The organism is Streptomyces sp. NPDC058664, assembly GCF_042716635.1.
In the GTDB taxonomy this organism is placed as follows: domain Bacteria; phylum Actinomycetota; class Actinomycetes; order Streptomycetales; family Streptomycetaceae; genus Streptomyces.
In genome coordinates this window covers 1-49,139 of the sequence record NZ_JBHXRW010000052.1, presented here as the reverse complement: position 1 = coordinate 49,139, position 49,139 = coordinate 1, and the positions used below count along the sequence as shown (strand labels likewise).

Here is a 49,139-nt window from a genome sequence, read left to right as displayed (position 1 = left end):
CCCTTGTGCGACGGCGGCATACTGCCCACGGACAACCCCCTCCACCGTGATCAACCCGAAGATCATTCCACCCCGCCAGCCAACGTGACAGTGCCACCACAGCTGTCCCCCAGAGAAGCGACGATGTCGTCGTGGTCCGCTGAATCGGCCTGCCTCACGGTGACGATGTCTCCGTCGCAGATTGCCGCGTCGATCATGCTGTCGCCGACCACTTAACTAAATGAAAACAGCCACCCCGCCCGGTAAAGTTCCAGCTCAGCAAGTGTTGCCCCCGCGCCCGCGGGGATGGTCCGAGGGACAGGTCCGGGATGACGATCTGGCCGTCGTCGACCCCGCGCTCGCGGGGATGGTCCGCAGCTCAACAAGACCATCGCCCGCTACGGCCGCGTCGACCTCCTCTGCATCGACGAACTCGGCTACATGGAACTCGACCGGCATGGCGCCGAACTCCTCTTCCAGGTGCTGACCGAGCGCGAGGAGAAGAACAGCGTCGCGATCGCCTCCAACGAGTCGTTCGGAGGGTGGACGAAGACCTTCACCGACCCCCGTCTCTGCACCGCGATCGTCGACCGTCTCACCTTCAACGGCACGATCATCGAGACCGGCACCGACTCCTACCGCCTGGCCACCACCCGCGCGCGGGCCGAACAACCGGCCGTCACAGGCTGACCTCACAGTCAACTCAGCCGCCCGTCGTCCGCAGAGACGACGGGCCCGGGCAGTCATCGAGGGCCCACGCTCTGGGACCAGACTCGCTGAATCGTCCGATAGTCGATCACGGTGATGTCCTCCTGCCGGAGAACCTCACGGGCCTGCGGCGATGTCAGGAACTCGTAGTCCGTCCGCCGCACGAGCCAGCTACCGTCGACGGCCTGCGACTGCTCGTCGCCCAGACTGGGATGCACTGCCCATTCGTTGAGCCCGGCGGGCAGGTCTCGCAGCATCTGGGCGTATCGGGCCGCCTTGCCTTCGACGTCGAGGGAGAAGCTGTCCAGGAAGTCGTTGTCGGTGACAGGCAGTCCACGTTCCCGCATCGCCCGGCGCCCGGGTTCGAGCCAGACCCTGGCCGCGAGGCCGTACTCCGCCGCCAGCGCTACGGTCAGGTCGAGGATGTCGTCGCGGCCGCCATCAGCCAGGCAATGAAAGTCCAGATGGGACGGCGTGAGCCCGGCGTCGGCGACCGCATCGATCTGGGCGCGGAACTCGAGTTCGATCTCATCGAGCCGAGCCTGGCCGAGCAAGGCCGCCCGTCCGGCAGGGGTCGGCGAGAACAGCTCGCCCGCAGGGTCCAGCAGTGAGAGAACCCGTTCTTTGGCGACCAGCGGACCCCACGGAATGCCGGGCATCTCGCACACCAGAGTGAGGTGGATCCCGAACGGGATCTGCGGCCTCCTGCTGAGAAGTTTCATGGCCTGCGGCGCCCCAGGACAGGGGACCATCAGGCTGCACGAGGTGGCGATGCCCTCTTCGACCGACTCGATCACCGCGGCGTTGATCGCTGGATACATCCCGAAGTCATCGCAGTTGACGATCAGCAACCGAGCGTCAGGGGGATACCCCAGTAACTCACTCGACTGCTCCGAAGACACGACGGACGCGGGAGAGCTGACTTCATCCATGTCCGCAGTGTGAGACCTGGCCCGGACCTCCGCACAGCAATTTGCCATCGCAGAGCGACAGCGCCGTCATTTCTCGTGAACATCTACGAGCCTGCCGGTCACCAACTGCTGCCGCAACCAGTGAACAAACGCTGCTGCTGAACGTGAACGAAGCCAGAGGCAGGGCCTCTCGTCGTTGGCGTGGTGATTCCACTCGTCACACCGGTGACCGAAGGGGCCCTGGTGGTTCCGTACCCTGCCACGCTCGACGTCCCGCACGAGCTCGTCGAGCATGTCGCCTGGCTGCTGCACGAACACCGTCGGGCCCGCAATACCCGCTGCCGCAAGCTCGGCTGCTTCCAGCAGGCACTGCTCACCCTGGTCCATCTGCGGAAGAACGAGACGTTCTCGCAGCTCGGAGCCGGGTTCGGGATATCCCAGGCCACCGCCTGGCGGTACGTCGACGAGACCTTGGACGTCCTGGCCGGCTGGGCACCCGGCCTCCACGAAGCCTCACCGGTCTTGGTGAGGGCGACCACGTCATCGTGGACGGCACCCTGATCCCCACCGACCGCATCGCCGCGGACGAGCCGTACTACCCGATGAAACACCGTCGGCACGGCATGAACGTGCAGGTCATCGCCCGCCCCGACGGCACACCGCTGTGGTTCTCCCGCGCGACACCCGGCCGGCACCCACGACCTGACCGCGGCCCGCGCCCACAGCCGTCGTCCAGGCCTGCCTCACCCGGCAGGTCCTCGTCCTGGCGGACCGCGCCTACCAGGGTGCCGGCGCCACCGTCCGCACCCCGTACTACCGCCACCGCGAACAGCCCGAGCGCTACCAGCAGTTCAACCGCGACCACGCCCGGCTGAGAGCACCGGGAGAACGGGCCTTCGCACAGCTGAAGTCCTGGCGAATCCTCCGCCGGGCCAGATGCTCCACCCGCCGCATCGGCACCATCGTCCAAGCCGTCCACACCCTGCTGACCTGCAACTACTCAGGATGAAAGAGGTTCAGTGACTTCAGCAGAATGTGACCCTCCCGAGTTGCACGCCCGGGAGGGCCGTACTCCACGGGGGATCGTGCACTCACCCGCTTCGTCTCGTTGCACCGAGGTGTGCGATGTTCGCGCGGGTCGCCCGTCGAGAAATTGTCCAGGCACACCACCGAGTCACCGCGCCGCAAAAGCGTCTCGCATAGATGTGAGCCAAGGAAACCACCGCCACCGGTTACGGCAACGCGCATGATTTTCTCCAGGAAAGGGGAGCGAAATGGTCTTGCGTCCCGCCTGTACGGGAAGGCGCGGGGCGGATGACCGTACAAGCGGACAAGCAAGGTGTGGGGAATGCGTAGGGCGAGGGTATGGGCATATGTAGTTTTTTCGTGGAGGCGATTCGACGGCTGGGCCGTTCGGGCGTGCCGCGCGAGGGGTCGCACGGAGATACGACCCGGTTCGGAATTGAGCCGACTTTCGAACGGCGTAAACGCCGGGGTCACATGCATGTGTGAGGTCGGACCGTTCGCGTATGCCCGCCGGCGTGCCTGACCGGTGGCCTGGAAATTGCACACGCGTCCTGGGCGCATGAGTCCGGGATTCCGGGAGCTGTCCCGCAGATAGCCGGTGGGGCGGTGGCACCGGGTGCGAAGCGGATACTCACAAAATCCCGGCGTGGCGGCCTGTGGACGTGCCGAAGCTGCGCCTTCACGTGGGGCCGTCGGCGCCGGTCTCCTCCGTCAGCTCACGCACCGCCCTCTCGGTCGGCGTGGCATCGGTCGGCTCGAGACTGCCGCCGGGCTGCAGGGTGATCCCGCGGGCGAGGTGCTCAGCGAGCAGGACCTCGGCGTCATCGCGGACGAGCGGGGCGTCGGCGTGCCCATCCTGGCACCGCGAGCACCTTTGTCGGCGTTTCGGCCAACCGCCGCTCCCCGTAGCCCCGTTGAAGGGAACAGGTCGATGTGCCCTTCACGTTCCTTCACCCGCTCCGGCTCGGGACTCCACAACCGGCTGGGACACACCGGTTCGACATCTCGGCGTGGTGGTCGTTGAGCTTCACGATCACGCCACACGATCGTCCAGGAGGACCCGCAGCTGACCTCGACCACCATGAACGACCGGCGGAGGACGACACCGCCTCCTCCGCCGCCCGCGGGGATCACCTACAGCGGGCAGTACTCCGTCAATCCGCTCGCCGAGGTCTCCTTCCCGCGTATGCGCGCGCGGATCCCGGCCGTTCCGGGCCGGATCGCGCGGCTGTCGTGGCGGATCGACCGACGCCGGCGCGGGCGAGCCGGTCCTTCCGGCAGCTCCTGCGCGGGGGCCACGGCCGGCGCCTGCCGCGCGAACGGCCCGGCCGGGGACGTCACCTGTCCGCGGCCCGCCCCATGACACCGGTCGTGCCGGCGCCGTCCCGGTCGGGGTCGAAGTGGGCCGGGATGTGGCGGAAGAAGAAGTTGTGGATCAGCCGGGCCGAGGATTTACTGTCCCCGAAGTACTCCTGGGCCTGGTGGAACTGGCCGGGGTCGAACAGCACGAGCCGGTTGGGCACCATCGCCAGCGAGACCAGCTCCTGCCAGTTGGCGATGTCACCGCCGTCGGCGAGGATCTCCTGGGCGTCGGGGCGGTCCCGCAGCTCGAGGAAGTGCCGGACGCCCGTGCGCCGGTGGGCGTAGAGGGAGGTGCCGCCGCGGCACTGTTCCGCCGTGTTGAGATACAGCACACCGGCCCAGCGGGCCTCGTCCACGTGGATGCGGGCACCTCGGTGCAGGTTGACCTTCCAGTCCATGGCCGAGGACATGTGCAGGTGGTTGGCGATCAGTTCCTCCCTGCTCCCGGGGCCGAGCACCTCGCAGATCCGGCCGATGGCCTCCTCCTCCATCCAGCGGGGCGCCGGCGCGGTGCGGTAGGCGAAGGCGCTGTCCGTCCGAGGGGTGAAGGCGCACCCCAGGGCGGCCGCCCTGGCGCGTCCGAAGTCGGCGTACACGTCGTCCACGACGACGAGGGAGGCATGGTCGATGCCGCTGACGATCACTGCGAGGCTCCTTCCAGGTCACGGACGACGGCAGGGCAACCGCGGATGAAGGCCGTCACCTCCGCCACGGCCCGGCGGGAGGCGGCCTGACAGAACCGCTCCACATGGCCCACTGGGTAACTGCTGAGGGTCACGGGCGCCCGTTCGCGCAGCCGGTCGGCCAGCCGCAGGCCGTGCCGGGCGTCAGCCCGGGTGTCGTACGTTCCGGTCTGGATCAGCACCGGCGGCAACGGGTCGGCGGGCAGCGGCAGATGCAGGGGGGACAGTGCGGTGAGGGCCTTCAGCTGGTCGGTGCGGGACGGGTCGCCGAGCATCCCCGTCCAGTGCCTGCCGATGCCGAGACGGGGAAAGCCGACCAGGTCGGTGACCGGGAAGCGCAGGATCCAGCCGTCGAACAGTCCGGGTTCCAACAGCACCGCGCGTGCGGCGCCGACCGCGCCCATGCTGTGCCCGAGGACCAGGAGCGGTCGCCGCGGCCCTCTCTCCTCGCGCAGCAGGCGGGCCGCGTGCAGGAGGTCGTTGTAGCCGCGTTCCCCGCCGGGCACGCGGTGGGCGGGCACCAGCGACCGCGTCACCACCCGGGCGAGCGTCAGCTGCCCGGCGCGGGCCAGTTCCTCCAGGGCGCGCTCCAGGGGCGCGTTGGCGAGAGCGGTCAGCCCGCCGTGCTCCAGCAGCAGGACGGGGCCCGCGGTGCCGGACAGCTGCACGGGGAGCCGGTTGCCGTCGCCTGCCGTGCAGTACCGGGTGGTGCGGGGCAGGGGAGCGGGCCACGCGGACGCGCTCAGCGGACGCGGCCGGTGCTCGTCGTCCGGCAGCAGCTCCATCCGGCCGGTCACGGTGCCGTCCGGCCGCCGGGAGACCCGCAGCCACAGGGCGCAGTCCGCGTCGGGCGAAGCGGTGACCTCGGGGAACGAGTCACCGGGCCGCCCCCCGGCCACAAGACGCGCCTCGAGCGTGCCGCCGTCGACCCGGTACAGCGCCTCGGCAGCCTTCGCCCCGCGCCTGGTGACCGTACGGAGCAGCAGACTGCGCCGCGTGGCCCAGGCCCAGGCCAGTGCCGTCCCTTCGGGAAGGACGACGGTCCTGTCGGCCTCCCCGCCCCCGGGCGGGCCGGCGCGCAGTACGGCCCTGGGCGTGCCGAGCGCCTCACCGTGCCACCAGCGGTCCGCGCCCGGCAGCAGGCGGGTGCGCGGTGTCGTCGCCGCCGGCAGCGGAGTGAGGGCGGCCCGGCCCGTCGCCGGGTCCAGACGCAGCAGGCGCTGCGCCGTCACACCGTGCGCGGTCGAGCGGACCAGTACGGTCGCGGGGTCACCCGTCGCTTCCACGGTCACCAGGGCGAGGGGATCGTCGCCCAGGTCCACCGCACGGTCGTACGCGAAGGGTTCACCGGAACGGTGCACCGCCACCCTGAGCCCGTCCACCGGAGGGTCATCCAGCCGGGCCCCCGGTGGGAAGCCCGTGTACACGAACCCGGGCCCCGCCGCGCCGCCGGTCGCCGACGGCACACCCGCCAGGTGCACGAGGCTGGGGCGGCGGGCGAGCACGGCGTCCGGGGCGCCGGGCTCCGAGAGGTAGCCGTAGTCGCCGCCGGGACGGCCGTACAGGACGACCGGCCGGCCCGCGTCGGCCGGGTGGACGGTCAGCGGGGTCAGGCCGTCGGGCCCGTCGGGCACGTCGACGGCGTGGACCCCGGTCGCGTCTCCGCGCAGCAGCCGGGCACCCGACTCCGCGTCCTGCCACCAGTAGCCCGCCGTGCCGACGGTGATCAGGCCGTGCACGGCCGTCGGCCGGTCGGGGCTTTCGCCGATCGCCCGCATGCCGCTCAGCCCTGCTCGTTGGAGGTCAGTTCGTGCCTGTCCGCGGCCAGACGCAGGGCGACCACCACGAGCAGCGCGGCCACCAGGAACCCCGCGACGGCCTGTACCGGAAAGCTGTCGGCGGCGGGGGAGCGGACCAGCAGCACGCAGTACGTGAACGGGTTCACCGCCGCCAGCGCCCGCATGAAGGCCGGAAGGCCGTCCAGGGAGTAGAACAGCGGCGCCGTCATGACCAGCGGCAGACTGAACAGCGACGTCATGAGGTCGCGCTTGCTGTAACTGTTGATCCCGAATCCCAGTGCGCAGCCCGTCAGCACGGTCAGCAGACACACCAGCACGGCCAGGCCGGCCATCCGCAGGTCCTGGAGGGGGCTGCCCTGCCCGAGCAGCTGCTTCAGCACGAGGATGGCCGCGATCTGCACCGTGGCGACCAGGGTGTTCGCCGCCAGGATCGAGCCGATGTACTGCGGGAAGGACACGTCGGTGGTGCGGGCGACGGCGTACACGCCCCACTTGCGGTCGTTGGCCACGTCGCCCATGCACCAGAACAGGGCGCGGACGGCGATGACGACGAGCACGCCCGCGTAGGCGAAGTCGTCGTACGGCATGCCGTCGACGTGGGCGTCCGCCACGAGCGTGTTGAGGCCGGTGACCATGAACAGGAAATAGGCGGGGGCCTCGATGACCCGGCTGAGATGGCTGGTGCGCCAGTTCCACACGCTGAGCAGGTGGAAGCGGGCCAGCGTCAGGGACGTCTTCACTGCTGCACCGTCACACTCTCGGGGGCGGGGGTCCGTTCGGCGTAGCGCGCGAGGTAGACGTCGCGCAGGGACTGCTTCTCGGCGCTGAGGTCGTGCACCTGCAGTTCCGGTGGCAGCCAGGCGAGGACCGGGCGCAGCCCGGTGGCCAGCGGCACCTGCACCGACAGGCCGGTCCGGTCCGCGTCGGTCTCCAGGGTCCACTCGGGGGGCAGTGTGGTGGCGAGCCGGTCCGGGTACGACTCGGGCATCGGCTCGGCGAACACCAGGCTCACCTTCATGGTGGCGCCCGCCCGCCGGACGAACTCCCGGACCGGCAGGTGGGCGCGCAGCCGGCCCTCGTCCAGCAGCACGAGGTCGGACGCGGTCCGCTCGACGGCGTCCAGGTCGTGTGAGGAGACCAGCACCGTGGCACCTGCGGCGGCGCGCTCGCGCAGATGCTCCATGACGAGTTCACCGGCCGCCGGGTCCAGTCCCGCCGTCGGCTCGTCGAGCACGTAGACAGCCGCGTCGGCCACCAGGGCGCGGCCGATCTGCACGCGCTGCAACTGTCCGCCGGAGATGTACTCGGCCTGCTGGGAACGGACCTTGTCCAGGTCGAGCAGTTCCAGCACCCGGTCGACGGACGACACCGGCGTGCCGGTCAGCCGCGCCACCAGCTCGATGTTCTGACGGACCGTCAGGGACCAGTCGACCATGGTGCGCTGCGGCGCCCACATCAGCCTCCCGCGCCCGGTGTCGGTGGTGACCGTGCCGGACGTGGGACGGATCAGCCCCGAGACGATGTTCAGCAGGGTCGACTTGCCCGCCCCGTTGTGACCCACCACGGCGAGCAGGGTGCCGGGTTCCACGGTGAAGGAGACGCCGGACAGGGCCTCCGTCCCCGTGCGGTAGCGCTTGGTGATCTGATCGACGGTCAGGCTATGCACCGAAATACTCCTCCACGAGATCCGCGCCCGCTTGTTCGCCGCCCCCGGCGGGCAGCGTCAGCAGGCTCCGCGGCCGGCCGGCCGCGAGCGCGCCGTTCAGCCAGGACCAGGCTCCGGCCGGCCACACGCGCGGCGTGGGCCCGCCGACCGTGAGGCTCGGCGCCGCCGCGGGTGAGCGCCGTACCGCGACCAGGTGCACCGGCCCGAGCCGGCGTCCGACCGGCACGACCGCGCCCAGGCTCTCCGGCCGGGCCAGCACCACCTCGCCGCTCACCGTGCAGAAGGAGCGGCGCTGTTCCAGCCCGGCCAGAGCCCCTTCGCGCATCGCGGCCAGCGTACGGCCCCGCACCCCGACCGGCGTGAGGTACGGCCGTGCCGCCCCCGTGACGCGTTCCACGACGAGCAGCTGGTCCGAGGCGAGGGTCCATCCGCGGGCCAGCAGCGCCAGACCGAGACTGGTCTTGCCGCTGTGCGGATCGCCGTGGAAGGCCAGACAGCATCCCTCGCGTTCGAGCACCGTGGCCTGTACGGCGGCGATGTCCTCGCGCATGGCCCTGAACGGCGGCAGGGGCGAGGGCACCGACGACCAGCGGGTGAACCGCCGCTCCTCGATCAGTTCACCGCCCGGCTCGGAGCTCAGCCGGAACGACTTGGGCGCCTCGTCCTTGGCCAGCAGCGACCGCAGGAAGCCGTTCTCGCCGGCGGACAGCTCGACCCCGTACCGCGGACGCGCACCGGTCTCCGCTCGGTGCGGGCCGAAGAAGAAGTCGAGGTCGGCGGCGTCCATGGGGGTGCAGCGGACGCGCACCACGGTGCCGAAGAAGTCGAGCAGCCGCTCGGCGCCCCGGGGGGTCCGCGGCGGATCAGGCGGCATGGGCGTCTCCTCCTCCGGCCGGCCGCGGGCACACGGCCAGGAGTTCTTCCAGGTGCAGCCGGGGATCCCAGGTGACGCGCGAGGTGGGCCCGTCGGACCGCGCCTCGAAGCGGGCGCCGCGTGTCAGGTGCAGACGCCAGGCCAGACGGAGCGGCCGGTCGACCGGGGCGCACCGGCCGAGGCGCTGGGGACGCACCATCCAGGTGCGGCCCCACCGGGTGGGCAGGCACGGGGCGTCGGCCAGCAGAGCGGCGTCCAGCCAGGGCAGCAGGGGCAGACTGCGCTCACGGACGCCGACCGGACGGCCGTAGTAGTACAGACGTCCCCTGTCCTGCCGGTCCGTGACGAGCAGGTCGTCGGAGACGAACTCCCAGCTCCGACGCAGGAGCTGCAGGAGGACCACCGACTTTCCGGCTCCGCTGTCCCCGGTGACCGCGAGTGCCCGGGCGCTGCCGTCGGGTGCGGCGAGCGCGGCCCCGTGCCGGACGCGCACGAGGTCGCGCAGCGGGGGCAGGCCGAAGGGCGGCACGGGCGAGGGCAGCCGGGCGCGCGCGCCCCACTCCTCGTAGAGCCGCCACGGCCCGGCGGACGTGCGCCACCAGACGCGCTTGGCGGCGGCCGTGCCCAGCGCCGCCGTGAAGGAGCCGCCGTCTTCCGTCTGCAGACGGACCGCCAGCTCGGCCGGCGACCCTTCCGGTACGAGGTGATCGCTGAGGTAGTAGCGCAGGTGGGCGGTGTCGGCGGGGTCCGGGCAGCGGAACTCCACGGTGACGTCCCGGAACCGCGCGGTCACGGTCGTACCGCCGGGGTCAGGCATCGAGACCGACCTCCATCCCCTGCTCGCGCTGCCAGGCGGTGAGTTCCTCGCTGATCCCCCGCCGGTCGGCCCGGTACTCCGGCTCCTCGGCGGGCATGCCCCGGATCCGGCTGGGAATCAGGGAGCAGGCGTGTTCCCGCGGGCTGAGGACGCTGTCGAACATCCGCCACGGGAACTCGACGCTCAGCCCCAGCTCTTCGCGCTCGTCCCACAGTCCGCTGCCGGGACGCAGCTCGCACTCGGTGAGGTACTTGGGCGCCGGAAGCCCCGCCCCGCGGTGGGCGCGGATCTCGTCGAGCAGGCGCCGGCGATGATCGGGAGTCTCCTTCGGATGGCCGATCATCACACCCCACACGCTGTGCATCCCGAACTCCCGGGCCGCGTAAAGCATGCGCACCCCCTCCTCGACGGTCTGCTGTTTGTTCATCAGGTCGAGGTGGTCGTCGAGCAGCGTCTCGATGCCGAGCTGAACGGTCACCCGGCCCAGGGCGGCGAGCTGGCCCAGCCGCTCCCGGCCGAAGTCGGGCCTGATCTCGCAGAACACGCGGTAGTCGTGCCGCTCACCGGAGTCGGCCAGCGCCTGGACCAGCCGCGGGGGCAGCGCGGTGTCGAGGAACTGGAACCGGCGCTGCCCGTAGGTCCGCGCCAGATGGGCCATCTCCGCCAGGACGCGCCCGGGGTCGTGCATCTTGAACCGGGCGTCGTAGGAGTCGTTGAAGTTGCAGAAATCGCACTGGTCCCAGTAACAGCCGCGGGACACCTCCATGCTCACCACCAGCCGGTCGCGCAGCCACGGCCGGCGCAGACTCGCCTCCACCAGGGCGGACTGCTCCGCGTACGCGTCCTTGAAGGCGCGCGCCCGGCCCGTGACGAGCCGGCGCCGGCCGCCCAGGGCGTGGTGCACGGCGTCACCGAGGACGTCCTCCGCCTCGCCGTACACCACGACGTCCACCTCCTCGTGCAGCGCGAGGACGTCACGGGCGACCTGGAGGGAGCCGAAGTAGCCACCGAGCACCACACGGGGCCGGGGCACGCCCCTCTCCCGTGCGACGCGTGCGACACGGCGGGCCAGCAGCAGACTGGGCAGCAACTGGAAGTGGGTGCTTGTCAGGCAGAGCACCTCGGTACCGACGACACGCTCGGCCAGCCGGTCGAGATAGTCGTCGAACAGCTCGCGCAGCCGCGCCTCCTCCTCGGCCGTGGCGAGGAACTCCGTGCGGGCCAGTTCCTCGCGTTCCGCCCGGTGCGCGGCGGTCGGTGCCGACCACAGCGGCAGCAGCGCGACGTCGGCGGCGAAGTGCCGGTTGGTGAACAGCTTGTACGCGCTCTCCGTCAGACCCCGTCCCCGGGCGTGGGCGTAGAACTCCATGTGGGCCGGCAGGAACCGGGCCCGGCAGCCGAGCTGTCGCAGCCGCCGGGTGATGAGGACGGCCGGGTAGCAGGTCGCGAAGGGCGTGAAGAACGGCAGCGAGACCACGGCCACGGTCGCCGCGGGTGCCGTGCGGGCCACCGGCGTCAGCGGCAGGAGTGCGGGGCTCTGCGTCATCGGTGTCCTTCCGTGCGCCTTGTCGTAGCGTGGCGTGCGCGATGATCGGGTGCGGGTCCGGTGCACCGGCTTGGCCCCGGTGCACCGGACCCGGCCCCTGGGGGCGGGTCAGTCCACGACGAACTGCTTGTGCAGGCCGGAGGCCATGATGGCCTCCTCGATGGTGGGTTCGAAGAATCCGTCGTCCTCGAACTCCACCTCCGCCTCTACGGCGTCGAGCTGCTCCTCTGCCATGTGTCTCACCTCCTCTCGGCCAGTGGGTGCGGTGACCTGTCCGGCGTCTCGACGGACAGGAGCCGGTCGACCAGCAGCCGCCACACGAAGGCGCGCAGCCGCGGTACGGATCCCGGGGCGCAGCGCGCGGCCAGGCCGGCCCACGAACTGCCCTCGCCGGCGGCGACGACGCGGGCCACGGCGGCGCCCGATGCGGACAGCCGCAGCCGTCGCCCGGTGATCCGCGAGGTCAGGAAGGTGTCGGCGGCCTCGGTGACCAGCCGGGTGCCGGGGCCGGGGCGCAGCAGCAGATCGCCGGTCAGCTGGGCGGCCGAGGTCAGCAGGCCGGCGTCCGGCCCGGCGGGTTCCAGACACCGATGGTGCAGCGCGGCCCGCACCAGGGCGAGCTCGGAGGAGTCGCGGCACAGCTCCGCGGCGGTCGCGGGCAGGCCGTCCAGCAGTCTGCTGGGAAGACTGAACAGGGCGCCTTCCCGGGGCTCGTACAACAGGGTCTGCTCGCCCTTGCGGAGCCGGACGACCCAGCCCCCGGCGGAGCGCAGCGGCATGTGCTCCCAGTGCGGCCCGGGGCAGGGCACCCCCGGCGTGCCGTCGCCGTCGTCGCCGCGTTCGCCGGGGCGCCGGGCGGCCGCCCGCAGGAAGACGACCTCCTCGGCGGGCCGGTCCTGATCGCCGAAGGCGGCGCCGAGGACGCGGTCGGCCCGGGCGGCGATGTCCCGGTCCTCCGCGCTCGCGGGCTCGGGCAGCGGGCCCACGTAGTCGTAGCGCAATGCCATCTGAAGGTCCTCGCCCGGATCCTGGTGGAGCACCCGTACCTGGTACCGGTCGGGTGCGGCGGCGACCGGGGACAGGGCGTCGAGGACGAACGGACCGATCCCGAAGGTGCTGTCCGGCACCGCGTACCGCTCGCGCGAGCGGGCCAGCGTGGCCGCCGCGAACTCCACCGTGCGTGCTGTCTGCCAGCGCGCCTCGCCCGGGAACCCGGCGATCCCGAACAGGTGCACGCTGATGCCCGAGGCCAGGAGCGCGTCCAGGTTGGGTGCGATCCAGGACGCCTTGATGTCCTTGCGCATCCGGTCCAGGACGTCCTGGTTGTACGACTCGAGCCCCAGGTCGAGACGGCGGCAGCCGGCCGCGTACAGCGCGTCCGTCAGCCGGCGGTCGATCGTCGGGGAGAACCGGGTCTCGCCGTACCAGCGGTAGTCGCGGTCGGCGAGCCCGTGCGCCAGCGCCCGCATGCTGCGGACGGTGAGGATCTCGTCCACGAACTGGAAGGAGCGGATGCCGTGGCGCCGGTGCAGTTCGTCCATCTCGGCGACGACGGCCTCCGGTGCGCGGATGCGGAACTTGTCGGAGGCGAAGGGGATCGCGCAGAAGGCGCACTTCCAGGCGCAGCTGCGGGAGGCGATCACCGGGAGCACCGGGCCCGGCGCCAGATAGCCCTCGGCCAACGGGTGATCGGTGAAGTCGGGCACGGGCAGCTCGGCCAGCGAGGCGGTCGCGGACGGGCACCGGTGCAGCTCGTCACCGTCCGGTACGACGATGCCGGGCACGCCGTGCAGGGGCCGGCCGGACAGCAGCCGGTCGACGAGATCGACGATCGACTCCTCGCCCTCGTAGCACACCAGGGAGTCGATCAGCGTGAAGAACGGATGACCCGGCCGGAGCCGGTCGGCGATCCGGGTGACGAAGTTCCCCCCGACCGTGATGTGCACCTCGGGCCGCTCCCGTTTGATGAGGCGCGCGGCGGTCAGCGCGGCGATCAGCTGGGAGTCGGCGGACACGGAGAGACCGACGACTTCCAGGTCCGGCAGGGCGCGCAGCCGGGGCACCAGAACGCGCTCGAAGACGTGCACGTACGGGTTGTGCACGGCGTCGGCCACGGCGCGCATGACCTGCCGGCTGGAGACGGGACGGTGGCGCAGGTCGAACCGGTCGAAGCTCAGCTCCGCGCCCGGGGTCAGGGCCGCGATGCCGTCCAGGACGGCCTGGCAGACGGCCGTCGCGGCCCGGTGACCGTCGACGTCGGTGACGCTCTCCGGCGAGCGCAGGAAGGCCGCCGCGCGGTCCACCGACGAGCGGGCCGCCTCGAACTGGTCGCGGGCCCGGGTGCCGAGGGTCCGCTCGCGCTCGGCGGCGTAGCCGCCGGCCCCGTCGGGACTGAGCAGATGGCGCATCGTCTCGGCCGACAGGTCCAGCGCGGACGCTGGCACGTGGTGCCGGCGCAGCACCGCCAGGAGCAGGGGCACGGCGAGGTGGGGGGCGTACGGGTTCCACAGCGGAGGGTTGATCAGGAGCATCCGGGACGAGCTGGGCCGCTCGTGCGGAGGAGTGGGCGTCTGCGCGGGCATGGACTCACCTCGCCCCCTCGCGGGGGAATCGGCCGGTGTGGACGCGGCACGGGCTCTCAGGAACGGTCGGTATAAGTGCCTTCGCCGTTCCAGCGGGCGATACGGCCGGGCACGAAGGTTTCCCGCACCGTGTTCTCGTCCGGTACCCAGGACCGGCCCAGAAGTCGGCGCGTCAATTCCTCGAGGGGGCTTTTATTATTTGGGCCGCCAGCGAGATTCATGGGATCGCTCAGTGCCACGACCGGATTCGATATGAATCTTGGTCCGCCCCGGGGATTGGATGCCGACCGGTGCGCGGTCAGCGGATGCAGGATCCAGGCGTCCCCCGCTTTTCCGGTGAGGTGGAGGTGATCCTCCGGTCTGCCGACGTAATCCCGGGCGGGAATGCGCGCGCTGGTCAGTCCGGCCGGATGGCGGGCCAGGTGGCGGAGGATGTCCGCCGTGGCCGAGGGCGCCGCCACGGTGGCTCCCTCGCCCCTGCCGACGTCGGACCAGAGGATGAACAGCAGCAGCGCCTGTTCGGGGCTGTCCGGATGGTGCACGAAGAAGTCGCCGTCCACATGCCAGCTCTCGGACAGTCGCGTGGTACGGAAATTGCAGATCATGGCGTTGCTGAGGCGGACGGGCCGCCTGATCCGGCCGACGCCGCCGAGCAGCGCGCACACAGCCGACCAGAGCACCGGGGCCACGTCCGCGAGGTCCGCGACGCGGCTCGGGGGCAGCGAGGTGAGACCCGCCGGCACCGTGAGCCGGCCGTCGGTGGACAGTCCCTCGCGCCGGAGCGTGGTCTCGAAGAGCGTCCGGAGGCGGGATCCGGGCGTGAGATCCACGGCGCTTCTCACCCGGACATATCCATCCCGAAGGAAAGATGACGCGATTTTATCGGATGAAACAGCAGAGACGTGTGCGCTCTTGGAGGGATGGAGAAGCGATCCATGGAAGGGCGTAGGAACATTCGTCAACGGAGCTCCCGTTGCTTGTCTGTCCGAGCGCCGCGAGGCTAGCAACGCTCAGTTCGCAGCGTCAATGACCATGGCAAGCCCCGCCCTCGAACCGTAAACGGTATAAACTGGACCGCCTGTTTTTCAAACGCAGAATTCCCGCCGTCTCGGCCGGCTGATCGGCGAGCCGCCGGGCGGGTATTTCGACAGGTCATCGGCAGGCGTACCCCCTCGTGCCCGTGGGAGGGCCCCCGCATGCTCACGCTGAGCAACCATCGAAATCGAGCCAGGCCCGAGCGATCCCTACCGTCGCCGGCCTCGAACGGACCGGCGTGGACTCGCCACAGGCGGAGCGCGTCCGAGCCGGTCCCGCCACGGGCCTCCTTCGACCTGACGGCTCCAGGAACCCTCATCCGGCACGTACGGCACCGACTCGCTCGGCCCGGGGCCACGGTGGTGAGCGACTGTGCGCCCACCTCGGCATCACCCGCTCCGGCTTCCCCGACCGGCCGCCGTACCACCTCCGTGAGGATCGCCCGGCAGGCCGCCGAGGGCGGGGCCGTCGCTCCGCCGGGGGGGTGCCCCTATGTCTTTGGTCAAGGTGGTCGGGTCGGTGTCTGGTGGGTCTGGCAGTGTGGCTGTCGTGAGTGATGACGTGTCTGTTCGGGGGGCGGCTGGTGAGGCCATGCGTCCGTGCGACCTCTGTGGTCACCCGGTCGTGATCGACTCGATCGACGAGCGTGACTGCCCGGTGTGTGGCGAGGGTGCTGAGGTTCAGCCCGAAGTAGCCGGCTGGGGGGCGTTGTCACGCACCCAACAACGTGACAACGCCCCCCCGACGCCCCGGAGGAGGTCCTGATGCGTGTGTTCGCACGGTTCGGCGGGACGTTCTCCGCCTGGATCGCGGAGACGCACCCCCGCTTTCCCCGCGCCGGTCTCGCCGCGCGCTACGCGGACCACCCGGACGGCAACTACCGCCGGCTGGCCGTCCGGGACCCGGCCGCCACCCCCACGCTGATCGAACGGCTCAGCCATGATCCCGCGGTGTGGACACGCCAGGCGGCGGCCCGCGACCCGCGCCTGCCGCTCCACCGGCTCCGCGAAGCCCTCCACGTCACCGAACTGGCCTCCAGCGCGGGCGCCAACCCCGCACTCCCGAAGGGCGAGATGACCGCCGTCCTGGACTGGGCCGGCGTTCCCGCCTGACCACCGAACACAACCGCCCCACCCGGCATCGCTCTCCTCCGGCCGGTCCGGACAGACCTCGATACGAGGGTCATGATCAACCGGACGCCCCTGGGGCCGGGCCGGGTCACGGGCCGATGCCGACGAGGGGGCTGTTCTTCACGCGGTTGGCGTCGTCCATGTAGCGGGCCAGGACGCGGGAGCCGTCGGCCCAGCCGCCGGCGCGGGCGATCTCCAGCGGGTCGTGTCCGGCGGCCCGGGCTGCGGTGGCGAAGCCGCGGCGCAGCGAGTGGCCGGACCAGTCGCCGGACAGGCCGGCGGCGTCGGCCAGGCGCTCGATCACCTCGGCGGCGGCCTCGGCCGTCATCCGTCCGGCCGGGTCGCCGATCGTCCGGCCGCCCCGGGTGATCGGCGGGGGCGCACCCCGACGAGAGGAGGGCCCACCTGGGAACAGGTCGCATCGGCCCACCGTAGGGCCCGAGCCGCCCCCCCGCGCACGCAGGCGCGTCGCGGCGGGTTTCACGCGAGCCTGACCACCGCCTTGTGCGTGGCGGCGAGCGTTCCCGGAGTGATCCGGAGCTGGAGCGCGGAACCCGTGGCCACCACCTGGACCGTCGCGTCCTTGGACAGCACCGCCGACACTGGGCGGTTCCAGGTGAGGTCGATCGTCGCGCCGTCGCGCAGGGGGCCGGAGACGCACACCGTGGCGGTGGTACCGGACTCCCGGATCAGCACGGACGCGGGGGCGCCGGTCGTGACGTTGCCGACCGTGCCAGCGAGCCAGAAGTTGATGCCGGTGAAACCCAGCGCGGGCACGCGTACGCCCTGCTGTTCCTTGGTGTTGGCGAGGACGGTGAGCCAGTTCGTGTCGGCCGCGCGGGCGGCCGTCTGCGCCTGGCTCGCGCCGGGCATCAGGACGTAGGAGTACGCGGCCCAGGTCGGATCGGTGCCGTGGTCGAACCAGAGGGTGAGGTACCGGCGGGTGACCGGATCGGTCACGGCGCCCTTGTTGATGTCCGACCACGCGCCCGTGCGGGCCTGGCGCAGGGCCTTCAACGCCGGGGCGCCGCCGGGGAAGACGTACCCCGCGTGGCCGGCGAGGTGCGCCCACCGCGTGCCGGTGAGGGTGGCGCTCCAGCCGAGCGTGGTCGGCTGGGCCGTGCCGTCGACGGTGAAGGCGTGCACGCCGGTCTCACCGAGGTTGCGGTTCTCCACGACCGACTCGACGCCCGTGCCGTCGCGCCCGTGGATCCCGGAGCCCAGGCAGACGATCGCGTCGTCGAGGAAGAACCAGGACTTCTTGGCCAGGAGCGTGGAGGAGAGTCCCTTGAGGTACTGGCCCACGGCTGCGTACGTGCCGTCGGTCGTCCCGCCCACCCAGCGCACGTCGGGCCGGGCCGCGCCCCAGGTGCCGCCTTCGCCGTCGGCGAGCGGCTTGCGGGAGGCGGTGGTGCCGGGCAGCCGGTACGGGTCGACCGTCGGCCAGAAGTGGTCGCTGTACTGCCCGTTGGCGAAGGTGTCGCCCCACCAGTAGAGCATTCCCGAGCCGCTGTGCCAGGCGCGCAGGTTCTCGCCGTTGCCGTTCTCGTAGTAGGTGATCCGGTTCGAAGCCATGGAGAGCGAGGCCGCCCAGCCGGCGCGGCGGTGCACGGCCCGGTCCATACCGGAGAAGAGGCGGTGGCCGGACGGTTCGGGGCTCGCCGCGGCCGCGCCGTCGTCGACGGTCTTGAGGCGGGCGAGCGCGGCGACGCCCAGCGCGGGGCTGGCGAGCAGCGGGCTGTAGTAGGCGCGGGCGATCCAGCCCTTGACCATCCCCTCCCAGCGGGCCTTCTCCGCTGCCGACGCGCTCTGCGCGAGCAGCGCTACGCACGCGATGATCGAGTGGCCGCGCAGATGGTCGTCCTGGCGGACGCCCCGGGTGTCCGACTTCTGTATCCCCCGGCTGATCGCCCGCCCGGATACGGCGTCCATGGCCAGACCGTTGAAGAGGAAGGGCGCGTACGCCTTCTCCACCGAGTCGAACACCACCTGCCGGCCGCTGTCGGTGACCTCCCATGGCGAACCCTTGAGCAACGCGAACAGCAGGGACAGGCCGCCGAGCATGACCGCGCCGTACGAACCCGCGTAGGGGACGTAGGTGTGCTGGATGAAGCTCCCGTCGGCGAAGAGCCCGTCCCCACTTGTGACGTACGGGAAGACCGGCGAGAGCGCGTCACGGGCCAGGGTCAACTTCGCGGCGGATCTGCCGACGACGCCCCGCAGGGCGAGGACCCGGCACAGGTCGACCCGGTTGGAGCCGGTGGACGTGCCGGTGTAGTTCGCCACCGCGCTGTCGGGGATGAAGTGGTCGACGGCGGCGCAGTGTTCGGCGATCCGGGTCGCACCGAGGTGGTCGTACAGCAGGACGTCGATGTCGAGCAGCGCCTGCGGGATGCCGATCTGCCAGTTGTACCAGTTGCCGTAGCGGACCTGTGTCGCGTGGTACGCCTGGTCGTGGAGGTGGTCGAGCCCGGCGAGGATCTCGGCCCGCAGGGCCGTGTCGCTGGTGAGACCCGTGCCGGGCTGGGAGTACGCCTCGGCAAGGGTGCGCAGCCGGTGGTAACTGGTGTTGAGGTTCCCGGAGTACGTGTACGACTCGGCGTCCGTGTCCGGCTCGGGGTCCGCGTAGGGCAGGTCCGGCCAGAGCGAGCCGTTCGTCCGGGCCATGGAGGAGCGCAGACCACGGGCGGTGTCGCCGAGCGCGGCGAGCTTCGAGGCGAAGGGCTCGGCGGTCGGAGTGACGTTCGTACCGAGGATCAGCTCCCGCCACGTCACGCGCAGCGCGTCGTACGCGTCGGCGGCGCGCGCGGGCGTCGCGGTGAGCGGCACCGCGAGCGGTGCTACGGCGGTGGTGCCCAGGGCGGCACGCAGCAGACCGCGTCGGGACAGCAGGGAAGCGGGCACGGAGGAGTGCATGGCGGGGCGGACCTCCTGGGGAAGAGCGCCCGGCGGTCGGCGCTGTGGCCGACAGCATGCCCGGGACAGAAAGCGATTGCTACCCCCTAAGGACCGGGATTCCGCAGCGCGCGACCCGAATCGGAGCCAGCCGCTCCGAAGCCCGGCGGGAACGGTGGGCCCGCCGGGCGCGAGCGAGCCAGGGCCGTCGGCCAGGCGGCCCTGGTGGGCCAAGCCCGCCGAGAGCGGTGGGCAGGTCTACCGGAACGGTGATCCCGCGCTTCCCGTGCGGTAGCCGAGCGTCGCTCGCGTTCGGTTAGGGCTATCGGGATGATGACGACCGAGCGCGGCCTGGTCGCCCCGGCTGCCGGCGGTAGCGTCCTGGCCCAGTGGGAGACCACCCTCACCACGGCCGCGCCCAGCTCGTCGGGCACGTCCGGGCCGTGTCGTTCGACGAGGGGTCCGGCCGTCTGGACGTCGTCCCCGGCGCCCCCGCCTACGGCACGAAGGCCCGCTGGTGTGCGCCGAAGCTCATTGCGGTCGCCAACAGAGCGGTGCTCGAGGCGAACGTCCGGCCCATGCACGTCCTGGCGCCCGCCGCCCGGTCCGCCACCACGACGACGCCGTCCCCAGCGGTTGCCGACGAACAGGCCCGCGACCGGTCGTTCCGGCCAGGCCGGTCAAGACGAGGGAGAGCGCGTCGGCCGGCTGCCACCGTGCCCTCGCCGCCCACCGCGCGGTCGTCCCGCCCCGCCAGGAGCGCCTGACCCTGGCTGCCGCCGTCGTACGGCAGGAACAGGTCCGCCGCGAGCTCGCCGCCACCGTTCTCCCCGACGCCGGGCAGGATCAGGAGGGCGAGGTGCTGACGTCGCTCGAGGACGTCCGTGCCCAGCAGCGTCAGACCGACGAAGCAGTGCGTGCGGCCGCAATCCGCCGCGCTCGTGCCGAGCGTGCCGGTACGACCAACTCTCCCTCGCTGCGTCAAGCCGGGTGAGCTCGTGCGCTCCTTCCGGCCGGCTTCAGCGGAAGCGCCAGTCGGTGAATACCTGTTCGGCGTCGGCTTCGACGACGTCCCGCAGGTCTTCGTCGTCGTCCGGGGCGTCCAGGTCGAGTGCGGTGAGGACGTGCCGGTAGTACTGGTAGGCGAAGTGCGGGTCGCCCGCTGCCAGCAGGGACGACAGAAGCGGCTCGTCACCGGCCGTGGACCGGTCGACCTGGACCAGCACCTGGACGCGTTCGTTGGTGCTGAGAGAGGGGAGCGCGGAGCCGAGTTGATACTCCAGTCGCTTCCAGCTGGTCGTGATTCGTTCCCGCGCCGCCTTCTTCAGGGCCCCGCGGACGGCCGCCGCAGCGGGAACGAGATGCGCCGACAGCTCGGCGGGCTCCGTGATCGTGTTCGGCTTCAGTTGCGCGGCGGGGGAGATCTTCTCGGCCGCGTCCGGTTCTCCCGCGGGGGCGGCGAGCCTTTCCACCCAATCGTCCACCTTGCGCTGCTCGGCCGCAGACAGCAGGTCCCCGGCCTCCTTCGCCGCACGCACCAACTCCTCAACGAGCTGCTTCTGCTGTTCAGCAGACAGTTCTTCACGACGTAGACGACCGGTGATGCTCTGGACCTGCCCCCGCGCCCTGTTGCGCGCCTTGCGCTCCTGAGCCTGTGTCACTGGCTGTGCTTGCCGTTCCTGAGCCTCTGCCGCGCGACGCTGCTGCGTCCGCTCTTCAACCGCTGCCACACGGCGTTCGTCCGCTTCCCGCCGTTTCCGGGCAGCCTGCTGACGCGCTTCTCGAAGGAGCGTGTCGGCCGCCTGGAGAATGCCCGCCTCCTGCGGCGTGGTGGCTCCGTCGCCCTGGATGAACTTTCTGAGCTGCGGAGTCAGCGTCGAGACCTTGAAGACGTGACCGAGCCGGACCGCTTCGTCGAGTCCGGCGAAAAACCGCCGGCGGACACGGTCCTGCTGGCCGATCCAGGCGTTCGCGTGGTCGATCGCGCGTTGCAGGTGCTCGAGCGCCTGCCCCTCGCAGCGAGGCACCTGGAGCTGTGCCGTGTCCCGCAGCTCTCGGACGGCGGCGGTCTCCTTCCTCTGTACGGCGCTGTTGATGAGCCGGGTCAGAGCACCGATCTGTACCGGACCTTCCTCCTTCTCACGGCGCGGCCGCGGCACCGGGGCACGTTCTTCGGCGGCACGTGCGACCTCGAGGCGGGTGACGACGGGGGTGATGAGTCGGCCATGCTCGTCGACGGTGCAGTCCGCCAGCTCGAAGTCCCAGTCGGTGCCCATCATCGGGAGCTCAGTGCCGAGCATCATGACCCGCTGGTTGCCCTCGCTGACGAACTTGACGCGGTTGACGTAACCCCGGCGTACCAGGGTGCGGTAATCGATGGGGACGCCGGGACCGAGAATGATGTCGCTGGCCTCCGCCGCGTCCCAGTCGGGCGGCATGGCGCGGTCCATGTGCAGCAGCAGCGTGTGCCCGCTCAGTTCGATCTCCACGAGGGAGCCGACCGGTGCGTCGTCCCGGTCGATGTAGCGGTAGCGCGGGGTGTAGCCCTGGCCGCGCAGCCATGTCTGGGTGGCTGCCCGTACGTACAGGTGGTCCGCGCTCGCGACGCCCCGGGAGCGGCGGCCGCATTCGGGCAGCAGGCCGTCGGGGTCGGGGAAGTGGGCGAAATGGCTGACGCGGACGTTGCCCCGTCTCGTCAGGAGCTGGCCGCCGCACCCGCCCAGCAGGATCCCGCACCAGAACGTCGTCTCGGAGAACTCCTCACGGAACTCGTCGAGCTCGTCCGCATCCGTCGGACAGACCACCGGATCATCGGACTCGGGATTCGCCAGCACGGCCGTCTGGATCTGCCGGTTGTCAACGCCCATCGCCAGCCCTTTCGCCAGCACAGCCCAGCTCTCACGCCCGCAGGAGAGCATCCTGTGGGCGTGAGAGGAGGTAGATCACCATCAGCCGTTCAGCCTAACGAGCGTCACGGAGAGTCGTGTTGGAATGCGGGAAACGCAGTCAACGCGACGGGTCGACTCCGTTGTTCGTCCCGACCGTCGGCGTTCGCGTCGCTGCTCGGTTTCCTTCCCGTGGCAGGCCAGCGCTCTGGTTCCGGCGGTTGCCTGCCCACAGCCGGTGGCCGGGTCTAGGCGGCGAGGTAGGCCGCGCGCAGACGGGTCAGCAGATCCTGGAGATCGGCTGGGGAAAAAGCGGCTACGGGCCTTGACCCCGGATGTTGAACACGTCTATTCAGCTCGGGTCAGGGGGCCTTGCCCCCCTGACCAAACATGACTGCGCCGGTGCCGGCCACCGCTCCCATCCTGTGCCAGGCCGGGTGAGGCACCGATCCGTACGGCACACCACCCGATCGAAGGACACCGGCCCTTGCCCGCCTCCACCTCAAGAGCTCGCGGAGCGATCCGTATCCACGGTGTTTCCCCAGCTCAGGCCGTCCTCCCGGAGATGCTTTCCGTCTCCGGGCGAGGACTCGACGGCAGGCATGGCATGGGGGAGCGGCGAACTGCAGGCGCTACGGTGACGCCGATGTGGCGTGCTGGTGACAACCCCTGTTGGCCCGTCGCCCTCCTGTTGCTCCGTGCCTTCCTGTTGCCTCGCGCCCTGCTGCGCGGGGCAACAGGCGCGTCTGCTCCCTGGCCTGACCGCGGTTTGGCCGACAGTGCCCCCGAGACCTACCAGCGGTCGCGGTGCACGACCTCGGAGACCGGACGGCGGCGCACCGGCCCGAAGTTACCCATCGGCCAGCCGACGGGTATCGCGGCAAAGGTGCGCATGTCCTCGGGAATACCGAGGGCTTGCTTCCACTCCTCCTCCAGCATCAGGTGCCAGATGGTGATGTTCGCGGCGAGGCCGAGGCCTCGGGCCGCGAGGAGCAGATTCTGTACGCCGGGATAGACGCAGGATCCTTCGGCCAGAGCCATGAAGCGTTCCTGCGTGTCCACCATGCGCTGGGTCGCCGCCGGTCCGAGGGCCTGTGCGGAGGCGAGGTAGCCCTCCTCGGTCACCCGCGGTGCGGGAAACTGATGGCACGGGATGACCAGCACAGGAGTGTCGGCGAAGTGGTCACGCTGGTACTCGATCGCGGCGACCATCCGACCGTAGGCGGCCTCGTCCATCCCCTCAGGAGCCAGCGCGCCCGTGGTGGCCAGGTAGGCGTCAACGCACCGCCTCCACAAGGGGGCGAGACGGGCCATGACGTCCCGGTCGGTGACGACGACGTACTCAAAGCGCTGCATGTTGCCGCCGCTGGGCCCCCAGACCGCAGCCTGGACGAGCTGCTCGACGAGGTCTTCGGAGACCGGGTCGGGCTTGATACGGCGCATGGCGCGCATGGTGGACATGGTGTCGAAGAGACGCGGGTCGGTGTCCGCACCGGTGAAATCGATCATGATCGCGGAGTGTAGACCTCGCCACTGCACCTGCGGAGCCGCGCTGAGCGGGGATCGCGGGCTGAAGGGATGTCCCCGGGCTTTCCGGGTCGGTGAAGGCGGCGGGCGCACCGGGTGTGGTGGGAGGTGGCGAGGCCCTGGTCGCGATCGACTCCCTGGCCGCCGCGCCCGCCCAGATCGACCTGGAAGTCGGCCAAGGGCTGGCCGCCGCCAGATACTGCCTTCTGGACGAAGTCGAGACCTTCCGTCACTCTACTTGTCATGAACTCGACCCGTAAGGCGAGTGTCGTCCTCTCCGTGATGGCCGTTCTCGCTCTGAGCAACGCTGGTGTTGCGCAGGCGGGACCGACCGTGCCGGAACACGCCGTCATCGTCTGCGACAGTGCCAGCTTCTACGCGAACTACGACAGTGCGTCAGGACCGGTCGGTCTGAAGCGGACCCTGTTCCGCGGTGACAAGGTCGGGCACACCCGCGGTGCCCACCCGGTCTACAACGGCTGGGCGGCCACCTTCGATTTCGGGCCCAATGACTGGGGCTTCGTCAGACACGAGTGCCTAGGGGGCTTCGGTTCCTGGTGAACGACGCACACGACAAGACGACGGAGAGGACGCGTACATGACCCGCATGAGCAGATTCGCCACCCTGGCCCTGGCTTTCGCCGCGGTAACCGCCCTGACCATCACCCCCGCCACCTCCGCCAACGGCACGGTCGGCCAGCGCGAGACCGTCTGCGCCCAGGACCTCTTCGTCCGGGTCACCGCCCCGCACGGAGCGTGGATGGGCACGCTCTACCGAGGACAGACCTTCCTCGTGGAGCAAGGCGGCGGTGACTGGGTCTACGGCTTCGCCTACGGAAACATCAACCGCCGGGGCTGGGTTCAGAACGGCTGGTTCTGCTGAACCCAGTTCCACCGAGACCTATCTCCTCATACCGGCGGAACATCTGGTGTCCCGCACAGACCCGCCGTCCCGGCTCAGCCGAGGGTCCCGCCGCCCGCGTCGACGTCAGGTGGTGGTGACGAGGTGGGCGAAGACGACGAGGTGCCTTGACCCCGAATCCTGGACACGGGTTATGCGGCTGGCGCCAGCGTAGTTGATGTTGTTAGTGGGCGGTTCGTGAGTCTTTGAGTGGATCTACTATCGCCTGATGGTGTGGTGTTGGGGCGGAATCTGCCGGTCCACGGTTGCTGATCTGGTGATGTGATCGGGTGAGCGAACGCAAGCCGCACCTGAGTGACTTATCGGACGAGCAGTGGTCGTTGATCGAGCCGGTGATCACCGCGTGGAAGGACTGGCACCGCTCGGTCAGCGGCCACCAGGGTGCCTACGACATGCGGGAGATCGTGAACGCGATCCTCTACCAGGGGCGACCGGCTGCCAGTGGGCCTACCTCCCGCACGACCTGCCCCAGAAGAGTGCGACCTACTACTATTTCGCCGCCTGGCGTGACGACGGCACTGACCAGGTCATCTATGAACTCCTGCGCTGCCAGGTCCGTGAACGCGCCCGCCGATTAGAGGACCCGACCCTGGTGGTCCTGGACACCCAGAGTGTTCATGTGGCCGCCAGGGTCCCCGCCTCCACGACCGGCCACGATCCGGCCAAGCGGGTGCCCGGCCGCAAGCGCGACCTGGCCGTGGACGTCCTCGGCCTGGTCATCGCGGTCGTCGTCCTCGCCGCGAACACCCACGACAACGCCGCGGGTATCGCCCTGCTGGACCAGGTCGCCGAGCACCCCGGCGGCACCGTCCGCAAAGCCCTGGCGACCAGGGCTTCAAGAACCAGGTCGTCGCGCACGGTGCCGGCCTGGGTGTCGACGTCGAGATCGTCGCACGCAACCTGCAGGTCAAGGGGTTCGTGCCGCAGCCGAAGCGGTGGAGGGTCGAGCAGACCTACGGGATCCTGATACTGCACCGGCGCCTGGTCCGCGACTACGAGCACCGCCTCTCCTCCTCCGCCTCCCGCGTCTACTGGGCGATGGCCCACGTCATGATCCGACGCCTCACCGGCACGAACACCCCCACCTGGCGCGAAGAACGGGCGGTGGCAGCGTGAACATCCAGCCCTTGCTCGACGCCCTGGACCTTCAGGAAGACGCCGCCCGGGCCCTGGCGGACGGCCTCCGTGCACAGATCGACGACGTGCAGAGCCGGTTGGGGGAGGCCGAGACGCACCTGGAGCACCTCGCGATCACCCGAAAGACCGTCGCCGGCCTCGCCGACCGGCTCCCGGTCGTCGCGCCGGGCCTGCCCGAGCACCCGGACTACCCCCGCATCCTCGACGCCTTCAAGCACGCGACCGGGCCGCTACGGGCCAAGGACGTCTGCGAAGCCCTCGGCCACGAACTGCTGCCGAAGAACATCGAAGGCACCCGCGCCAAGCTGAAACGCCTGGTCAAACTCGGCATCCTCACCGAGGCCGGCACCGGCAACTTCGCGAGAAAGCCGTAGCCGGACACCTACGTCCAGCAGTCGCTGGCCACAATCTGGCGTGCGTACTGGTCCTCCGGGCCGATGTCTTCAACTACCTTCTGGGCTTCTTGCACCCGACCCGTCTCGCACATCAGTCGAACAAGGACATAGAGGGCGCCACGGTCGCCGTCTTCGGCGCGGTCACACAGCGCCGCCTCCATACCCCGCTCCCGAAGCGATCTGTTAAGCCTTCGACGTGCGTGGCTATCCGTGAGGGCGCGCTCCGTAAGTTCTGAAATCCGTTCCGCTCGGGCCAGCAGATCCATGTGCCACAGATGGTTGTCGTGCATGTCTGGATCGTCGGAGAAGCACTCGGCGTGGAAGCTCACCAGCGCGATCGCCTCGTCCCAATCTTGAAGCTGTTCCGCAGCCCGAGCTCGCTCCAACCAGTCCACAAGGCGAGTATCGCCTGTGGCTCCACCGGACAGCGCCTTTCGAAGTAACCGCTGATGAGCGCCCTTCAAGACAAGGCACGGTCAAATGCTCACGAACCGCCCTCTAAAGCGCAGCGCAGAAGGTCTTATCCGGGCAGGCCAGGGCGAGTCTGTGCCGACGTGAGCCAGATCGAAAGGACGAAGCGGCGCTGGCGATGGTGTTCAAGCTCGTCGAGTCCGCCCAGGCCGCTGGCGCGCGATCACCGGTGCCCACCTGGTGCCCCTTGTCCGCACCGGGCCCGGTTCGAGAACGGCGTCCTGGTCTAGTGTCAGCAGCAGGCCGCGTGACGCGAAAAGCAGCCGCACAGATCTGGTGCAGCGATGCGACACTGCCCCTATGACCAGGCCAGAGCTCTCCGAACTCGACTACCTGCGGGAGATCGAACGGCTTGCCAAGGCAGTCGCCTCCGCAGCTGCCGGCGAGCATTGGTACACCGGCGGAACCGAAGGTGAGAGACCGCTCCAACGCAGTGTCAACGCTCTGGGAAGGGCGCTGCTGCACTACCACTTCCCCCTGGATGGGTGCTTGGAGGAGGAGGCAGAGCGCCCACAGGTTCCCCTCGCTGCCGTGGCCATCATCCGCCCCGAGGCCATGCCTATCAACACCGACGAGACCTACCCGCATGCCTGTGCTCGACTGGGAGTGGAAGCACGCCCCGAAGGGCGGGCGCTGTGGGACACCTGGGTCAACGGCAACGCGAAGGTCACCATGGTCGTCTCCGCCGTGGACACCACCGAGGGCCTCCTCGCCAACTGGGCCAAAGGCAGAGACCTGCTTCCCGTCATGCCTCTGCCCTCCCAGATCGCCCAGGTCCACGTCGGCTGGACCGGCTGGGCGTCGATCTTCTCCCCCTACGGCAAGAGGAAACTCGGCCTCAACGGGCAGCCGTGATCCACAGGTGTTGACTGTTGCTCTCCCCGATGGCAATAACCTTTTACCGTATCGATCGGCAGACCGGCAGCGAAGGCTGATCGGACAGAACGCGACGGTCCGTTGCCCGGGCCCCGTTTCAGGCACTCTTGGTGACAAGCAGTGCGCAGATCTTGTGACGTGCACTGCGCCGCAGGACTCTGCTGCGCATTTCTCCGGGGGTGCGGGGTGAGCGTGTCGGGAGCCGGCAGCTGCGAGGTGACGGTGGTGTGTCAGGTCTCCCGGTGTCCGCTCAGAACAGTTCTAGGTCCTCGCCGCTGGTGTCCGCGACGACTGGCCGGGACTGGGCAGGGAGGCCGTCCAGGCGGTCAGGACCGGCCGCGGCGGCCACGGCAGGGGCCGTCTCGGCCAACCAGACACGAAACCGCTCGGCGGCTTCGCGGTAGGGGACTCGCGCCAGGACACGGTGCTCGCCGGAGGGGCAGAAGTCGACGGTGACAGTGAGCAGGCAGGAACGGGGCGCGTTCTGGCTGCCTGTCCAGGACACTCGCAGGACACCGCAGGGCTTGCGTCCGCGCGGGGCGCGGTGGGTCGGGCGCAGGGATCGGCAGGATATGAGGGCGGTCCATGCGGCGAGGTGTGGCAGGGGCAGGGTGGTGCGTGCGCGGCAGCCGGGGCAGCGGTGCCAGTGGCGGAGCCAGTTTTCGGTGTCGGTGTGGAAGAGGCGTGTGTAGCGGTTCGCCACGCGGATGTCGTTGCTGTACAGGTGGTCGGGGCGTTCCTGTGTGTTGCAGGACTGGCAGACGGGGGCGCGGACGTAGCCGTGTTCGTGGCAGTGGTCGAGCACGGTGGCGGGCGCGGTGCCGCAGACGGCGCACGCCCACCCGGCCACCCTGCGGGAGGTGCCGGGCTTTCTGCTGAGCACCGAGTACAGCTGGCCTTCCAGCTCTCTGTTGTATGGGCGCAGTGAGGCGGTGGGACCCTCGGGGCCCGTCTTCTGTCGACCGTCGGCGTCTTGGGTCTGCCGGGGAGGGGAGGGCGGCTCGGTGACGGCTGTGTTTGCCTGGCGGGTCCGCGCGGCTTGCACCCACTGTGTTTCGGCGTGCTCGGCCGCGTCCAGCAGCCTGACCACAGCGCGCGGCAGCCACCACGTGCGCTGCCTCCCGTCGAGGGTCTGCTCCACGAGTATCTGTCGCCAGTCGATCCCCGCCAGATGGTACGGCCGGCCGACGTCACGTCGCGCTGCCCGCCCGGGGCCGCGCAGCTCCTGCAGTTTCCCCGTGATGCGCTGGCGCCAACGCAGTGGCGTTTCTTCGTCGCACGCCTGGCTCGGTGATCCACGAAACGGACCGATGCGGACCAGGTCCTGCCGGTCCATCCCCACCGCGTTCAGTTCCGCGGCCGCCCGGCGCACCTCAGCCTCCGAAACACTCCACTGCCCGTCGCTCGCCCTCACCATCGCCACCGCATGGCTGCCGAGCAGGACGTACCCCGACCGGGCACGGGCAGGAGAGCAGGTGAACGCCCCAGAAGCCGTCGGCACAGCACTGTCGGCCGTCAAATCGACCCACAGAGCGTCCGCGGCAACCAGGGTGATCAGGCCGTCCGTGCGACCAGGTATGACACGCTCCGACATACCGACAGGCTAGCGGCCTGCAACGCGGCAACGGGTCCCGAGCGCCTCGGACGACCGGGCCGCCGTCCGCACCTCCATATTCCTGAGCATCCGGTTCGTCGGTACCTCGTGCCCCTAACTTGGGCTTTACCCTTCGTGTCTACTGCGTTGTTGCCGCATGGGCTGCGAGTTCTTCGGGGGCGCCCAGGAAGATGGGACCGCAGTCTGCTCGCAGGTGCTGAACCACCATGGCGATGGCGTTCTGTGCTGTAGCTGCAGGACCCACCGTCTCGCCGCGGAGCGGGCCAGAGACCCAATAGGTGCCGTCGCTGGCGGGCTGGATGTAGGGAATGCCCCAGGTCCACCGCTGTTCCGTGCAGCGACTGAAGTGGATTTCCCCCATCCCGGTCCAGGGGAACAGCTGACGCAAGCGAGGTTCGGCGTAGGCCGCTTCCAACAGTTCAGGCCGTACGCGTCCATCGTCACGTACTGCCTGCCAGCCCGTTTCAACGGCGGCCATGCGGGCCTCCCAGTCGGTGCCGGTCGACCGCTTGTCCTGGCAGCCGGTGCAGCCGTCCTCCCCGTGGATGTGGCCGGCCACCCAGGCGTTGACGGCGACGTTGACGATGACGCTGTACAGGTCGGCGCCGCTCTCCTCCAGGGCATCGGGCACACCCCCGAGAATGAGCGCCAGCTCCGGGTTGTCGGCCGGAGGCATCGGAGCGCGCCCCACCTGTCCGGGCGCGCTGCTGCTCTCGGCCTTGTGCCGCTGTTCGGCGTGCCGGCCGCGAGGCGGCCGGGTCGAAGTACCGCCAGGCGGAGGGTTCCTGAATCCCGAGCCGCTCGGCGCGCACATGAGTACCGCGGACTGACCGTCGGGGACTACGCGGGGTCGCTGGGCCAAGCGGCATCATCTGCCTGTCCAGTCCATCAGCGGGTACGGGATGCCCATGACCCTCACGCTGATGCGCCCCGAGTACGACGTGTGGAGCCCGGGCGAGTACAACGGCACCTTCCGGGGGCTGCAACCCCGCCTTCGTCACCGCCGCCCGGGCCCTGGAGGTGCACTGGTCGGACGGGGCCCTCGCCGCCCGCACCGCGGCGCTCGGCGAGCGGATACGCCGCTGCCTCACCGAGACCGCACAGCGCCACGGGCTGAGCGCTCCGCGCGGGCGGGGCCTGGCCTGGGGTTTTCCGATGGACCGCCCGGGCGCCGCCCGCGACGTGTGCGACGCCGCCTTCAGGGCGGGACTGCTGCTGGAGACCGCCGGCCCGCAGGACGAGGTGGTCGAGCTGCTGCCCCCACTCTCCGTGGCGGAAGGGCAGCTGGAGCAGGGCCTGGAGATACTCGACGAGGCCGTCGCCGGCGACCGCGCCCTGGTGACCTGACCCGGCACCACGGCCCGATTAGAAGCAGGAACCCCGAGCAGCCGAGCACGGGGCGAACGAACGGAGTACGGATGTCGGTCGACCTCATCGGCTTCCTCGGCGTGGTGCTGGTGGCCTACGTCGTCCCGGGGCCGGACTTCCTGGTGGTGGTCCGCTCGGCGGCCGAACACCCGTCGAAGGGGCGGGCGGCGGCACTGGGAGCCCAGGCCGGGCTGTGCGTGCACATGCTCGCCGCCGCCATTGGCCTTTCAGTGGTCGCCACCCGCTCGCCTCTCGTCTACGACGCCATCAAGCTCCTGGGCGCCGCGTACCTCGTCTACCTCGGCGTACGCGCGGTGCTCGCCGCCCGACGGGCCGCCCGGGAGCGCGCCGCGGGGCGGACACGCCAGGGCGAGGAGCCGTACGCGGCCGAACAGGCACCTGCGGGAGAGGCGCAGTCGGGCGGCGCGCGATGGCGCTCCGGTTTCGTCCAGGGGTTCTTCACCAACGTGCTCAACCCCAAGGCGGCCCTGTTCTTCCTCAGCATCCTGCCGCAGTTCGTCAGCGACGGCGGCTCGACGACCCGGCAGATCTTCTTCCTCGGCATCCTGGACATCCTGATCGGAGTCGCCTTCTGGTTCGTCCTGGTAGCCGTCGCAGCCCAGCTGCGCGCCCTGCTGGCCCGTCCGAAGATCCGCCACCGCTGGGATCTGACGACGGGCTGGCTGTTCATCGCCATTGGCATCGGCGTCGCCGCGATCGCCTGACCCGACACTTCCGAAGCCGGTCCGAGACGTCCCGGTCGCCCGCGCCGACCAAGTCGCCGCTCCGGGCTTGGAGGCGACGTGAGGCAGTGGCGAGCGGACACCGCGGTGGTGAACGCAACGGCAACTGCTCCTCGGGCGGCACGACCTTCTTCCAGCCCGTGACCGAGGCACTGAGGGCCTACCGGGCGACGATCGGCTGATCCGGGCCTCCCGACCGGTCCCTCTCTCCGCGGCAGGACAGTAGATGCCCAAATCGGCGCCTGTCCGGACAACCGGGATCGGTCATCCGGACGAAGCACGTCTCGACCACCTGGCCTGCACGGACACCGTCCGGACACAGGAGCAACCACGCTCGGACTCAACGTCCGCAGGACAGCGGTGACACCCCACGCCTCGTCCTCGAAGTCGGACAGCTCGCAATGGCGGTAAGCCGCTGCCTACTCCTTGGGCCACCCCTTCTCACGAACCCCTTCCGTTGACCACCTGGCCATCATCCGATAGACGCCCACGATCTCCAGTCCCGTAGACCGGACCGTGCCACGCGCGACCTAGCGATCCACAAACCACCGCGTCCGGTCCGGATCGGCTATCTCCTTCAACACCGTCTCGATAAGAGACAGAACTGATCGAGGCGGAGCTCCCGCTGGACCGCGAACCGTACGAGAGCCTCGTCAAGGCCGTCCTCGCCTGGACCGGCGAGGACACCCTCACCGCCCGCGACCTGGAGCAGATCGCCCTCCAGCTGACCGGCCACGCCCGCGCGCTCGCCTCCGACGTACGGCGCCGTGCCGACCAGCTGCCGAAGAGCAGCGGCCCCTGGGCGCTTGCCGACGTCGTCCTGCGGAGGCGGAAGGGCGGCTGTCCGCGACGCTGGAGGGCACCATGCGCTGCTTCCAGGACCGCGCCCGCCTCGTTCGCGCTCTCTACGAACGGCTGGACCGCGTGGAGGCCGCGCTCGCCCCGGAGAGGATTGTACCGAGCGGGGGCTGAACCGTGGGCTGGACGGCTGCTTCCAGCTGCTTCGTCAGCGTGTCGAGTGCCTTCCTCGCCTCACCCGACAAGTCGCTGACCTGGCGCAGAGCATCTTCCTGGGCGTCGGCGGGTTTGCTGACCGTTCCAGCGGAGGAGGCCTGGACCGGCTCCCGCCTCGGATACCGTGTTGCTCTACGGGGTGCCATAACGGATGTGGCGCCCCCCACCGGAGGTAGTCAGCGTATGAGTTCAAAGCGCAGCAAGAATCCAGCCCTGCCCGTACTTGACGACGCATTCCGACTCGAGTCGGTCAAGGGCGCCGAAGAGTCCACCCGTGACTTGGCCGCGCGGCTGGCCACCACCGAGCTGCGCCGTGTTTCCCACCCGGGCCGGGTCACCTGGGAGCCCACCGATCAGGCCGAGCCCGTACCGGTCCCGCCGACTGTGGTCGACGGTGACGGGGACCTGTGGCTGCGGGACCGGGGCACTGGCACCTGGACCATGCCCGAGTTCAACCCGAAGGAGTTTCCGGCCCGCTGTGGCGAGGTTCTGACGTGGAACGAGCTCGCCTGCGAGTTCGGCCCGCTGACCGCACTGGCCGACGACCGCCGCATCGGCGGCGGCCGGCGTCGCTGACCGCGCAGCCTTCTGGGATGACCGCGCCCCTGAAGCGCCCGTTACGGGTAGCTGGGAGCTCCAGCTCACCGCCGAGCTCGACGATGGCGGCGAGCAGGTGAGCGTGGTGGTGGCGTGCGACGGCCTCGAGCAGCGTGGTGCGGGGCCTGGCGCCACCCGATGTCCTCGGTGCGGCCGGCGTCGGTGGACCAGCCGGGTAGCGGTCGGCCTTCAGTTGCCGTGGTGAGCGCGCGGCCCAGCTCGCCGATCGACTGCTGCCAGTCGGCCAACTGCCCGAGCAGGCCGCGCACCAGCTCGTCGACGGCGGCCGCCGGGCCGGCTCCGAAGGCCCGCGCTTCGGCGGCGGCCTCGGCGAGGACGTCTTCGTCCAGGTCCTCGAGGGCCTCACGCCACCGAGCGGCCGCAGCGTCGAAAGCGTCCAGGGCGACACGTCCAGTGCAAACACCGCCGCGCATCGCGCTCTGACCTGCGGTGATGTCTCGGATAGAGGTTCGTGGAATCGGTGTTGCACCTCGCGTTGCAGGCCCGCGCCATGTCCGGGCGGAGCCGCCGCCGACAGCACGAGGCCCCGGGCGATGACGCCCGGGGCCTCTCGGTGCACTTCGCTCGACCGTCCTGTTCAACGACCAGCCGCAGCCGGTGTCACGCCCAGTCCACGCCCAGCGCCGCGATTGCGGCGAGCTGTTCTTGGTCGAGCTTGTTGCGCCTGGATTTGGTGTGGGAGATCCATACGCCGAGCTTGACGGTCACCGGCTCCGCCTCGCCGTCGACCGTGATCTCCTCCCCATGAGCCCTCGGGACCGGCCGGTGGGCGCCTTCCCGCTCCACCCACTGCGTCATGCCGCGGGTGTGTAGCGGACGACTGCGTCCTCGCGCGGTCGGTCGCCTCCTGCCCCACCCCGGCCCGTTGAGCCGAGGCGACCTCTTCCGATCCGATGTCGGGTGACTGCCTGACAGGTGAGGGACAAGTCCGATAGATCTTTACCCGTGAACGACTCCACGCCCGAGGACGGCGAGCCCACATCCTTGACCGAGAAGGCGAAGGCCTTGTGCAGGAAGCACAAGGGGAAGCTCATCGCCGTCGGCACCACTGCCCTGGTCGTCGCCGTGGTCATCAAGAAGGCCATGGAGCAGAACGCTCAGGACACCGAGGACGTCAAAGACAGCTGGGACGCCGAGGACAGTGGATCAGATTCTGACTCGGACGAGCGGCGGAAGTCCCCCGTCGAGCACGAGGTAAGTGACCACACGAGGACCCTTCGTGACGGGCGTGTCATCCCCATCCGGCGTCACAAGCGAGGCGGCGCTTCCGACGACGGCAACGAAGGCCCTGGCGAAGCCGCAGCCTGAATGACCGCCGCGGCCGCTGGCGGCGATCCATTCCGCTGGGCCTAGGGATGCAAGGTAGCCGTCGGGTCCGACAACGCTTGGTCAGCTGGGGTCGGCCCATAGGGGTGGTAACCGTTGACTGAGGCGTCGTCGAACCCGTCAAGGTCGGAGTGCGTGCTGTCGTTCGTCCGGGTCATCGACGTCCGGGAGCGGTGGACCGATGGCTGGTGCCCGCTACGGTGAACTGTGGGTGAGCCGACTGGTCGTTGGAACGCCCCCTGTGTGCCCCCATACCTCGGTGCGGGGGCACAGTGTGTTCCCGGCCTGGGCCACGGAGCGGGGCGCGATCCCGCGGGCGCGGTCGCACGGGGCCCGTCCGGGTGCTTCGCCGAGGAATTCGGCAGACAACGATCTCGTCTGTCGCGGCGGGCGCGCCGATGGTGGCCCGCGAGGGGCAGCCGCCGCCGGGATTCGAACCCGGGTTTCCGACTCCGGGCGAACCGGTGGCCGGTGTCCTTGGCCGCTGGACGACGAGGGCTGCGGCGAGCAGCTTACGGGGCTGGGTCGTGACGGCCGCAGCGGGACCGGTGCTGGCCGGGTTGTCCTTCGTCGGTCTTGGTGGCGGGTGGTCACAGCATCTGCTGGATCCAGTAGCCGAGCAGGCCGGTGAGGGTCAGGCCGGTGCCGTAGCTCAGGCCGCGGATGAAGTGCCGGAAGGCGGTGTGGCCGCGGCGTCGTCGGGGGCGGGGGTGTGCGGGGCTGGGGGCCGGGGTGTGGGTGGTCATGGTCGGGGGTCCTTCCTGGTGTGGGAATGGCGAAGGGAGCCCTCCGGGCGGGTGGTGCCCGGAGGGCTCCCTTCGTGGCGGTAGAGGTACGGGTGTGGGTCAGCGGGTGGTGAACTCGCGCAGGCGCTCGACGAGGCGCCGGTCGGGCGGGCCGGTGATGCCGTCGTTGTCGGCGAGGCTCACGGCTGTGGACGGCAGGGGTAACGCTTTCGCGGTCGTAGGCTCTCAAGGATGCGGATAGGCGAGTTGTCACAGCGCACGGGCGCGAGTCCGCGCTCACTGCGGTACTACGAAGACCAGGGACTGCTGACCAGCTCACGCTCCGACGCGGGGCAGCGTCACTATTCCGATGCCGCGGTCCAGCGCGTGTCGCTCATCCGGCAGCTGTTCGACGCGGGGATGTCCAGCCGGGTGATCGCGACTGTGCTGCCGTGTGTGGACATCCCGGATGACCTGGGCGTCGCCGAGGAGACGTTCACGGCGATGCTGCGCGAGCGCGACCGGATCGACGCCGACATCGCGCACCTGATCGAGACCCGGGATGCACTCGACGTGCTGATCAGGGCCAACAGCAGGCACCGGGCGGAGCTTTCCGCGGTCCCGCAATCGGTGGCGCAGTCGACCTGATGCTGTGACCTGCGTCTCAGCCGGTTGCCCCTGACATCAATGTCAGCAGTGAGGATGGCGACAGCACCCGGAGCCACCGGGTTGGTCATACGAGAGGCGGCTGAAGATGGGGCAGGCATGGGGTTTTCACAGGTATGGCGGGCCCGGGGTGCAGGAGTTCTTCGATCGTCCCGATCCCGTACCCGGTCGAGGTGAGGTGCTGATCCGGGTCGATGCCGCCGGCGTGAATCCCCTCGACCACCTTCTGCGCTCAGGTCTGGTCGACGGGCTCGACGGCGGGCGTCCGTTTCCCCGCGTGCTGGGCATGGAGGCTGCCGGAACCGTTCTCGCCCGGGGCGAGGACGTCGACGGGCTCGAGGTGGGCGACTCCGTCTTCGGCTTCGCACTGACCGGTGGCGGCACCTACGCCGAGACGACGGTGCTGTCCGCACCGAACACCGCGCGCATCCCGGCGGGTCTGTCCACGACCGTGGCGGCAACGCTGCCAGTGGCCGGGACGACCGCGGTGGACGTGCTCGACCAACTCGGCCTCCCGGCCGGCGCCACAGTCCTGGTCAACGGGGTCGGGGGCGGGGTCGGCCTCGCCGTCGCCCGACTGGCGATCGGGCGCGAGCTGCGCGTGATCGGCACCGGAAGTGCGGCCAAACGCGAGCACGCCGAGGGCATCGGGGTGCGGTTCATCGACTACACCGCCGAGGACGTCGCCGCGGCGGCACGCGAGCTGGTTCCGGGCGGTTTCGACGGGATCGTCGACCTGGTCGGAGGCACCTCGCTGCGGATGGTCGCACCGCTGGCTCGGGATCCCCGCAACGTCATTGCTGTGGGTGATACGTCTGTGCCCGATCTCGGTGGGCGTTTCGTCGAGCGTCGCGTCGACCGCGAGAACCTGGAGCGGTCGGCCCGGCTGGCCCTCGACGGAGTCCTCGCACCCGTAATCACGGCGGTCCATCCGTTCTCCGAAGCCCCGGCCGCCCTCGCCGCCGTCGAGAACGGTCATGCCTCGGGCAAGGTTGTCATCAAGGTGGCATGAGAAGTGCCCGGTTGCCGGACGCCGCCGACGGTCCTTGCGGGCTGACGAGAACTCTTGGTCAGCGCATCATCAACCGTGCGGCGGCTGCAGTGTGCTGGGCGTCGTCGTTGAAGGCGAGGTGGGGCAGGGCGCGTGTCAGGTGGGGGAGCGGGATGCGGGCCAGGGCGGCTAGGCCCTGTGTCGAAAGTGAGCCCTTTCCAATCTGGCATCCGCACTGGTCAGCGGACTGTCGTTGATCGGCTACCCGAGTCCAGCACGGGCTCCTGGCCAGGTCTTCAGCAGTTGATTGGCGCCTCCGGGGAGCTGCCGCGGGGTCCTCCCGACTGGCAGGTGCTTCAGGTTGGAAAAGGCTCAGTACAGCCACAATGCTGCGGCGGTCCGCAGTGCAGTGGCCAGGCCTTCGGGAGTGGTGGGGATAGGGGTGTGCGAGGACGTTGGTGAGGGCTTTGGTCAGATAGGTCTTTGATCATCTGCGCGGATGTTCCCTCAGGTCGCGTCACGTCATCGTGGCCGTGTCCTTCGCAGGAACTCCGCAGGAATGGGGAGGAACGCATGTTTGACAGAGTCTCCGCCCGGCGGTCGGCGCCCTCAGCCATGGCAACAGCCATGGCAGGGGTGCTGATCGCCGGGCTGGCGACCGGGCAGGCCGCCGCGCAGCCAGCGTCGCTCCTGTCCGCATCAACCACCGTACGTTCGGCAGCCGACAGCGCCGCACCAGTGCCGTCGGCCGTCGGTGGCCGAAAGCCCGCCCAGCTGCCGGCGATGCCGGCGACGCCCCAGCGTTCAAAGCCGGTGTGGCCGAAGTCCGGCACGGTGACCATAAGCGTGTCGGGCTCCGCTCGCAGAGCCGGAACGCTGCCGGTCACCCTGGCGCGCTCGGCACCGCAGGGGCGCGTGGGCACGGCTGCCACACGGGAGCGGCGCGGGACCCAGCGGGTTGAGGTCGAAATGTTGCCCCGCGCGAAAGCGGACGAGGCTGGGCTTACGACTCCTAACAAAAGGAGACTTCTGAACCTTCAGGAATGATGGTGTGTCAGTCCTCGTTGATGCTGGTCGAAGGGGGTGAGCCAGTCGAGATGAGGAAGACCGCTGCCAGACCGTGGGAGATCGACGACGAGTTGTGGGCGCGCATCGAGCCGTTGCTGCCTGTTGTCCCGCGTAATCCGCGGCGCCCCGGTCGTAAGCGTCTGGATAGTCGCAGGGTGCTGTGCGGGATCCTGTTCGTGCTGTACACCGGGATCCGCTGGGAGTTTCTGCCCCAGGAGCTGGGCTTTGGCTCGGGGATGACCTGCTGGCGACGGCTGCGGGACTGGAACGAGGCCGGGGTCTGGCAGCGCCTGCACGAGCTGCTGCTCTCCGAGTTGCGGGCCGCAGACCTGCTGGACTTCTCCCGCGCCGCGGTCGACTCCAGCCACATCCGCGCGATGAAGGGCGGGCCGGCCATCGGCCCGTCCCCGGTGGACCGGGGCAAGGCCGGCAGCAAGCACCACCTGATCGTCGAGGCGCACGGCATCCCGGTCGCCGCGATCACTACCGGCGGCAACCGAAACGACGTCACCCAACTGATCCCACTGATCCAGGCCGTCCCGCCGATCCGCGGCGAGCGCGGCCAGCCACTGCGCCGCCCCAAGCACCTGTACGCCGACCGCGGCTATGACCACGAGGTCTACCGGGACAAGGTCCGCCGGTTCCAAATCACCCCGCACATTGCCCGACGCGGTACCGGGCACGGCTCTGGCCTGGGCGTGTACCGCTGGGTCGTGGAAGGAGCGATCGCGCTGCTGCACTGGTTCCGCCGCCTGCGTATCCGCTGGGAGATCCGCGACGACATTCACCACGCGTTCGTCACCCTCGGCTGCGCCGTCATCTGCTGGCGACGACTGCGCACCACACTTGGTTGAGCGTGAGGGCGGGAGATCACCGGAGGGGACAACCTGCTCGATGCGTCAGAACGCATACGGAGCAGTCATATCCGCGCAGTCTCACATCCGGGATCTCAGCACGTCGGCCTCACAGCCTGGTGCGAACGGGTCGAAGCCGTGCTCGATCAGCCAGCGAACTGCCAGCAGGCTGCGCAACGACCACCAGGCGTGGATCACGTCGAGGTCAATGCCGGTGCCGTAGCCGGCGAGGACGTCGTCGAGGTGCTCCTCGTGTCCGAGGGTGAAGGTGGCGAGGTCGTACAGAGCATCACCCTGGCCCGCCTCGGACCAGTCGATAATGCCCGTCACCTCGTCGCCGTCGACGAAGACGTGCGCGATCTGCAGGTCACCGTGCGTGAACGCCGGAGTCCACGGCCGGAGCGCGGCCTCGGCGACCCGACGGTTACGGGTAACCAGGTCAGCGGGCAGGAGGCCATTCGTCACGAGCAACTCGCACTCGTCGTCGAGTTCCGCCGCCAGCGCGACGACGTTCCGGCCCGCCCGGCCGGGCCGGGGCGGCAACGGCGCGTCGTGCAGCTTCCGGATTGCGGCGCCCGCCGCGGCCCACGCCGCCGGCGACCCGGTCGACGGGCCGCCGAGGCGCCCAAGCGTCGTCCCCGGGAGCGCAGCGATTGCGAGCACGGGCGGCTTGCGCCACAGGACCTCCGGGGTCGGGACCGGTGCGAGGGACATCGCCTCGATCTCGACGTCGATGCGTGCCTGATCGGCGTCCACCTTCAGGAACACGTCGCCGACGCGCAGGGTCGCGCGCTCGGAATGGGCGACGACGACTTCGACCTCATCCATGGACGACGAGTATCCCGGAGGTGATCACCGGCGTCGCCAGATTTATCGCATGCGATTACACAGCCGGGCGCGTCCCGCTACCCGACAGCCTCATGCGCGACACTGACCCCTGACCAGGCCAAGCCCCGTACTTTTGTTAGGAATCCTTAGCGTGCAGGAGTTCGACGATCCGCCGTCCGGAAGCGTGACCGATGCTCTCGCCGTCGTTCTCGCTCTGCCCGACGCTTTTCGACTCGTCCGTCTCCAGCCACTTCTCCAGCTTGCCGGCGGACACGTTGACCGCCTCTTCGAACTCCTCGATGTTCTGGTTCCGGCTGTCGTCCTGCTTGGTCATGACTTCTTGCCCTTGTCGTCGAGTGCACCGGGCTTGTGGACCGCGGAGCGGCCGGTCTTGTCGCTCTCCACCTCGTACTGCGGTTCCTCCTCCGAGGCGTCAACGGTGCGACCGGCGGCTTCGGTGCGCTCGGTGATCTTGCGTTTGACCTTGCCGGTGACCGTCTGCCCGTGGCTCTTCCACGTGACTTCGTCTCCCTTTTCGATCTTCTTTCCCTTGGACATCGGGTCCTCTTTCTCTGCGGAACCGGGTCGGCAGCGAGGTGTGCCGCCGGACGCGCGTTCAGACGGCTCAGATCAGGGCAGCGCGGCGGGCGACGGAGAAGGCCGCCGGTGAACGCGGCCAGGGCGGTGCCGAGGCCGCCTCCGCTGTTCTCCGGGTGCGGCGCGGACGAAGCGTGATCGCTCAGCGAGTGCAAGCGTCCCTGGAGGAGGGCGATGACGCCGTCGCTGTCGTGGGCGGACATGCCCGCGACGGTGTACCGAAGGGCGGACCCAGAAGCCACGGCCGTGCCTTTCTCCTGCCGGCAAGGGAAGACGTCTCCTCAGCAAGCAACCACCGGATCGGTCCCTCTGCCCGTCGAAGACCGCCGTACGGTCCCGTCCCCGGCCCGCACGCCGTGCGGGACGCGTCGGCACGGGGGACTCGTGGTCTCCCGTGGAGAGGCGATCGGAGGCTCCGCTGTTCGGCACACTCGCGCCGCGAGCCCGTCCGGCACGACGCCCTCCGCCCGGTGACGGCCGAACGAGGTGGCCCACCAGAGATGCCGACCCGCCGGAGATGCCTCATCCGGGCGCCGTCGCCCCGCTCGGCCGGCACAGCGGAGTGAAGGCGAGCGCCTCCGAGGCCGGGCGCCCGGGTACCGGAGGCGCTCCTCGCAGAGTGGCGGAACCTCATGCCAGGACGTTCACCACCGCCGTGAAGACGCTTGGCATGCGCGCGGCCGCGGGCACGACGAGCGGTGCGAGTACCCGCTGCTGCCGCACCCGTACCAGAAGTTCCGTCAGGAGCCGGTGGCGGCGGGTCGCGCGGTTCCAGTCGCTCTCGTAGCGGTCCGGCGTGCCACGGCGCACGTTGTCGACCAGGGCTCCGGCACCGGTGAGGGCCAGGGAGATCCCCTCACCGGTCAGCGCGTCGACGTATCCGGCGGCGTCGCCCACGAGCAGGACCCGCCCATGGAACCGGGTGCGCGCTTTCTGGCGCAGCGGTCCCGCGCCCCGCACCGCGGTGACGGCCCTTTCCGCGGGAAGGCGGGCGGCGAGTTCGGGGAAGCGCTCCAGTTGCGCGCCGAAAGGGGCCCGCCGGTCCGTCAGCAGTGCGATGCCGACGAGCTGGGGACCGAGCGGGGTGACGTAGGCCTCGCCGTGCCGTCCGCAGTGCACCTCGACGTACGGGGACCACGGGGGCACGGCGTAATGACGCCGCAGCCCGTACCTGGGCCTTTGGGGCGATCCGGCGCACAGGCCGAGGGAGCGGCGTACCGGTGAGTGCAGACCGTCCGCGGCCACCAGCCACTTGGCGCGCAGACCCGTGCCGGGCAGGGTCACACCGGTGGTGTCCTGCCGCACTTCCCCGACCCGCAGGGGCAGTACGGGAACGCCCGCCGCGAGGACGGCCCCGTGCAGGACGTCGTGCAGGCCGGTGCGCCGTACGCCGAGGCCGGGGCCGCGCCGGAACGCGGCCTGGACCTGACGGGACCCCTGCACGTAGCGGATGCCTGCGAGGGGATGGCCCGGGATCTCCAGACCGAGCGAGGTGAGGGTCCGGACGGCGCCGGGCATCAGACCTTCGCCGCACGCCTTGTCAACCGGTGCGCGGCGGGGCTCGGCCACGACGGTGTCGAAACCGGCGCGCGCGGCGTACAGAGCCGTCGCCAGACCGGCGGGACCGCCTCCGACGATGATCAGGTCGTGTGCGCGGCTCACGCGTGCACCACCCGGGTGAGGGCCGCGTTCTCGCAACGGAGACGGACCGTGAGCAGCACCGCGTTAGCCGTGCTGAACACCGCCGCGGTCAGCCATGAGGAGTGGACCAGGGGCAGAGCGGCGACCTCCACCACGACGGCGACGTAGTTGGGGTGACGTACGAAGCGATACGGGCCGGTACCGATGGGACGCGTCCCGGGAACGACGATGACACGCGTGTTCCAGTACGGCCCGAGGGTGGCGATGCACCACCAGCGCAGCGCCTGGGACAGGAGGACCAGCGTCAGCATCGGCCATGCCAGACCGGGCAGGAAGGGCCGGTGGGCCAGGACGGGTTCGAGGAGGCAGCAGACCAGCAGGGCCGTGTGCAGGACGACCATGACCGGGTAGTGGCCGCGGCCGTGCTCGACACCGGCCCGGGCGAGGGTCCAGGCCGTGTTGCGCCGGGCCACGACCAGTTCGACGACGCGTTCGGCGGCCACGCCGAGGACGAGAAGCACATACCAGAACATGACAGCCCCTCACCAGCGCAGCAGGACGAACTCGGAGCAGAAGCCGGGGCCCATCGCCATCAGCAGGCCCCACGTACCGGGCTCGGGACGCCGGGATCCGCGGTGGTCCTGCAGGACGTGCAGCACAGAGGCCGAGGACATGTTCCCCACGGCCGCGAGCGAGCGCCGCGCGCTGTCGAGGGCGTCGTCGGGCAGGCCGAGGACGTCGGTCACGGCGGACAGCACCTTGGGGCCGCCCGGATGGCACACCCAGGTCCCGATGTCGCCGGTGGTGAGATCGTGTTCGGCCAGGAAGGCACGCAGGGGCTGCCCGAGGTGCTCCCGCACGATACGGGGGATGCCGGCGTCGATCACGACCCGGAACCCGGCGGCTCCGATGTCCCAGCCCATGAGGTGCCCGGTTCCCGGATAGAGATGGCTGCGCGTGGCGATCACCGTCGGCCCGCTCCCGTCCCGTCCTGCGGCCGCGCGGCCGCGCGCGACGAGTGCCGCCGCGCCGTCGCCGAACAGGGCCCCGGCCACGAGGTTGGCGTGGGAGTCGTCGCGCCGCTGGAGCGTCAGCGAGCACAGCTCGACGGTGAGCAGCACAGCGGTGTCACCGGGGTGCCCGCGCAGGTAGTCGTGCAACCGGGCGAGACCGGCGGCACCCGCCACGCATCCCAGACCGAACACCGGAAGCCGTTTGACGTCGGGCCGCAGCCCCAGGCGGCCGACCAAACGGGCGTCGAGCGAAGGAGTGGCCACGCCGGTGACGGAGTTGCACACCAGCAGGTCGACATCGGCCGGTTCAAGCCCCGCTTCTCGCAGCGCACCGGTGACGGCTTCCTCGCCCAGGTCGAGTCCGGCCGCGATCCAGGCGTCGTTGGACCGTCCGAAGTCCCCGAGCCCGGCATACCGCTCGATCGGCAGGGCCAGGTGGCGCGCACGCACACCGGTGGACACGTGCAGGCGGCGCAGCAGGACGCGGTCGGCCCCCGGAGCCAGACACAGGTCGCCGATCGGCTCGGTCAGGTCGTCCTGGGCGTAGCGGTGCGGCGGCAGCGCGGTGTGGACGGCGGCGATCGTGGTCGCCGCGACAGGTGGGACCGACCGGCCCGGAGCGGCGGAGGGGGAGGTGGCATCGTCGGTGATCACAGAGACACGCATGGCGGTGATGCCTACCTCGTTCCGGACACCTGATTACCCTGCGCATGTGTCTTTGCACCCGTCCGAGGTCTCTCCGCGTACGCCACCCCGTGTCCCGGTCCTGCTGCGCTCCTGCCATCTGGAGCCGGCGCTCGCCGTGACGGTGTTCGTGACCGCGCTGGCCGTGGCGGGGGGCCGGGGCGCGGCGGGGACGGCCCTGGTGTTCGGGGCGGTGCTGGCCGGTCAGCTCTCGGTCGGCTGGTGCAACGACGCGGCTGACGCGCGACGCGACACGGTCTGCGGGCGCCGCGACAAGCCGGTGGCCACCGGCGAACTCCCCTCCAGGACTGTGGCCGTCGCGGCCGGGGCGGCCCTGGGCCTGTGCGTGCCGCTGTCGCTGTCGAGCGGGGTGGCCGCGGGAGCGGTGCATCTGGGGGGCGTGGCGGCGGGCTGGGCCTACAACCTGGGACTCAAACGCACGGTGCTCTCACCCCTGCCCTATGCCGTGGGGTTCGGCTCCCTGCCCGCCTTCGTCACCCTCGGCCCTCCGTCGCCGTCCTGGCCCGCCTGGTGGGCCGTGACGGCGGGTGCACTGCTGGGTGTGGGGGCGCACGTGGTCAACGTCCTTCCGGACATCGAGGACGATCTCGCGACCGGTGTGGACGGGCTGCCGCAGCGACTCGGTCGTACGGCCTGCCGGTGGTCGGCGCCGTTCGTGATGCTGGCGGCCGTGGGGGTCGTCGTCGGGGGACCGCCCGGAGCGGTGAGCGTCCCGGGCCGGGTCCTAGCAGCGGTGGCCGGGTCCGTCGCGGTCCTGGGCACGGCGCTGCCGTCGGCGGCCGGGAGCCGATGGCCGTTCCGGGCGGCGGTCGTGGTGGCGGGCACGGCCGTGACGCTGCTCCTGCTGAGCGGCTCAGACATGGCCTGACCCCGGGCCCCGGGCCAGGAAGCAGACCGAGGCCCCGCGGCACGGCCGGAAGGGTGACCGGCAGGTACGTTCCGTTCGACGGAGCCCCTGTCGCCCCGGTCGGCGGACAACGCCGTCTCCCGCCCGCCTTCCACGCCACCGGGCGGGCCGGCGTGTCCACAGGGCGATGACGGACGCCGCCCGTCACGGTCACCGTCGTCGGCCGAGAGCCTTCACCGCGACCGCGAGTGCCGCCAGGCCCGCGGTCGCCACCGCCAGAGCTTGGCCGATGAGACGGTGGTCGTGCCGACGCCATCCGTCGTCGACGGCGCACGGCAGGGGATCGGGAGCGAACACGGTGCCGTCGTGCGAGGAGACCGGGGCACCCCGCACGGCGAACACGTTCACCACGCGCCCGATGAGACGGTCGTACAGGCCGGGCGCGAGCCGGTGCGCCCAGACACCGACACGCTGTGTCTGTCCGACGACGATCTCGCGCCGAGGGCGGTCGATGGCGCGTACCACCGCGGCCACCACCCGTTCCGGGGACGTCACAGGCGGCAGCGGCCGGATCCGGCGGCCGACGTAGTTCGCGGCATGCCGGTAGATCGGCGTGTCGACCGCGCCCGGCAGAACCGTGCACACAGAGATGGCGGGAACATCCCGCAACTCCTGACGCAGCACCTCGGAGAAACCTAGCAAGCCCCATTTCGAGGTGACATACGGTGCGACGTAGGGGGACGAGAGCCGTCCGTACAGGGATCCGATGTTGATGAGCACTCCATGGCCCTGGGACCTGAACTGCGGCAGCACCGCCCGGGCCGCGTGGACCTGGCCGAACAGAGTGGTGTCCACGATCTGCCGGAACACAGGGCTGGGAGTGTCCTCGAACAGGCCGTAGCTCCACACGGCCGCGGCGTTCACCCAGGCGTCGATGCGCCCGAACCTTCCGACGGCGCGCCGGACCAGGACCTGGACGGCCGCTTCGTCGCTGACGTCGGTCGGGACGACCAGCACCCGCCCTCCCCGCTGCTCGCACTCCCCGGCGACCGCGGTGAGGGCCCGCTCGGTACGGGCCGCCAGCACGACGTCGGCCCCTCGGGCGGCGAGAGCCTGCGCCACCCCGCGGCCGATGCCGCTGGAGGCCCCGGTGACGACCACCACCGGCCGGACCGGCCGGTTCACGGCGCCCCGCTGATCCGGTGGGCCGTAACGGCCCGGCCGCCGATGGCCGACCGCGAGCCCTTGGCCGGCCGGGATGAGCGGAGTGGCCGTGGACGGGACGGATGGTGAGATCCGGTCAGGTGCTCCAAATACATGATCACTTTCGGTCCGACCTGTACGAGTGTGATGGTCCGGAGGACGGCGAACGGGATGCTGGTGACGTCGGTGACGTCGGTGACGTCGGTGACGTCGGTGACGTCGGTGACGTCGGTGACGTCGGTGATCAGGTGGCGCCTGCTGCCCGCCCGGCCCCGGCCGACAGGGCTTCGCCCCGTCTCAGGCCCCCTCCGGCACCCGAGTTCAGCCCGACGCGATCCGACCGCCGCGGAGATCATTGCCTGAGGAGTTCTCAGCGCACGGTGCCGTTGACGTACTCGTCGAGGGCCTGGCCCGGTCGCAGTGTGGGACGCGATTCTTCGAGGTGGAAGTCGCCGAAGCCGATCACGGTGACTGTTTCGCCCTGCTTGAGGCCCTCAGCGATCGTTCCGGGGAATGCCACTGTGCCGAACAGTGCATCGACCACTCGTTCCACCTCGTCCGGTGGCAGCTGCGCACCTGTTTCCGCGGTCTTGTGGACGGTGGCTTCGATCAACGCGTTCTTGTCCATAGGGATCCTTCAGGGCAACGGTGGGTGTGGGCCCACGTCAGAGATCTCGGCGGACGGCTGGCTCCGCCGACTGGGAGTGAGGGGAAGAAGGCTGGAGCAGGACGGCTCCGGGCACGCTCGTATACGCGAACGGTCAGTGCGTCAGGTGCCAGCCGGGACCCGTCGGCATGTGCGGCATGTGCGGTGCCATCGAACGGGCACGCTGCCACATGCCGGTCATCTGCTCGGTCGGGCGCTGTTGTTCGCCGTGCAGGGCGTTGAGGACGACCAGGCAGCCGGTCAGGGCGGGTACCGCCCACTGGACACGGGAGAGGTGGCGCTGGGCCTTGTCGGTGTCGATGGGATGCCTGGCTGCCTTCTCGGCGTCCTCCGGATCGGAGGAGGCGGCGAGTTCGGTCTTCTTGCCAAGGACGCGGGCGTAGGCTGTGGCGGCCAGGGCGGCGCCGGTGACGATGGTTTTGGCGATGGTGGAGGCGGCCACGCCCTGCTGAGCGGCGACTCTGGGCGCGTTCACCACGAGCAGACCGCCGCTGCCGAACAGGTGCGCGCCGATGGCGGCCGCGCTGACGGGCATCCACTTCGACCAGCCGCTGCCGGCGATCCGAGCGCTGGTGGCCCACGTTCCGCCCTCGTCCCCGGCCGCGCCGTTGAGACCGACGGCGCCCATCAGGGAGCCGCCGAACCATGCGGCCAGCCCGACATCGTGCAGGCTGCGCATGAGGGTGTTGCGTTCGGACATGGAGGGCTCCTTCGCAGGCGGTCGGCCGAACCGACTGACTCGTCGGCGTACTTACCGTCACCCACCCGACTTCGGCCTGCCATCCCGGCTGGTACGAATGGAGCTGTCCAGACGTGGGTGCACGGCCGGAGCGATGCGGTCCGGGTGGAGAGCACCGCTCCGACGCCCGTAGCGACGATCCGCGGCCTCCCACCGTCCCTTCGCCGGACCGGTACGGGCGTCGGCCGGACAGCGGACCGACGCGACCGGATGACACCTCTCCGCTGGGACGCCGTGGTGTCCACCTGGCGAGCCGACGGGGGTGTACGAGCGGACGGGCGGTGGGCCGCCTCGTCGGACGAAGGCCGCAGTGGACCGTCCCTGCGCGCTGTCGGCCGACCGGGGGAGGGGACGGTGCGCCGCGGTAGAGCCGGGTGCATGGAGGGCGGAGACGCCTCTACCCCCCCCATGCACGGCCGCGCCCCAGCCGGAGGACTGAAGGCATACGCGGGCGCGGCCGCCATCACCCGGGCCTCAGGCAAACGCCGCTACGTCGGACGCCGGTTCGTCAAGAACAACCGGCTCAACCACGTCGGCCACCTGTGGGCCTTCGCGTCCCTCAGCGGCTCCACGGAGGCTGACGCCCACTACCGGCGCCGCAGGGCGGGAGGAGATTGGCACATGCAGGCTCTGCGGCACCTGTTCAACCGGATGCTCGGCCAGCTTCACCACTGTCTGTAGACCCGCACTCCCTTCGACGAGGCGGTGGCCTTTCCTCTCGGGGCAGTGCCGCTGCCCACCCAGGCGGTGTCGGACATCTGATCGACTACGCTCCTGGCGGTGACCAGTGAGTACCCGTACGCAGACCGCTTTCTCGGCGAGTTCAGGGAACTAAAGCATGGGAGTCCCCAAGGCCCCTCCCTGATTGCTGCCGTGCGCAGTGAAGGCGACCCGCATGAGGAGGACCTTGTGCGATACCTGCGTGCCGGCAGCGTGATCGCCGCGACTGGGTCAGCCGTTTACGACTTCCTCAGTCCGACCAACGAGCTCATCGATCGTCTCCACCTCCTTACCGACGGTGAATGGTTCTGGCACACCGACCTTGCTCACTACGTCGAGCGGTACCACGTTCCCGTCGATGACCGATTCGTCGCTCACGCACGCCACCGTGGATGGGTGCCTCCGCAGCTGAGTGACGACCAGCTCGTGCAGATCGCGGACACCTTCTTCCCTGAAGACGATGCATGAGCCATCCGACGCCATCACGGCAGAGCCGAACTTGACGGCTTAGCTGCATGAGGTGTCTTTCCCATGCGATAGCCGGGGGAAGAGGTGTCGTCCATCAGGGATCGGCCGGGGCGCTCGCGCCTGGTCCTCGCTGGCGTCGACCCGTAGCTCGACCGCGAGGTCCTCGCGCAGCAGGTCGCACGCGCGGCCTGGCTGCCGCGCAGGTCAAGGTGAACGTCGCACGGGCCCGCTCGACCATCGTCCGCAAGCCGCTCACCTCCAGGTCGGCCCCGACCAGTCAGCCGGGACACCTGCGCCAGACATCGGCCGATCCCAGGCGCGGCCCTCGAAAGGGACGCTGACCCGCCCGGGCCGGCCGCGGTAGCGCGGCCGGGCTCAGCGATGCTGCACTCATGCCCTTACCTGGGGAGTGCTCGCCCCGGGGACGAGCCGCGCTGCCACCGCCCGTCCCTGCCGTTACCCGTCCGGGCTCCCAGGCTGGGCTCGGCTGAGGGTCAGACGTTGTTGATCCAGTTCGTGTAGCTCGACACGTTGGTGTAGACGTCGGGCTGTCCCGGGCCTCCGCAGGACTGGCTGCCGGGAGTGGGCTTCGCTCCCCAGGAGATGATCCCCAGGACCGTGCGGCCGAGCGGACCGGCGACGGGGCCGCCGTCGTCACCCGCGCAGGCCCCCTGCCCCGCTGTGCCACCGCAGACCATGCCGTCGGTGACATCGGAGCCGTAGGCGTCCTGGCATGTGTGGTTGGAGATGAGCTGGACGCTGACCTTGCTGCGCGGGTTGGGGAAGGTAGCGCCCGGGTTGTTCGCGCCGTAGCCGACGACGAAGGCATTCCCGGAAGGTGGCGGGCCTTGAGGGGGCAGGAGGGCGGGCACGTTGACGGCGGGCAGGTCCCCGGCCAGGCGGAGGACGGCGATGTCGTTGGCGAGGTCGAGGGAGCTGTACTCGGGATGGATGATGACCTGGGCGAGCCTTTCGGTCTGCCCCCCCGAGGTCGGCTGCAGCGAGTCGGCCCGCACGGTGAGCCGGCCTGCCGGTACGCCGTCCACGCAGTGCGCGGCGGTGATGGCTTTGGACGGACCGATCAGGGTCGCTCCGCACAGGTAGGTGCCGTTGTTCAGCAGGGTCAGCGTGTAAGGGAACTGGCCGGCAGCGGCTGCCTGCCCTCCGACGACCGCGTTGGCGGGTGATGCCATGCCCGTGAACGCCATTGCCGCAGTGCCCGCCAGGGCCATCCGCCGGATCCATGTCTTGATCTTCAAGTTGACCCTGTCTCTCCGAACGTAACCGCACTGTCACTCCAAGCGATCGTTCCACGACTGCCCGTCACGTATCCAGCCGCTTGACCTGCGCCAGGCCGCGCCTTCAGGGACTGTACGAAGAACGGTGTAACTCCGATCATGGGAGAGTGCGCCTGTGACCAGCGAGAACATAGCCACGGCATCTGAGGTGGGGGCTGCGCCTGCAGCTGTGGATGACCAGTTCCTGAACGAGCTCGTG

General features: G+C 70.1%; 48 protein-coding genes, 1 tRNA gene and 6 pseudogenes. 19 read left to right on the top strand and 36 right to left on the bottom strand.

Annotated elements, in window-relative coordinates; genetic code table 11:
• Positions 1-104 precede the first annotated feature (104 nt).
• Positions 105-212, bottom strand: a pseudogene (locus tag ACFWUY_RS31700) (LexA family protein); the annotation flags it as partial.
• A 133-nt stretch (positions 213-345) separates the two neighbouring features.
• On the opposite strand from ACFWUY_RS31700, the pseudogene ACFWUY_RS31695 reads away from it, so the two are divergent.
• A pseudogene (locus ACFWUY_RS31695) lies at positions 346-669 on the top strand (ATP-binding protein); the annotation flags it as partial.
• 53 nt (positions 670-722) lie between these two features.
• Here the strand turns inward: ACFWUY_RS31695 and ACFWUY_RS31690 are convergent.
• On the bottom strand, positions 723-1,619 hold the full coding sequence (locus ACFWUY_RS31690) for a polysaccharide deacetylase family protein (protein WP_384117781.1): 897 nt from the start codon (positions 1,617-1,619) through the stop codon (positions 723-725).
• 180 nt (positions 1,620-1,799) lie between these two features.
• Between ACFWUY_RS31690 and ACFWUY_RS31685 the strand changes: the two are divergent.
• A pseudogene (locus ACFWUY_RS31685) lies at positions 1,800-2,607 on the top strand (IS5 family transposase).
• On the opposite strand, the gene ACFWUY_RS31680 reads toward ACFWUY_RS31685, so the two are convergent.
• From ACFWUY_RS31680 to ACFWUY_RS31625, 12 genes and pseudogenes are all read right to left on the bottom strand, one after another.
• On the bottom strand, positions 2,595-2,846 hold the full coding sequence (locus tag ACFWUY_RS31680; RefSeq protein ID WP_384117778.1) for an NAD-dependent epimerase/dehydratase family protein: 252 nt from the start codon (positions 2,844-2,846) through the stop codon (positions 2,595-2,597). The pseudogene ACFWUY_RS31685 and the gene ACFWUY_RS31680 overlap by 13 nt on opposite strands.
• Before the next feature lie 457 nt (positions 2,847-3,303).
• A pseudogene (locus ACFWUY_RS31675) lies at positions 3,304-3,456 on the bottom strand (NUDIX domain-containing protein); the annotation flags it as partial.
• 505 nt (positions 3,457-3,961) lie between these two features.
• The gene (locus ACFWUY_RS31670; protein WP_384117775.1) at positions 3,962-4,630 is read right to left on the bottom strand and encodes a DUF6445 family protein; all 669 of its coding nucleotides are present in this window, start codon (positions 4,628-4,630) and stop codon (positions 3,962-3,964) included.
• Positions 4,627-6,447, bottom strand: coding sequence for an alpha/beta hydrolase family protein (locus ACFWUY_RS31665; protein ID WP_384117772.1), 1,821 nt, complete (start codon positions 6,445-6,447; stop codon positions 4,627-4,629). Before ACFWUY_RS31665 ends, ACFWUY_RS31670 begins: the two co-directional genes overlap by 4 nt.
• Before the next feature lie 5 nt (positions 6,448-6,452).
• Positions 6,453-7,208 carry an ABC transporter permease gene (locus ACFWUY_RS31660; protein ID WP_384117769.1) on the bottom strand — a complete coding sequence of 252 codons (756 nt, stop codon included), beginning with the start codon at positions 7,206-7,208 and terminating at the stop codon, positions 6,453-6,455.
• Entirely contained in the window at positions 7,205-8,134 is a 930-nt protein-coding gene (locus ACFWUY_RS31655) for an ABC transporter ATP-binding protein (RefSeq protein ID WP_384117766.1), read from the bottom strand. The genes ACFWUY_RS31660 and ACFWUY_RS31655 overlap by 4 nt, the downstream gene beginning before the upstream one ends.
• On the bottom strand, positions 8,127-9,008 hold the full coding sequence (locus tag ACFWUY_RS31650) for a hypothetical protein (RefSeq protein ID WP_384117760.1): 882 nt from the start codon (positions 9,006-9,008) through the stop codon (positions 8,127-8,129). Before ACFWUY_RS31650 ends, ACFWUY_RS31655 begins: the two co-directional genes overlap by 8 nt.
• Positions 8,998-9,825: a hypothetical protein gene (locus tag ACFWUY_RS31645; protein ID WP_384117758.1), complete on the bottom strand. Its 828-nt coding sequence runs from the start codon at positions 9,823-9,825 to the stop codon at positions 8,998-9,000. The genes ACFWUY_RS31650 and ACFWUY_RS31645 overlap by 11 nt, the downstream gene beginning before the upstream one ends.
• Positions 9,818-11,371: a B12-binding domain-containing radical SAM protein gene (locus ACFWUY_RS31640; RefSeq protein ID WP_384117755.1), complete on the bottom strand. Its 1,554-nt coding sequence runs from the start codon at positions 11,369-11,371 to the stop codon at positions 9,818-9,820. The genes ACFWUY_RS31645 and ACFWUY_RS31640 overlap by 8 nt, the downstream gene beginning before the upstream one ends.
• 108 nt (positions 11,372-11,479) lie before the next feature.
• Positions 11,480-11,605: a hypothetical protein gene (locus ACFWUY_RS31635; protein WP_384117752.1), complete on the bottom strand. Its 126-nt coding sequence runs from the start codon at positions 11,603-11,605 to the stop codon at positions 11,480-11,482.
• A 5-nt stretch (positions 11,606-11,610) separates the two neighbouring features.
• Positions 11,611-13,953 carry a B12-binding domain-containing radical SAM protein gene (locus ACFWUY_RS31630; protein ID WP_384117749.1) on the bottom strand — a complete coding sequence of 781 codons (2,343 nt, stop codon included), beginning with the start codon at positions 13,951-13,953 and terminating at the stop codon, positions 11,611-11,613.
• A 56-nt stretch (positions 13,954-14,009) separates the two neighbouring features.
• Positions 14,010-14,783 (bottom strand): hypothetical protein, encoded by a 774-nt coding sequence (locus ACFWUY_RS31625; protein WP_384117746.1) that lies wholly within the window; start codon positions 14,781-14,783, stop codon positions 14,010-14,012.
• Between the two features lie 969 nt (positions 14,784-15,752).
• Between ACFWUY_RS31625 and ACFWUY_RS31620 the strand changes: the two genes are divergently transcribed.
• Positions 15,753-16,100 (top strand): hypothetical protein, encoded by a 348-nt coding sequence (locus tag ACFWUY_RS31620; RefSeq protein ID WP_384117744.1) that lies wholly within the window; start codon positions 15,753-15,755, stop codon positions 16,098-16,100.
• A 106-nt stretch (positions 16,101-16,206) separates the two neighbouring features.
• On the opposite strand, the gene ACFWUY_RS31615 is transcribed toward ACFWUY_RS31620, so the two are convergent.
• From ACFWUY_RS31615 to ACFWUY_RS31595, 5 genes are all read right to left on the bottom strand, one after another.
• Positions 16,207-16,446, bottom strand: a complete 240-nt coding sequence (locus tag ACFWUY_RS31615) for a tyrosine-type recombinase/integrase (protein WP_384117740.1) — start codon at positions 16,444-16,446, stop codon at positions 16,207-16,209.
• Between the two features lie 152 nt (positions 16,447-16,598).
• Positions 16,599-19,034: a polysaccharide lyase 8 family protein gene (locus ACFWUY_RS31610; protein WP_384117737.1), complete on the bottom strand. Its 2,436-nt coding sequence runs from the start codon at positions 19,032-19,034 to the stop codon at positions 16,599-16,601.
• A 475-nt stretch (positions 19,035-19,509) separates the two neighbouring features.
• Positions 19,510-19,998 carry a hypothetical protein gene (locus ACFWUY_RS31605; RefSeq protein ID WP_384117732.1) on the bottom strand — a complete coding sequence of 163 codons (489 nt, stop codon included), beginning with the start codon at positions 19,996-19,998 and terminating at the stop codon, positions 19,510-19,512.
• Between the two features lie 34 nt (positions 19,999-20,032).
• A complete protein-coding gene (locus ACFWUY_RS31600) occupies positions 20,033-21,901 on the bottom strand; it encodes a hypothetical protein (protein ID WP_384117729.1) in 1,869 nt (622 codons plus the stop codon).
• Between the two features lie 789 nt (positions 21,902-22,690).
• Entirely contained in the window at positions 22,691-23,407 is a 717-nt protein-coding gene (locus tag ACFWUY_RS31595; protein ID WP_384117726.1) for a nitroreductase family protein, read from the bottom strand.
• A gap of 261 nt (positions 23,408-23,668) precedes the next feature.
• Here ACFWUY_RS31595 and ACFWUY_RS31590 point away from each other — a divergent pair, with 261 nt between their 5' ends.
• From ACFWUY_RS31590 to ACFWUY_RS31575, 4 genes and pseudogenes are all read left to right on the top strand, one after another.
• Entirely contained in the window at positions 23,669-23,986 is a 318-nt protein-coding gene (locus ACFWUY_RS31590) for a hypothetical protein (protein ID WP_384117724.1), read from the top strand.
• Positions 23,987-24,032: 46 nt separating this feature from the next.
• Positions 24,033-24,308, top strand: a complete 276-nt coding sequence (locus ACFWUY_RS31585; RefSeq protein ID WP_384117721.1) for a hypothetical protein — start codon at positions 24,033-24,035, stop codon at positions 24,306-24,308.
• Between the two features lie 308 nt (positions 24,309-24,616).
• Positions 24,617-25,463 (top strand): annotated as a pseudogene (locus tag ACFWUY_RS31580) (IS5 family transposase).
• Complete coding sequence (locus ACFWUY_RS31575; protein WP_384117718.1) at positions 25,460-25,858, top strand: hypothetical protein; 399 nt, start codon at positions 25,460-25,462, stop codon at positions 25,856-25,858. The pseudogene ACFWUY_RS31580 and the gene ACFWUY_RS31575 overlap by 4 nt, the downstream one beginning before the upstream one ends.
• Positions 25,859-25,866: 8 nt before the next feature.
• Here ACFWUY_RS31575 and ACFWUY_RS31570 read toward each other — a convergent pair whose 3' ends face one another.
• Positions 25,867-26,274, bottom strand: coding sequence for a hypothetical protein (locus tag ACFWUY_RS31570; RefSeq protein ID WP_384117715.1), 408 nt, complete (start codon positions 26,272-26,274; stop codon positions 25,867-25,869).
• A 607-nt stretch (positions 26,275-26,881) separates the two neighbouring features.
• On the opposite strand from ACFWUY_RS31570, the gene ACFWUY_RS31565 reads away from it, so the two are divergent.
• The gene (locus ACFWUY_RS31565; protein ID WP_384117712.1) at positions 26,882-27,205 is read left to right on the top strand and encodes a hypothetical protein; all 324 of its coding nucleotides are present in this window, start codon (positions 26,882-26,884) and stop codon (positions 27,203-27,205) included.
• A gap of 271 nt (positions 27,206-27,476) precedes the next feature.
• Here the strand turns inward: ACFWUY_RS31565 and ACFWUY_RS31560 are convergent, their stop codons facing one another.
• Positions 27,477-28,109, bottom strand: coding sequence for an endonuclease domain-containing protein (locus tag ACFWUY_RS31560; RefSeq protein WP_384117710.1), 633 nt, complete (start codon positions 28,107-28,109; stop codon positions 27,477-27,479).
• A gap of 850 nt (positions 28,110-28,959) precedes the next feature.
• Complete coding sequence (locus tag ACFWUY_RS31555) at positions 28,960-29,517, bottom strand: DUF6193 family natural product biosynthesis protein (RefSeq protein WP_384117707.1); 558 nt, start codon at positions 29,515-29,517, stop codon at positions 28,960-28,962.
• 344 nt (positions 29,518-29,861) lie between these two features.
• Between ACFWUY_RS31555 and ACFWUY_RS31550 the strand changes: the two genes are divergently transcribed.
• The 4 genes and pseudogenes from ACFWUY_RS31550 to ACFWUY_RS31535 all read left to right on the top strand — a co-directional run bounded on the left by ACFWUY_RS31550 (position 29,862) and on the right by ACFWUY_RS31535 (position 32,542).
• The gene (locus tag ACFWUY_RS31550) at positions 29,862-30,188 is read left to right on the top strand and encodes an aminotransferase class III-fold pyridoxal phosphate-dependent enzyme (RefSeq protein ID WP_384117704.1); all 327 of its coding nucleotides are present in this window, start codon (positions 29,862-29,864) and stop codon (positions 30,186-30,188) included.
• Between the two features lie 71 nt (positions 30,189-30,259).
• The gene (locus ACFWUY_RS31545; protein ID WP_384117701.1) at positions 30,260-30,934 is read left to right on the top strand and encodes a LysE family translocator; all 675 of its coding nucleotides are present in this window, start codon (positions 30,260-30,262) and stop codon (positions 30,932-30,934) included.
• Between the two features lie 622 nt (positions 30,935-31,556).
• Positions 31,557-31,924 (top strand): annotated as a pseudogene (locus tag ACFWUY_RS31540) (DUF6415 family natural product biosynthesis protein).
• Between the two features lie 225 nt (positions 31,925-32,149).
• Complete coding sequence (locus ACFWUY_RS31535) at positions 32,150-32,542, top strand: hypothetical protein (protein WP_384117698.1); 393 nt, start codon at positions 32,150-32,152, stop codon at positions 32,540-32,542.
• Between the two features lie 65 nt (positions 32,543-32,607).
• Here the strand turns inward: ACFWUY_RS31535 and ACFWUY_RS31530 are convergent, their stop codons facing one another.
• Both ACFWUY_RS31530 and ACFWUY_RS31525 read right to left on the bottom strand, forming a co-directional pair.
• Positions 32,608-32,997: a hypothetical protein gene (locus tag ACFWUY_RS31530; protein WP_384117695.1), complete on the bottom strand. Its 390-nt coding sequence runs from the start codon at positions 32,995-32,997 to the stop codon at positions 32,608-32,610.
• Positions 32,998-33,184: 187 nt separating this feature from the next.
• Positions 33,185-33,382 carry a hypothetical protein gene (locus ACFWUY_RS31525; RefSeq protein ID WP_384117692.1) on the bottom strand — a complete coding sequence of 66 codons (198 nt, stop codon included), beginning with the start codon at positions 33,380-33,382 and terminating at the stop codon, positions 33,185-33,187.
• 147 nt (positions 33,383-33,529) lie between these two features.
• Between ACFWUY_RS31525 and ACFWUY_RS31520 the strand changes: the two genes are divergently transcribed.
• Positions 33,530-33,892: a hypothetical protein gene (locus tag ACFWUY_RS31520; RefSeq protein WP_384117689.1), complete on the top strand. Its 363-nt coding sequence runs from the start codon at positions 33,530-33,532 to the stop codon at positions 33,890-33,892.
• A gap of 435 nt (positions 33,893-34,327) precedes the next feature.
• Here ACFWUY_RS31520 and ACFWUY_RS31515 read toward each other — a convergent pair.
• Both ACFWUY_RS31515 and ACFWUY_RS31510 read right to left on the bottom strand, forming a co-directional pair.
• Positions 34,328-34,412: transfer RNA gene (locus tag ACFWUY_RS31515), tRNA-OTHER, on the bottom strand.
• Positions 34,413-34,500: 88 nt separating this feature from the next.
• A complete protein-coding gene (locus ACFWUY_RS31510; protein WP_384117686.1) occupies positions 34,501-34,656 on the bottom strand; it encodes a hypothetical protein in 156 nt (51 codons plus the stop codon).
• Positions 34,657-34,887: 231 nt separating this feature from the next.
• Here ACFWUY_RS31510 and ACFWUY_RS31505 point away from each other — a divergent pair, with 231 nt between their 5' ends.
• From ACFWUY_RS31505 to ACFWUY_RS31495, 3 genes are all read left to right on the top strand, one after another.
• Complete coding sequence (locus ACFWUY_RS31505; RefSeq protein ID WP_384117683.1) at positions 34,888-35,283, top strand: MerR family transcriptional regulator; 396 nt, start codon at positions 34,888-34,890, stop codon at positions 35,281-35,283.
• Between the two features lie 148 nt (positions 35,284-35,431).
• Complete coding sequence (locus tag ACFWUY_RS31500) at positions 35,432-36,313, top strand: NADP-dependent oxidoreductase (RefSeq protein WP_384117679.1); 882 nt, start codon at positions 35,432-35,434, stop codon at positions 36,311-36,313.
• 1,076 nt (positions 36,314-37,389) lie between these two features.
• Positions 37,390-38,214, top strand: coding sequence for an IS5 family transposase (locus tag ACFWUY_RS31495; RefSeq protein WP_384117676.1), 825 nt, complete (start codon positions 37,390-37,392; stop codon positions 38,212-38,214).
• 81 nt (positions 38,215-38,295) lie between these two features.
• On the opposite strand, the gene ACFWUY_RS31490 is transcribed toward ACFWUY_RS31495, so the two are convergent.
• The 6 genes from ACFWUY_RS31490 to ACFWUY_RS31465 all read right to left on the bottom strand — a co-directional run bounded on the left by ACFWUY_RS31490 (position 38,296) and on the right by ACFWUY_RS31465 (position 42,959).
• Positions 38,296-39,042 carry a phosphotransferase family protein gene (locus ACFWUY_RS31490; RefSeq protein ID WP_384117673.1) on the bottom strand — a complete coding sequence of 249 codons (747 nt, stop codon included), beginning with the start codon at positions 39,040-39,042 and terminating at the stop codon, positions 38,296-38,298.
• Between the two features lie 136 nt (positions 39,043-39,178).
• Complete coding sequence (locus ACFWUY_RS31485; protein ID WP_384117669.1) at positions 39,179-39,376, bottom strand: DUF3140 domain-containing protein; 198 nt, start codon at positions 39,374-39,376, stop codon at positions 39,179-39,181.
• A complete protein-coding gene (locus ACFWUY_RS31480; protein WP_384117666.1) occupies positions 39,373-39,600 on the bottom strand; it encodes a DUF2945 domain-containing protein in 228 nt (75 codons plus the stop codon). Before ACFWUY_RS31480 ends, ACFWUY_RS31485 begins: the two co-directional genes overlap by 4 nt.
• Before the next feature lie 669 nt (positions 39,601-40,269).
• Positions 40,270-41,301, bottom strand: coding sequence for an NAD(P)/FAD-dependent oxidoreductase (locus ACFWUY_RS31475; protein WP_384117663.1), 1,032 nt, complete (start codon positions 41,299-41,301; stop codon positions 40,270-40,272).
• Complete coding sequence (locus tag ACFWUY_RS31470; protein WP_384117660.1) at positions 41,298-41,813, bottom strand: isoprenylcysteine carboxyl methyltransferase family protein; 516 nt, start codon at positions 41,811-41,813, stop codon at positions 41,298-41,300. Before ACFWUY_RS31470 ends, ACFWUY_RS31475 begins: the two co-directional genes overlap by 4 nt.
• A 9-nt stretch (positions 41,814-41,822) precedes the next feature.
• A complete protein-coding gene (locus ACFWUY_RS31465) occupies positions 41,823-42,959 on the bottom strand; it encodes a type III polyketide synthase (RefSeq protein ID WP_384117658.1) in 1,137 nt (378 codons plus the stop codon).
• A gap of 46 nt (positions 42,960-43,005) precedes the next feature.
• On the opposite strand from ACFWUY_RS31465, the gene ACFWUY_RS31460 reads away from it, so the two are divergent.
• The gene (locus tag ACFWUY_RS31460) at positions 43,006-43,866 is read left to right on the top strand and encodes a UbiA family prenyltransferase (RefSeq protein WP_384117655.1); all 861 of its coding nucleotides are present in this window, start codon (positions 43,006-43,008) and stop codon (positions 43,864-43,866) included.
• Between the two features lie 189 nt (positions 43,867-44,055).
• Here ACFWUY_RS31460 and ACFWUY_RS31455 read toward each other — a convergent pair whose 3' ends face one another.
• From ACFWUY_RS31455 to ACFWUY_RS31445, 3 genes are all read right to left on the bottom strand, one after another.
• Positions 44,056-45,030, bottom strand: coding sequence for an SDR family NAD(P)-dependent oxidoreductase (locus ACFWUY_RS31455; RefSeq protein ID WP_384117652.1), 975 nt, complete (start codon positions 45,028-45,030; stop codon positions 44,056-44,058).
• Between the two features lie 388 nt (positions 45,031-45,418).
• Positions 45,419-45,676, bottom strand: a complete 258-nt coding sequence (locus ACFWUY_RS31450) for an HU family DNA-binding protein (RefSeq protein WP_384117649.1) — start codon at positions 45,674-45,676, stop codon at positions 45,419-45,421.
• Between the two features lie 133 nt (positions 45,677-45,809).
• On the bottom strand, positions 45,810-46,415 hold the full coding sequence (locus tag ACFWUY_RS31445) for a hypothetical protein (RefSeq protein ID WP_384117646.1): 606 nt from the start codon (positions 46,413-46,415) through the stop codon (positions 45,810-45,812).
• A gap of 447 nt (positions 46,416-46,862) precedes the next feature.
• Between ACFWUY_RS31445 and ACFWUY_RS31440 the strand changes: the two genes are divergently transcribed.
• Together ACFWUY_RS31440 and ACFWUY_RS31435 are read left to right on the top strand one after the other, a co-directional pair.
• Positions 46,863-47,135, top strand: coding sequence for a hypothetical protein (locus ACFWUY_RS31440; RefSeq protein WP_384117643.1), 273 nt, complete (start codon positions 46,863-46,865; stop codon positions 47,133-47,135).
• A gap of 99 nt (positions 47,136-47,234) precedes the next feature.
• Positions 47,235-47,642 carry a hypothetical protein gene (locus ACFWUY_RS31435; RefSeq protein WP_384117640.1) on the top strand — a complete coding sequence of 136 codons (408 nt, stop codon included), beginning with the start codon at positions 47,235-47,237 and terminating at the stop codon, positions 47,640-47,642.
• Positions 47,643-48,136: 494 nt separating this feature from the next.
• On the opposite strand, the gene ACFWUY_RS31430 is transcribed toward ACFWUY_RS31435, so the two are convergent.
• A complete protein-coding gene (locus tag ACFWUY_RS31430; RefSeq protein WP_384117637.1) occupies positions 48,137-48,835 on the bottom strand; it encodes a serine protease in 699 nt (232 codons plus the stop codon).
• Between the last annotated feature and the right edge of the window lie 304 nt (positions 48,836-49,139).

Coding starts and splice junctions, on each gene's coding strand:
- ACFWUY_RS31645 (WP_384117758.1), bottom strand. CDS start 9,825: ATGCCTGACCCCGGCGGTACGACCGTGACCGCGCGGTTCCGGGACGTC.
- ACFWUY_RS31545 (WP_384117701.1), top strand. CDS start 30,260: ATGTCGGTCGACCTCATCGGCTTCCTCGGCGTGGTGCTGGTGGCCTAC.
- ACFWUY_RS31490 (WP_384117673.1), bottom strand. CDS start 39,042: ATGGATGAGGTCGAAGTCGTCGTCGCCCATTCCGAGCGCGCGACCCTG.
- ACFWUY_RS31505 (WP_384117683.1), top strand. CDS start 34,888: ATGCGGATAGGCGAGTTGTCACAGCGCACGGGCGCGAGTCCGCGCTCA.
- ACFWUY_RS31555 (WP_384117707.1), bottom strand. CDS start 29,517: ATGCCTCCGGCCGACAACCCGGAGCTGGCGCTCATTCTCGGGGGTGTG.
- ACFWUY_RS31680 (WP_384117778.1), bottom strand. CDS start 2,846: ATGCGCGTTGCCGTAACCGGTGGCGGTGGTTTCCTTGGCTCACATCTA.
- ACFWUY_RS31440 (WP_384117643.1), top strand. CDS start 46,863: ATGCACGGCCGCGCCCCAGCCGGAGGACTGAAGGCATACGCGGGCGCG.
- ACFWUY_RS31530 (WP_384117695.1), bottom strand. CDS start 32,997: ATGCGCGGCGGTGTTTGCACTGGACGTGTCGCCCTGGACGCTTTCGAC.
- ACFWUY_RS31510 (WP_384117686.1), bottom strand. CDS start 34,656: ATGACCACCCACACCCCGGCCCCCAGCCCCGCACACCCCCGCCCCCGA.
- ACFWUY_RS31590 (WP_384117724.1), top strand. CDS start 23,669: ATGAACTCGACCCGTAAGGCGAGTGTCGTCCTCTCCGTGATGGCCGTT.
- ACFWUY_RS31630 (WP_384117749.1), bottom strand. CDS start 13,953: ATGCCCGCGCAGACGCCCACTCCTCCGCACGAGCGGCCCAGCTCGTCC.
- ACFWUY_RS31535 (WP_384117698.1), top strand. CDS start 32,150: ATGAGTTCAAAGCGCAGCAAGAATCCAGCCCTGCCCGTACTTGACGAC.
- ACFWUY_RS31640 (WP_384117755.1), bottom strand. CDS start 11,371: ATGACGCAGAGCCCCGCACTCCTGCCGCTGACGCCGGTGGCCCGCACG.
- ACFWUY_RS31635 (WP_384117752.1), bottom strand. CDS start 11,605: ATGGCAGAGGAGCAGCTCGACGCCGTAGAGGCGGAGGTGGAGTTCGAG.
- ACFWUY_RS31445 (WP_384117646.1), bottom strand. CDS start 46,415: ATGTCCGAACGCAACACCCTCATGCGCAGCCTGCACGATGTCGGGCTG.
- ACFWUY_RS31430 (WP_384117637.1), bottom strand. CDS start 48,835: ATGGCATCACCCGCCAACGCGGTCGTCGGAGGGCAGGCAGCCGCTGCC.
- ACFWUY_RS31690 (WP_384117781.1), bottom strand. CDS start 1,619: ATGGATGAAGTCAGCTCTCCCGCGTCCGTCGTGTCTTCGGAGCAGTCG.
- ACFWUY_RS31480 (WP_384117666.1), bottom strand. CDS start 39,600: ATGTCCAAGGGAAAGAAGATCGAAAAGGGAGACGAAGTCACGTGGAAG.
- ACFWUY_RS31485 (WP_384117669.1), bottom strand. CDS start 39,376: ATGACCAAGCAGGACGACAGCCGGAACCAGAACATCGAGGAGTTCGAA.
- ACFWUY_RS31495 (WP_384117676.1), top strand. CDS start 37,390: ATGAGGAAGACCGCTGCCAGACCGTGGGAGATCGACGACGAGTTGTGG.
- ACFWUY_RS31525 (WP_384117692.1), bottom strand. CDS start 33,382: ATGACGCAGTGGGTGGAGCGGGAAGGCGCCCACCGGCCGGTCCCGAGG.
- ACFWUY_RS31465 (WP_384117658.1), bottom strand. CDS start 42,959: ATGCGTGTCTCTGTGATCACCGACGATGCCACCTCCCCCTCCGCCGCT.
- ACFWUY_RS31615 (WP_384117740.1), bottom strand. CDS start 16,446: ATGACGGCCGAGGCCGCCGCCGAGGTGATCGAGCGCCTGGCCGACGCC.
- ACFWUY_RS31620 (WP_384117744.1), top strand. CDS start 15,753: ATGCGTGTGTTCGCACGGTTCGGCGGGACGTTCTCCGCCTGGATCGCG.
- ACFWUY_RS31610 (WP_384117737.1), bottom strand. CDS start 19,034: ATGCACTCCTCCGTGCCCGCTTCCCTGCTGTCCCGACGCGGTCTGCTG.
- ACFWUY_RS31665 (WP_384117772.1), bottom strand. CDS start 6,447: ATGCGGGCGATCGGCGAAAGCCCCGACCGGCCGACGGCCGTGCACGGC.
- ACFWUY_RS31650 (WP_384117760.1), bottom strand. CDS start 9,008: ATGCCGCCTGATCCGCCGCGGACCCCCCGGGGCGCCGAGCGGCTGCTC.
- ACFWUY_RS31450 (WP_384117649.1), bottom strand. CDS start 45,676: ATGGACAAGAACGCGTTGATCGAAGCCACCGTCCACAAGACCGCGGAA.
- ACFWUY_RS31585 (WP_384117721.1), top strand. CDS start 24,033: ATGAGCAGATTCGCCACCCTGGCCCTGGCTTTCGCCGCGGTAACCGCC.
- ACFWUY_RS31595 (WP_384117726.1), bottom strand. CDS start 23,407: ATGATCGATTTCACCGGTGCGGACACCGACCCGCGTCTCTTCGACACC.
- ACFWUY_RS31470 (WP_384117660.1), bottom strand. CDS start 41,813: ATGTTCTGGTATGTGCTTCTCGTCCTCGGCGTGGCCGCCGAACGCGTC.